General features: G+C 52.1%; 57 protein-coding genes, 2 tRNA genes and 4 rRNA genes (2 of these 63 only partly in view). 31 read left to right on the top strand and 32 right to left on the bottom strand.

From position 1 onward, the window contains the following. From yhdP to csrD, 7 genes are all read right to left on the bottom strand, one after another. Positions 1–1,000: the start of an AsmA2 domain-containing protein YhdP gene (gene yhdP / locus O1723_RS02455; protein WP_023337865.1), read on the bottom strand. 2,798 nt of this gene lie to the left of the window's left edge; only the first 1,000 of its 3,798 coding nucleotides appear in the window; its start codon is at positions 998–1,000; its stop codon lies beyond the left edge, outside the window. A 42-nt stretch (positions 1,001–1,042) separates the two neighbouring features. After that, a complete protein-coding gene (gene rng, locus O1723_RS02450; protein ID WP_014885432.1) occupies positions 1,043–2,512 on the bottom strand; it encodes a ribonuclease G in 1,470 nt (489 codons plus the stop codon). Next, positions 2,502–3,095, bottom strand: coding sequence for a Maf family protein (locus tag O1723_RS02445; protein WP_014885433.1), 594 nt, complete (start codon positions 3,093–3,095; stop codon positions 2,502–2,504). The genes rng and O1723_RS02445 overlap by 11 nt, the downstream gene beginning before the upstream one ends. 9 nt (positions 3,096–3,104) lie before the next feature. Further along, a complete protein-coding gene (gene mreD / locus O1723_RS02440) occupies positions 3,105–3,593 on the bottom strand; it encodes a rod shape-determining protein MreD (protein WP_008502849.1) in 489 nt (162 codons plus the stop codon). Next, positions 3,593–4,609 (bottom strand): rod shape-determining protein MreC, encoded by a 1,017-nt coding sequence (gene mreC / locus O1723_RS02435; protein ID WP_008502850.1) that lies wholly within the window; start codon positions 4,607–4,609, stop codon positions 3,593–3,595. The genes mreD and mreC overlap by 1 nt, the downstream gene beginning before the upstream one ends. A gap of 61 nt (positions 4,610–4,670) precedes the next feature. Then, positions 4,671–5,714 carry a rod shape-determining protein MreB gene (gene mreB, locus O1723_RS02430; protein ID WP_000913396.1) on the bottom strand — a complete coding sequence of 348 codons (1,044 nt, stop codon included), beginning with the start codon at positions 5,712–5,714 and terminating at the stop codon, positions 4,671–4,673. 282 nt (positions 5,715–5,996) lie between these two features. Next, positions 5,997–7,937, bottom strand: a complete 1,941-nt coding sequence (csrD, locus tag O1723_RS02425) for an RNase E specificity factor CsrD (protein ID WP_023337866.1) — start codon at positions 7,935–7,937, stop codon at positions 5,997–5,999. Positions 7,938–8,119: 182 nt separating this feature from the next. Between csrD and acuI the strand changes: the two genes are divergently transcribed. The 7 genes from acuI to O1723_RS02390 all read left to right on the top strand — a co-directional run bounded on the left by acuI (position 8,120) and on the right by O1723_RS02390 (position 13,788). Continuing rightward, on the top strand, positions 8,120–9,094 hold the full coding sequence (gene acuI, locus O1723_RS02420; RefSeq protein WP_023337867.1) for an acrylyl-CoA reductase (NADPH): 975 nt from the start codon (positions 8,120–8,122) through the stop codon (positions 9,092–9,094). Between the two features lie 77 nt (positions 9,095–9,171). Next, positions 9,172–10,173, top strand: coding sequence for a protein-methionine-sulfoxide reductase catalytic subunit MsrP (gene msrP, locus O1723_RS02415; protein ID WP_023331424.1), 1,002 nt, complete (start codon positions 9,172–9,174; stop codon positions 10,171–10,173). Further along, complete coding sequence (gene msrQ, locus O1723_RS02410) at positions 10,174–10,773, top strand: protein-methionine-sulfoxide reductase heme-binding subunit MsrQ (protein WP_014885437.1); 600 nt, start codon at positions 10,174–10,176, stop codon at positions 10,771–10,773. It begins immediately after the preceding gene. Between the two features lie 234 nt (positions 10,774–11,007). Continuing rightward, positions 11,008–11,460 (top strand): type II 3-dehydroquinate dehydratase, encoded by a 453-nt coding sequence (gene aroQ, locus O1723_RS02405; protein WP_023331425.1) that lies wholly within the window; start codon positions 11,008–11,010, stop codon positions 11,458–11,460. Between the two features lie 21 nt (positions 11,461–11,481). Beyond that, a complete protein-coding gene (accB, locus tag O1723_RS02400) occupies positions 11,482–11,943 on the top strand; it encodes an acetyl-CoA carboxylase biotin carboxyl carrier protein (protein ID WP_010436174.1) in 462 nt (153 codons plus the stop codon). A 10-nt stretch (positions 11,944–11,953) separates the two neighbouring features. Then, positions 11,954–13,303, top strand: a complete 1,350-nt coding sequence (accC, locus tag O1723_RS02395; protein ID WP_003860388.1) for an acetyl-CoA carboxylase biotin carboxylase subunit — start codon at positions 11,954–11,956, stop codon at positions 13,301–13,303. A 221-nt stretch (positions 13,304–13,524) separates the two neighbouring features. After that, entirely contained in the window at positions 13,525–13,788 is a 264-nt protein-coding gene (locus tag O1723_RS02390) for a hypothetical protein (protein ID WP_248190989.1), read from the top strand. A 41-nt stretch (positions 13,789–13,829) separates the two neighbouring features. Here O1723_RS02390 and O1723_RS02385 read toward each other — a convergent pair whose 3' ends face one another. After that, positions 13,830–14,798 (bottom strand): IS5-like element IS903B family transposase, encoded by a 969-nt coding sequence (locus O1723_RS02385; RefSeq protein ID WP_000654804.1) that lies wholly within the window; start codon positions 14,796–14,798, stop codon positions 13,830–13,832. A gap of 41 nt (positions 14,799–14,839) precedes the next feature. Between O1723_RS02385 and O1723_RS02380 the strand changes: the two genes are divergently transcribed. The 11 genes from O1723_RS02380 (at position 14,840) to O1723_RS02330 (ending at position 26,288) form a co-directional block, all read left to right on the top strand. Next, positions 14,840–16,006, top strand: coding sequence for a M60 family metallopeptidase (locus O1723_RS02380; protein WP_248191375.1), 1,167 nt, complete (start codon positions 14,840–14,842; stop codon positions 16,004–16,006). Then, positions 15,943–16,491 carry a hypothetical protein gene (locus O1723_RS02375; protein ID WP_071888984.1) on the top strand — a complete coding sequence of 183 codons (549 nt, stop codon included), beginning with the start codon at positions 15,943–15,945 and terminating at the stop codon, positions 16,489–16,491. Before O1723_RS02380 ends, O1723_RS02375 begins: the two co-directional genes overlap by 64 nt. Positions 16,492–16,662: 171 nt before the next feature. Further along, complete coding sequence (locus O1723_RS02370; RefSeq protein ID WP_023338823.1) at positions 16,663–18,561, top strand: M60 family metallopeptidase; 1,899 nt, start codon at positions 16,663–16,665, stop codon at positions 18,559–18,561. Positions 18,562–18,665: 104 nt separating this feature from the next. Beyond that, on the top strand, positions 18,666–18,908 hold the full coding sequence (locus O1723_RS02365; RefSeq protein ID WP_014885441.1) for a YhdT family protein: 243 nt from the start codon (positions 18,666–18,668) through the stop codon (positions 18,906–18,908). After that, positions 18,898–20,349 carry a sodium/pantothenate symporter gene (gene panF, locus O1723_RS02360; protein ID WP_014885442.1) on the top strand — a complete coding sequence of 484 codons (1,452 nt, stop codon included), beginning with the start codon at positions 18,898–18,900 and terminating at the stop codon, positions 20,347–20,349. The genes O1723_RS02365 and panF overlap by 11 nt, the downstream gene beginning before the upstream one ends. Before the next feature lie 11 nt (positions 20,350–20,360). Further along, positions 20,361–21,242 carry a 50S ribosomal protein L11 methyltransferase gene (gene prmA / locus O1723_RS02355; RefSeq protein ID WP_014885443.1) on the top strand — a complete coding sequence of 294 codons (882 nt, stop codon included), beginning with the start codon at positions 20,361–20,363 and terminating at the stop codon, positions 21,240–21,242. Positions 21,243–21,370: 128 nt separating this feature from the next. After that, positions 21,371–22,111 carry a carbonic anhydrase gene (locus O1723_RS02350; RefSeq protein WP_248191376.1) on the top strand — a complete coding sequence of 247 codons (741 nt, stop codon included), beginning with the start codon at positions 21,371–21,373 and terminating at the stop codon, positions 22,109–22,111. 330 nt (positions 22,112–22,441) lie between these two features. Further along, positions 22,442–23,407: a tRNA dihydrouridine synthase DusB gene (gene dusB / locus O1723_RS02345; protein ID WP_014885445.1), complete on the top strand. Its 966-nt coding sequence runs from the start codon at positions 22,442–22,444 to the stop codon at positions 23,405–23,407. Positions 23,408–23,430: 23 nt separating this feature from the next. Beyond that, complete coding sequence (gene fis, locus O1723_RS02340; protein ID WP_000462905.1) at positions 23,431–23,727, top strand: DNA-binding transcriptional regulator Fis; 297 nt, start codon at positions 23,431–23,433, stop codon at positions 23,725–23,727. 179 nt (positions 23,728–23,906) lie between these two features. After that, complete coding sequence (locus O1723_RS02335; RefSeq protein ID WP_014885446.1) at positions 23,907–24,071, top strand: DUF2556 family protein; 165 nt, start codon at positions 23,907–23,909, stop codon at positions 24,069–24,071. 135 nt (positions 24,072–24,206) lie between these two features. Then, positions 24,207–26,288: a putative bifunctional diguanylate cyclase/phosphodiesterase gene (locus tag O1723_RS02330; RefSeq protein WP_014885447.1), complete on the top strand. Its 2,082-nt coding sequence runs from the start codon at positions 24,207–24,209 to the stop codon at positions 26,286–26,288. On the opposite strand, the gene envR is transcribed toward O1723_RS02330, so the two are convergent. Beyond that, on the bottom strand, positions 26,204–26,920 hold the full coding sequence (gene envR, locus O1723_RS02325) for an acrEF/envCD operon transcriptional regulator (protein ID WP_014885448.1): 717 nt from the start codon (positions 26,918–26,920) through the stop codon (positions 26,204–26,206). The genes O1723_RS02330 and envR overlap by 85 nt on opposite strands. 389 nt (positions 26,921–27,309) lie before the next feature. On the opposite strand from envR, the gene O1723_RS02320 reads away from it, so the two are divergent. The 7 genes from O1723_RS02320 (at position 27,310) to O1723_RS02290 (ending at position 36,728) form a co-directional block, all read left to right on the top strand. Beyond that, positions 27,310–28,449 carry an efflux RND transporter periplasmic adaptor subunit gene (locus O1723_RS02320; protein ID WP_014885449.1) on the top strand — a complete coding sequence of 380 codons (1,140 nt, stop codon included), beginning with the start codon at positions 27,310–27,312 and terminating at the stop codon, positions 28,447–28,449. Positions 28,450–28,460: 11 nt separating this feature from the next. Next, a complete protein-coding gene (locus O1723_RS02315; protein WP_014885450.1) occupies positions 28,461–31,574 on the top strand; it encodes an efflux RND transporter permease subunit in 3,114 nt (1,037 codons plus the stop codon). Positions 31,575–31,878: 304 nt separating this feature from the next. Further along, positions 31,879–32,100 carry a lipoprotein gene (locus O1723_RS02310; RefSeq protein ID WP_008502867.1) on the top strand — a complete coding sequence of 74 codons (222 nt, stop codon included), beginning with the start codon at positions 31,879–31,881 and terminating at the stop codon, positions 32,098–32,100. A 474-nt stretch (positions 32,101–32,574) separates the two neighbouring features. After that, entirely contained in the window at positions 32,575–33,600 is a 1,026-nt protein-coding gene (locus tag O1723_RS02305) for an amino acid ABC transporter substrate-binding protein (protein WP_014885451.1), read from the top strand. Positions 33,601–33,667: 67 nt separating this feature from the next. Beyond that, entirely contained in the window at positions 33,668–34,849 is a 1,182-nt protein-coding gene (locus O1723_RS02300) for an amino acid ABC transporter permease (protein ID WP_014885452.1), read from the top strand. A 9-nt stretch (positions 34,850–34,858) separates the two neighbouring features. Beyond that, positions 34,859–35,962 carry an amino acid ABC transporter permease gene (locus O1723_RS02295; protein ID WP_014885453.1) on the top strand — a complete coding sequence of 368 codons (1,104 nt, stop codon included), beginning with the start codon at positions 34,859–34,861 and terminating at the stop codon, positions 35,960–35,962. A gap of 7 nt (positions 35,963–35,969) precedes the next feature. Continuing rightward, positions 35,970–36,728 (top strand): amino acid ABC transporter ATP-binding protein, encoded by a 759-nt coding sequence (locus O1723_RS02290; protein WP_014885454.1) that lies wholly within the window; start codon positions 35,970–35,972, stop codon positions 36,726–36,728. 106 nt (positions 36,729–36,834) lie between these two features. On the opposite strand, the gene rrf (O1723_RS02285) is transcribed toward O1723_RS02290, so the two are convergent. From rrf (O1723_RS02285) to O1723_RS02260, 6 genes are all read right to left on the bottom strand, one after another. Continuing rightward, positions 36,835–36,950, bottom strand: a 5S ribosomal RNA gene (rrf, locus tag O1723_RS02285). Positions 36,951–36,993: 43 nt separating this feature from the next. After that, positions 36,994–37,069 (bottom strand) — tRNA-Thr (locus O1723_RS02280). 14 nt (positions 37,070–37,083) lie between these two features. Further along, a 5S ribosomal RNA gene (gene rrf / locus O1723_RS02275) occupies positions 37,084–37,199 on the bottom strand. A gap of 64 nt (positions 37,200–37,263) precedes the next feature. Further along, a 23S ribosomal RNA gene (locus O1723_RS02270) occupies positions 37,264–40,169 on the bottom strand. Positions 40,170–40,361: 192 nt separating this feature from the next. Next, positions 40,362–40,437: transfer RNA gene (locus O1723_RS02265), tRNA-Glu, on the bottom strand. An 85-nt stretch (positions 40,438–40,522) separates the two neighbouring features. After that, positions 40,523–42,062, bottom strand: a 16S ribosomal RNA gene (locus O1723_RS02260). The 16S, 23S and 5S rRNA genes sit together here with 2 tRNA genes alongside, the layout of an rRNA operon. Before the next feature lie 472 nt (positions 42,063–42,534). On the opposite strand from O1723_RS02260, the gene O1723_RS02255 reads away from it, so the two are divergent. Further along, on the top strand, positions 42,535–43,089 hold the full coding sequence (locus O1723_RS02255; RefSeq protein WP_023337872.1) for a gamma carbonic anhydrase family protein: 555 nt from the start codon (positions 42,535–42,537) through the stop codon (positions 43,087–43,089). Here O1723_RS02255 and O1723_RS02250 read toward each other — a convergent pair. Genes O1723_RS02250 through dprA form a run of 6 tightly spaced genes read right to left on the bottom strand, consistent with a single transcriptional unit; the run spans position 43,065 to position 46,849 of the window. Further along, positions 43,065–43,313: a DUF1488 family protein gene (locus tag O1723_RS02250; RefSeq protein WP_023337873.1), complete on the bottom strand. Its 249-nt coding sequence runs from the start codon at positions 43,311–43,313 to the stop codon at positions 43,065–43,067. The genes O1723_RS02255 and O1723_RS02250 overlap by 25 nt on opposite strands. Then, positions 43,310–44,128 carry a shikimate dehydrogenase gene (gene aroE, locus O1723_RS02245; RefSeq protein ID WP_014885457.1) on the bottom strand — a complete coding sequence of 273 codons (819 nt, stop codon included), beginning with the start codon at positions 44,126–44,128 and terminating at the stop codon, positions 43,310–43,312. The genes O1723_RS02250 and aroE overlap by 4 nt, the downstream gene beginning before the upstream one ends. A 4-nt stretch (positions 44,129–44,132) precedes the next feature. Beyond that, on the bottom strand, positions 44,133–44,705 hold the full coding sequence (tsaC, locus tag O1723_RS02240; RefSeq protein WP_023337875.1) for an L-threonylcarbamoyladenylate synthase type 1 TsaC: 573 nt from the start codon (positions 44,703–44,705) through the stop codon (positions 44,133–44,135). Then, positions 44,698–45,252 (bottom strand): DNA topoisomerase family protein, encoded by a 555-nt coding sequence (locus O1723_RS02235; RefSeq protein ID WP_023338824.1) that lies wholly within the window; start codon positions 45,250–45,252, stop codon positions 44,698–44,700. The genes tsaC and O1723_RS02235 overlap by 8 nt, the downstream gene beginning before the upstream one ends. A 27-nt stretch (positions 45,253–45,279) precedes the next feature. Further along, complete coding sequence (gene smg / locus O1723_RS02230) at positions 45,280–45,753, bottom strand: DUF494 family protein Smg (protein WP_008503477.1); 474 nt, start codon at positions 45,751–45,753, stop codon at positions 45,280–45,282. Continuing rightward, positions 45,725–46,849, bottom strand: a complete 1,125-nt coding sequence (dprA, locus tag O1723_RS02225; protein ID WP_023337877.1) for a DNA-protecting protein DprA — start codon at positions 46,847–46,849, stop codon at positions 45,725–45,727. The genes smg and dprA overlap by 29 nt, the downstream gene beginning before the upstream one ends. Before the next feature lie 128 nt (positions 46,850–46,977). Between dprA and def the strand changes: the two genes are divergently transcribed. From def to mscL, 5 genes are all read left to right on the top strand, one after another. Beyond that, positions 46,978–47,487, top strand: coding sequence for a peptide deformylase (def, locus tag O1723_RS02220; RefSeq protein ID WP_006812188.1), 510 nt, complete (start codon positions 46,978–46,980; stop codon positions 47,485–47,487). A gap of 25 nt (positions 47,488–47,512) precedes the next feature. After that, entirely contained in the window at positions 47,513–48,460 is a 948-nt protein-coding gene (gene fmt / locus O1723_RS02215) for a methionyl-tRNA formyltransferase (protein WP_023331437.1), read from the top strand. A 51-nt stretch (positions 48,461–48,511) separates the two neighbouring features. Then, positions 48,512–49,798 (top strand): 16S rRNA (cytosine(967)-C(5))-methyltransferase RsmB, encoded by a 1,287-nt coding sequence (gene rsmB, locus O1723_RS02210; RefSeq protein WP_248191341.1) that lies wholly within the window; start codon positions 48,512–48,514, stop codon positions 49,796–49,798. A 22-nt stretch (positions 49,799–49,820) separates the two neighbouring features. Next, a complete protein-coding gene (trkA, locus tag O1723_RS02205) occupies positions 49,821–51,197 on the top strand; it encodes a Trk system potassium transporter TrkA (RefSeq protein WP_014885463.1) in 1,377 nt (458 codons plus the stop codon). A 146-nt stretch (positions 51,198–51,343) separates the two neighbouring features. Further along, complete coding sequence (mscL, locus tag O1723_RS02200) at positions 51,344–51,754, top strand: large-conductance mechanosensitive channel protein MscL (protein ID WP_014833515.1); 411 nt, start codon at positions 51,344–51,346, stop codon at positions 51,752–51,754. On the opposite strand, the gene O1723_RS02195 is transcribed toward mscL, so the two are convergent. The 11 genes from O1723_RS02195 to rplO form a co-directional block, all read right to left on the bottom strand. Continuing rightward, positions 51,755–51,970, bottom strand: coding sequence for an alternative ribosome-rescue factor A (locus tag O1723_RS02195; RefSeq protein ID WP_014885464.1), 216 nt, complete (start codon positions 51,968–51,970; stop codon positions 51,755–51,757). Positions 51,971–52,027: 57 nt separating this feature from the next. Beyond that, positions 52,028–52,453 carry a Zn(2+)-responsive transcriptional regulator gene (zntR, locus tag O1723_RS02190; protein ID WP_023337879.1) on the bottom strand — a complete coding sequence of 142 codons (426 nt, stop codon included), beginning with the start codon at positions 52,451–52,453 and terminating at the stop codon, positions 52,028–52,030. Between the two features lie 2 nt (positions 52,454–52,455). Next, entirely contained in the window at positions 52,456–52,824 is a 369-nt protein-coding gene (locus tag O1723_RS02185; protein ID WP_014885466.1) for a DnaJ family domain-containing protein, read from the bottom strand. Positions 52,825–52,931: 107 nt separating this feature from the next. Continuing rightward, positions 52,932–53,315, bottom strand: a complete 384-nt coding sequence (rplQ, locus tag O1723_RS02180) for a 50S ribosomal protein L17 (protein ID WP_001216368.1) — start codon at positions 53,313–53,315, stop codon at positions 52,932–52,934. Positions 53,316–53,355: 40 nt separating this feature from the next. Further along, positions 53,356–54,345: a DNA-directed RNA polymerase subunit alpha gene (locus O1723_RS02175; protein ID WP_002919219.1), complete on the bottom strand. Its 990-nt coding sequence runs from the start codon at positions 54,343–54,345 to the stop codon at positions 53,356–53,358. Between the two features lie 25 nt (positions 54,346–54,370). Then, positions 54,371–54,991, bottom strand: a complete 621-nt coding sequence (gene rpsD, locus O1723_RS02170; RefSeq protein WP_003863314.1) for a 30S ribosomal protein S4 — start codon at positions 54,989–54,991, stop codon at positions 54,371–54,373. A gap of 32 nt (positions 54,992–55,023) precedes the next feature. Continuing rightward, positions 55,024–55,413, bottom strand: coding sequence for a 30S ribosomal protein S11 (gene rpsK, locus O1723_RS02165; protein WP_003863312.1), 390 nt, complete (start codon positions 55,411–55,413; stop codon positions 55,024–55,026). A 16-nt stretch (positions 55,414–55,429) separates the two neighbouring features. After that, complete coding sequence (rpsM, locus tag O1723_RS02160; protein WP_003863308.1) at positions 55,430–55,786, bottom strand: 30S ribosomal protein S13; 357 nt, start codon at positions 55,784–55,786, stop codon at positions 55,430–55,432. Between the two features lie 146 nt (positions 55,787–55,932). Continuing rightward, on the bottom strand, positions 55,933–56,049 hold the full coding sequence (rpmJ, locus tag O1723_RS02155) for a 50S ribosomal protein L36 (RefSeq protein ID WP_000868187.1): 117 nt from the start codon (positions 56,047–56,049) through the stop codon (positions 55,933–55,935). A 31-nt stretch (positions 56,050–56,080) separates the two neighbouring features. Further along, positions 56,081–57,412 (bottom strand): preprotein translocase subunit SecY, encoded by a 1,332-nt coding sequence (gene secY, locus O1723_RS02150; RefSeq protein WP_003863305.1) that lies wholly within the window; start codon positions 57,410–57,412, stop codon positions 56,081–56,083. 7 nt (positions 57,413–57,419) lie between these two features. Then, positions 57,420–57,671: the 3' portion of a 50S ribosomal protein L15 gene (gene rplO, locus O1723_RS02145; RefSeq protein WP_014885468.1), read on the bottom strand. Its footprint extends 183 nt past the window's final position; the window shows 252 of its 435 coding nt (coding positions 184–435); the start codon falls outside the window, past its right edge; its stop codon occupies positions 57,420–57,422.

The raw sequence follows: 57,671 nt of genomic DNA, 5'->3' as shown, positions 1-57,671 counted from the left end.
TGCGTTTACTGGCCGCGCCGCCCACGTCCTGCTCCGGCATCCAGGCCAGCGTCAGCGCACCGCGCGGCCACGGCTTGCCGTCCATCGTGATGCGCGTATCCGGAATAGCAAACTGCCAGCCCTCTTTCTCCTGCGTCACATGCGCGGTGAGGTTATCGACGGAAAGCTGATGCTGCTGATTTTCGCCCTTCCAGCTTGCGCCCCCTTGCTTCAACCAGATATCGCCGCTGGCGAATTTTCCCTTCGTCAGGGTTAGCCAGCCCTCAAGGCTAAAGCGGGCGGTTTCCAGCTGCATATTTTGCTGTAACCAGTCGCCGAGCCAGGGCTTCACGTCCACATCGTCGGCCTGCAGCCAGACTTTACCGTTGTTTAACAGACCGTCATCGTCGCGCAGATCCATACGTACCTGCATCACGCCGTGCTGGCCGTTCAGGCTGGACAGGCTCACCAGTCCTTCCGCGCGGTGTCGGTTCTTGCCGTTAAGCCAGGTTAGCTGTGGGATCGCCAGTTCGGCGCGCTGGCCGGAAAGGGTAATAAAGCTCACTTCGCTGTCGCGCAGATCGAAATGATCGAACTGACGGAGGAAGAGATCGCTGAAGCGGTTGGCTTCCAGGCCCTGATTATCCTCACCGCCCGTTAGCGGCGTATTGGTCAGAAACTGAAGCTGGTAAAAGGTGAGATCGCGAAACTGCCAGCGCAGATGCAGCAGGCTTTGCCAGACGTCCAGCGCCAGGGTCACGCGTTTGATTTTCAGATGGCCGCCATCTTTCAGGCTGGCATTGATATCCCGGACGTCGAGCGTCGGGCCAAAATTTTGCCAGCTGGCGCTTAGCTGGCTTACGTCCACCGGCACACCGGTGGTGGATTCGATTTTTGCCAGCAGCTGCGGACGCCAGCTGTCGAGATGCGGCAAAACGAGGCGTAGCCCGCTCACGAGCAACGCGACAATCACGACCAGCGTTGCCCCTGTAAGCAATAAAATCCCCGGCAATCGCCTCACGCATCTCTCCTTGTCAGCTTTCGTCACGCAGCGTACTGCGTTTTACATCATCACAACGTCAAACTGCTCCTGGTTATAGAGCGGTTCAATTTGTACTTTTACCTGTTTGCCGACAAAGATTTCCACTTCCGCCAGCGCGTGCGACTCTTCGCCTTTCAACGCTTCCGCCACCGCAGGGGAAGCATAGACCAGAAAACGGTCGGAGTCGTAGGCGTGATGAACTCGGACGATTTCACGCATAATTTCGTAGCAGACGGTCTCAACCGTCTTTACCGTTCCGCGTCCATGGCAGGTTGGGCATTCATTACACAGCACATGCTCAACGCTTTCTCGGGTGCGCTTACGCGTCATTTCCACCAGCCCCAGCTGCGAGAAACCGTTAATGCTGGTTTTCACGCGATCCTTACTCAGCGCCTGCTCCAGTGAATGCAGCACGCGGCGGCGGTGATCTTCATTACTCATATCGATGAAGTCGATGATGATAATGCCGCCGAGATTGCGCAGACGCAGCTGGCGGGCAATCGCCTGCGTGGCTTCAATGTTGGTGTTGAAGATGGTGTCATCGAGGTTGCGATGGCCAACAAACGCGCCGGTGTTGATATCGACGGTGGTCATCGCTTCGGTCTGATCGATAATCAGATACCCGCCGGACTTGAGCTCAACCTTACGCTCCAGGGCACGCTGGATCTCGTTTTCGACATCATAGAGATCGAAGATAGGCTGACGCCCGGTGTAGTGCTCCAGCAGGCCCGGCATTTCCGGGATGTATTCAGCGGTAAATTCCAGCAGCGCTTCATACGTCAGGCGAGAGTCCACGCGAATGCGGTCGAGCTGCGCATCGGCAAAGTCACGCAGAACGCGCTGAGCCAGCGCCAGCTCACCGTAAAGCTGGTAGCGGGTCTGGTTGCGTTTTTTACGCTCCATCACTTTGGTCCAGACGCGCTTAAGGTATGCGGCATCGGATGCCAGATCGTCTTCGCTGATCCCTTCCGCGGCGGTGCGGATAATAAACCCGCCCTGTTCATCACAGTAGGCGCTGACCACTTTCTTCAGACGCTCGCGCTCGCTTTCGCTCTCAATGCGCTGCGAAACGCCGACGTGTGACGCGCCGGGCATAAAGACCAGATAACGGGAGGGTAAGGTAATGTCGGTAGTCAGACGGGCGCCTTTGGTGCCCAGGGGATCTTTCACCACCTGCACCATTAAGTCCTGTCCCTGACGCACCAGTTCGGAAATATCGCGCACGGCAAACTGCTTTTGCTCTTCGCCCGCAACGCACTCGGTGTGCGGCATGATATCGGAGGCATGTAAAAATGCCGCCTTATCCAGACCAATATCTACAAAAGCCGCCTGCATACCCGGCAGTACACGACTGACACGACCTTTGTAGATATTGCCTACTATTCCGCGCCGCGCTTCACGCTCAATATGAATTTCCTGAAGAATGCCACCGTCAATATAGGCCACACGGGTTTCCGATGGCGTTACGTTTACCAACAATTCAGCCGTCATAATTATCCCTTCCCTCACGCAGTGAGTTAAAATTGCTCAGCAACTCATACGTTTCCACCAGCGGTAAGCCGACTACGGCGTGATAGCTGCCATGAATCTTCCTGACAAAACAGCCACCCAGCCCCTGAATACCGTATGCACCTGCTTTATCCATCGGTTCACCGCTGGCAATATAAGCGGCGATCTCGTCGTCGGTAAGTACTCTGAACGTGACATCGGTTACCACCAGACAATCCAGCACGTGCTGGCTATCCGCCAGCGCGACCGCCGTCATTACCTGATGCGTTTGCCCGGACATTTTGCGCAGCATACGCGCCGCATGTTCGGTATCGTGCGGTTTCTCAAGCACTTCACCATTAAGGATAACGATGGTATCTGCTCCCAGCACCGGCAGATCGCGGGGCACTAACGCCACGCCCGCCTGCGCTTTCTCGCGCGCCAGGCGAGAGACGTATTGCTGCGCACTTTCGCCCTCAGCACGTTTTTCTTCAATGCCGGTCACGATGCGTTCAAAAGATACCCCTAACTGGGTCAGGAGTTCCTGACGGCGCGGGGAACCGGAAGCGAGATACAAAGACGTCATAGAAACCTTTTATTGCACGGCAAACTGCTGGCGAACCTTACGCATCAGCAGGAACAGCCACGGCCAGAGCACACCGTTTACTACACTACTCCAGAACACTTCCGGTCGGAAAGAGACGTTGATCACTAAAAACTCTGCCCAGAAAACAACGATATCCGCAGCAAGCGACAACAACATCACGACCAGGGCCTGTTGCCAGAGCGCGAGGTTACGAAAGAGCTGGAATTTTAGTGCGACGAGGTACGCAATAATGCTCATGGACAGGGCGCGAACGCCCAGCGTAGAGCCACTAATGAGATCCAGTATGGCACCCATAACAAAACCCGTGCCGACATTTACGCGGTGCGGCAGGGCAAGGATCCAGTAAAGTAAAATGAGCAAGACCCAGTTTGGCCGGAAAACGAGAATGTTATCCGGCCAGGGCATAATCTGCAGCAACAGTGCAATGAGGAACGAGAGCCAGATGACCCAGCGTCCCTGGCTACGATAACTTGCCACTACTGCCCTCCCGAAGAGAGTTTAGGCGGTGGCGGCGCATCAGGCAGCGGCTGCGTTAACCCGGTTGCCGGCGCGGGCACTGGCGCAGGTGGCCCCATGGAGTCCGCAGGCGGAAGAACCTGCGGCATCATCTGCATCAGACGTTCGTTTGCGACACGGTGCACCTCTTCAGGCGTCATCGGATTCGTGCCATTACGATCGGCACCCCAGAGCAGCAGCAGGTAGCGCAGACGCTGTAAACCCGCAGTCGGACGAGCCTGAATGACGGTATACGCACGTTGAGTATCGAGCTTCACGGAAGAGACCACCGCAACCGGGTAGCCCTCAGGGAAGCGTCCACCCAAACCGGAAGTCACCAGTACATCACCGACACGGATGTCCGTGTTCGCAGGCAGGTGTTCCAGCTGCAGATCGTCCGTACAGCCGTTACCGGCCGCAATCACGCGGATATCGTTACGCAGGACCTGGATAGGCAGCGCATGCGTGGCATCGCAAATCAGCAGCACGCGGCTGGTCAGCTTGGCGACGGCAACAACCTGCCCCACTACGCCTTTATCACTGATTACAGGCTGGCCTTCATACACACCGTTCACACTCCCTTTGTCGATCACAACCTGATCGCTGTAAGGATCGTTCACGGTGGAGATCACCTGGGTGACCATCTTCTGCTCATCCTGACGCAGCGGCGAGCCGAGCAGTTCACGCAGACGCGCGTTTTCCTGCTTATATTGCCCCAGCATCAGCAGTTCGCTGTTTTTCAGCAGCAGTTCCTGGCGTAATGCCCGGTTTTCAAGTTCGAGCTGGTCTCGTGAAGACAGCGTTTGAGAAACGGAGTCGAGCAGTTCACGGGGACCATTTGATATAAAGTAGAAAGGACTGACGGCGGTATCCATGTACGTTCTGATCTGGCTGAACGTACCGAGGCGGCTATCGGCAATAATGACGCCAAGCGCAACCAGAACCGCCAGAATAAGGCGAAACTGTAGCGATGGGCCACGGCTAAAAATTGGCTTCATAGGCTATGCGTATTCTCGTGTCAGAGAGAAAGGGTAGCGATTCGCTACCCTTTCACAATGACTACTCTTCGCTGAACAAGTCGCCGCCGTGCATGTCGATCATTTCCAGCGCCTTGCCACCACCACGGGCGACGCAAGTCAGTGGATCTTCTGCAACTACGACAGGAATACCTGTCTCTTCCATTAACAGGCGGTCGAGGTTACGCAACAGCGCACCACCACCGGTCAGAACCATACCGCGCTCGGAGATATCGGACGCCAGTTCTGGTGGGCACTGTTCCAGCGCAACCATTACCGCGCTCACGATGCCAGTCAGCGGTTCCTGCAGCGCTTCCAGAATTTCGTTGGAGTTCAGGGTAAAGCCGCGTGGCACACCTTCCGCCAGGTTACGACCACGCACTTCGATCTCACGCACTTCATCGCCCGGATAAGCAGAGCCGATTTCGTGTTTGATACGCTCTGCGGTCGCTTCACCGATCAGAGAGCCGTAGTTACGGCGCACGTAATTAATGATGGCTTCATCGAAGCGGTCACCACCGATACGTACGGAGGAGGAGTACACCACACCGTTCAGAGAGATAACGGCCACTTCTGTGGTACCACCACCGATATCCACCACCATTGAACCGGTTGCTTCAGACACAGGCAGACCTGCACCGATTGCCGCCGCCATTGGCTCTTCAATCAGGAACACTTCACGAGCACCCGCACCCTGAGCAGATTCACGGATTGCGCGACGTTCTACCTGGGTTGCGCCAACCGGCACACACACCAGAACACGCGGGCTTGGACGCATGAAGCTGTTGCTGTGAACCTGCTTGATGAAGTGCTGAAGCATTTTTTCAGTCACGAAGAAGTCAGCGATAACGCCGTCTTTCATTGGGCGAATTGCGGCGATGTTGCCAGGGGTACGACCCAGCATCTGCTTCGCGTCATGACCCACTGCGGCGACGCTTTTCGGCGAGCCTGCACGATCCTGACGAATGGCCACAACAGAAGGCTCATTCAATACGATGCCTTGTCCTTTTACGTAAATAAGGGTATTCGCGGTACCCAGGTCAATGGACAGGTCATTGGAAAACATGCCACGAAATTTTTTCAACATACTAAGGGATAATCCTGAAAGCTGGGGCGGAAAACAAAATCCGCTTACTTTACCAACCACACGCAGCAGCGACAAGGCGCAAAAATCATCTGCAACGGTGAAAATTTGTGCAGTACGTTTCCTGATGTTACAAAATTGATCCCTGACTCCCTCAGGGCTGAGTCAACAGCAGCATTCCTTACTGACCTTTGTAACCCGTTAAAGGTCGTTCACTGGCTTTTTGCTCGACATACTCAAAGCTACAGGCGCGATATTCTACGTGAAAACAACGTAAACGGCAGGTCAAACAGAGTATCTTTGCAAATATTTTTTCACGTTGGTGTCAAGCGGTTGAGAGGCGGCAAAAAAATCGCCCTGACCGCCCATGACACCGCGCTCTGTTAACATCTGCCATTCGCCCCTGGAGCGCACGCCCGCGGCAAAGACTTGTGTTCGGGTTCCTTTACACGCTTCAACCAGACTCTGAACCAGCAGCTGGTTTTCCGTGCGCTTTTCAATATTTCTTACCAGCCCCGGATGCAGCTTTAATAGCTCCACATCCAGTTCCTTGATCCAGTCGGTACTGACCAGCGTTAAACCAGCTTGTGTCACCGCCACACGCGCACCGAGCGCGTTGATCAAACGAACCACCGGACGTAACCGGCTGATGTGTTGACCCACATCCGCCTCAGCAAGTTCAAAAATAATGCGTTTGCGTTGCGATTTTTCGCATTGCATTAATGTATCACGCAGCCAGCGCTGAAAACGCGGGCGTATTAACGACTCAACGGTGACCTGTAACGCCAGACTTTCTTCCGGCCAGAAAGATAAAAATGGGATCAGGCGGGAAATTTGCTGGCGGTCATACTCTTCAGACAGCCCAAATTGCAGCACCATTGGCAGATATTCCGCAGAAATAACCTCTTCCGTACCGTCAAAAATACGGCACATCAGTTCGCGATGGTGGACATAGCCGTTTTTCATGACCGCCGGTTTTTGATAAATACGTGGCCCACCGCGGCTCAGCATTTGCTCAATCAACGTACGCCACCGCACGTTTCCACGCCCTTTTTCCGGTAACGAGTCATCGTAAACGGCCCATCCGTTCGCCCCCTGCAACACGGCGTTGCGGGTAGCCGATTCCGCATGCTCCATCACCTGCTCCGTCGACTGACCGCCGCGCCAGGCGCAGATCCCCATATGCACCATGTCGTCGCGATCGAGCATTTTACTCTGGGGCAGCGCGTCTACCGCCTTCAGCAGCTGGCTGGCAATACTTTCCGACTCTTTTAGCGTGCGATGCGGCAATAACACGGCAAAGTCGCTGCGGTGATAGCGGGCCAATAGTGCCCCGGGGTAGCGCATGATAAAGGTGGAGAGCAGGTTGATCAGCGTAAAGAGATTTTCTTCCGCGGCCCGCTGCCCCCATGTGTCGCGCAGCAGATCGAAATCGGGCAGGCGAATCATCATCACCACGCCGTGAGTGCCCACTTTTTCCGAATCGTCGAGCAGCGTGGCCAGTTGATTATCAAAGAAAAGGCGGTTGTTAAGGCCGGTTTTATTATCCTGCGCGGCATAAGAGCGGATCAGCGTATCCATACGGCTGCGCTGGTCGCTGGCAAACTGAATTTCTGAGAGCAACGTATCCAGCGCACTGCTGGTGCGTGACGGCCATTCATGAACAGAGCCGCGCACCTGCGGGCCGCGCTCACCATTCAGGATACGGACGGAGCGGATTTCCAGCAGTTCCTGCCCTGAGAGCTGGCGGCGCAACCAGCGAACCGCGAGAAAAATGAGCAGAATAATGAATGCAACCGCGATCGTGAGCGGCGCGGTGGTCATCATGGAACGGAAATAGCTGGCCATCGGATCGAGATAGACCATGTGAATGGTCATACCCGGGTTTTTAAGGGAGTGCACCGTTACTTCCCGGTACTGACTCACTACGCCCGCAGGGCGATAACTTCCCTGCCGTTCATGGCTTAAAACCTGATGCTTTCCCTGCTGAATATCGATCCGAATAATATCAACCGGCACCATCAACTCATCCAGTTCCCGGGAGAGCGACGGGAGTGGCGTGGTCAGCAGACGCGTATCAATGACCGACGCAACAGACTGCACCCGGTTGACCAGTTTGTCCTGAATGGCGTTATAAAAGCTCAAAGAGCAACCCAGAAGCGTGACAAAGATGGTCAGCCCCGTTAGCAAGGTGATAAAAGCCGAGAACTTCGTCGTTAATCGCATCCTTGAGATTACTCCGTGGGTTGAGGGGGTAGCGAGTAAGCGCTAACTTGCATTTCAAATGCGGCATACTACCAAATCGGGCGTATCTGGCAATTTATTGCGTTAAATCGGCATTGAATTACCCTGAGCGAGTATAGTCTTCAGAAATTATTTTCCAATCATCTGAGTCGTGAGGACCCCGTATGCAGGCTTTGATCTTAGAACAGCAGGACGGCAAAACGCTTGCCTCAGTACAGGCCGTAGAAGAGAGCCGTCTGCCGGAAGGCGACGTCACCGTCGACATCGACTGGTCCAGTTTAAATTACAAAGATGCACTGGCGATCACCGGTAAGGGTAAAATCATCCGAAATTTCCCTATGGTGCCGGGTATTGATTTTGCTGGCCGGGTCCACAGCAGCGAAGACCCTCGCTTCCATGCGGGCCAGCACGTGTTGCTCACCGGCTGGGGTGTGGGTGAAAATCACTGGGGCGGGCTGGCAACACAGGCGCGCGTAAAAGGCGACTGGCTGGTGCCGATGCCGAAAGGCATGGATGGTCGCAAAGCGATGATCATCGGCACCGCAGGCTTTACCGCCATGCTTTGCGTGATGGCGCTGGAAGAGGCGGGGGTTCGCCCTGAGTCGGGTGACATTGTCGTGACCGGCGCCAGCGGTGGCGTGGGGAGCACGGCGGTAACGTTGCTGCACAAACTGGGTTACCAGGTCACGGCGGTTTCCGGCCGGGAAAGTACGCATGATTATCTTCGCCAGCTCGGTGCCAGCCGCATTCTTGGCCGCGATGAATTCGCCGAAACCCGTCCACTGGAAAAACAGGTCTGGGCGGGCGCGGTAGATACCGTCGGCGATAAAGTGCTGGCGAAGGTCCTGGCGCAAATGAACTACGGCGGCTGCGTGGCAGCCTGCGGTCTGGCGGGCGGCTTTGCCCTGCCAACTACCGTCATGCCGTTTATTTTGCGTAACGTTCGCCTGCAGGGCGTGGACTCCGTGATGACGCCAGCGGCTCGCCGCACGGAGGCCTGGGAACGTCTGGTACGCGATCTGCCGGAATCGTTCTTTACCCAGAGCGCAACGGAGATAAGCCTCAGCCAGGCGCCAGACTATGCCAGTAAAATCATGGATAACCAGTTCCACGGTCGCGCGCTGGTGAAAATCGCCTAATCTTCAAATTTTCGTGACATATTCGCGTGAAGCGCTCTCCTCCGTCATGCTTAGAAAAACGCATGACGGAGGATGCCATGAAAAACCGAAAACTGACGGAAGCCGACGTAACGTCCGAGTCTGTCTTTATGTTACAGCGCCGCCAGATCCTGAAAATGCTTGGCATCAGCGCCACTGCACTAACGCTCTCCCCTGCGGCACATGCCGACCTGCTCGACTGGTTTAAAGGTAACGATCGCCCTAAGGCGCCTTCCGGTGCCCCGCTTACGTTTACGAAACCCGCCGAGTGGCAAAACAAACTGACGCTCACCCCTGAAGACAAAGTCACCGGCTATAACAACTTTTACGAATTTGGTCTGGATAAAGCCGATCCTGCCGCCAATGCAGGCAGCATGAAAACCGATCCGTGGACGTTGAAAATTGATGGCGAGGTGGCAAAACCCCTGACGCTCGACCACCACGATCTGACCACCCGCTTCCCGCTCGAAGAGCGCATCTATCGCATGCGCTGCGTGGAAGCCTGGTCGATGGTGGTACCCTGGGTCGGCTTCCCGCTGCATAAGCTGCTGGCGTTGGTTGAGCCCACCAGCAATGCAAAATATGTCGCCTTCCAGACGCGCTACGCTCCGGACGAGATGCCGGGCCAGAAAGATCGGTTTATCGGCGGTGGACTGGACTATCCGTACGTAGAAGGGCTACGCCTCGACGAAGCCATGCATCCCCTTACCCTGCTGACCGTTGGCGTATACGGCAAGGCGCTTCCTCCTCAAAACGGCGCCCCCATTCGGTTAACCGTACCGTGGAAATACGGCTTCAAAGGAATTAAGTCTATCGTCAGCATTAAGCTGACCCGCGAGCGTCCGCCAACGACCTGGAACCTGGCAGCACCGGGTGAATACGGTTTCTTCGCGAATGTGAATCCGCATGTGGATCATCCCCGCTGGTCGCAGGCGACTGAGCGCTTTATTGGCGCGGGTGGTGCGCTGGACGTTAAGCGTCAGCCCACGCTATTGTTTAACGGGTATGCGGATGAAGTGGCTTCGCTTTACCGTGGCCTTAATTTACGGGAGAACTTCTGAGTGCGTTTAACGGCAAAGCAGATTACCTGGCTGAAAGTGCTACTGCATTTAGCCGGGATACTTCCTTTTATCTGGTTGTTCTGGGCCGCCAGTCAGGGCCTCTTTAGCGCCGATCCGGCAAAGGATATCCAGCATTTTACGGGTCGGATGGCTCTGAAATTTTTACTGGCAACCTTGCTCGTCTCGCCGCTGGCGCGCTACGCTAAACAGCCATTATTGATACGTACCCGTCGGCTTTTGGGGCTATGGTGTTTTGCCTGGGCGACGCTGCACCTTACCAGCTACGCCCTGCTGGAACTGGGAATTAACAATCTGACACTGCTTGGCCGAGAGCTGGTGACACGCCCTTATCTGACGCTGGGTATCGTAAGCTGGCTGGTTTTACTGGCGTTAGCGCTGACGTCCACGCAATATGCGCAGCGAAAGCTGGGCAGACGCTGGCAGTTACTGCACAACTTCGTCTATCTTGTCGCGATCCTCGCCCCCATTCATTATCTGTGGTCGGTGAAGATCCTCTCCCCGCAGCCAGTCCTGTATGCGCTGGCGGCAGTGGCGCTTTTAGCATGGCGTTACAAGAAGTTCCGCCAGTGGTTGCGATAGTTCGCGAAACTGTGCGTTTTCCCGCAGATTGCCCCTCAACCGCAAATCTTTTTTGGATTGCGGTTGATAATCTTCCCTGATAAGACCAGTATTTAGCTGCCAAATGCTACGAAATCGTTATAATGTGCGACCTTGGTTCCCCTGACAGTGGTTTTTGGCCTCTGAAAAGGTGACATTTGCGCTTCGACGGTATATTTTGTTTTTTACCCGAAAATCGCAGGAGATAGCGGCATAATGACTGATAAGTTCCATATCTTAGTATTGAACGGACCGAACCTGAACATGCTCGGCACCCGTGAGCCAGAGAAGTACGGCACGCTAACATTGAGCGAAATTGTTAACCGTCTGAGCACGGAAGCAGCGTCGCTGAATGTGGATTTGGATCATTTTCAGTCAAACGCGGAGTACGCAATCATCGACCGTATTCATCAGGCTAAAGACAATGTGGACTATATCCTGATCAATCCGGCCGCGTTTACGCACACCAGTGTTGCTATCCGCGACGCACTGCTCGCGGTGAGTATCCCGTTTATCGAGATCCACCTGAGTAACGTGCACGCCCGAGAGCCGTTCCGCCACCATTCGTATCTGTCGGATATCGCTACTGGCGTTATCTGCGGACTGGGCGCTGACGGTTATTCATACGCTTTACAGACAGCGGTAAAACGCTTGTCACAATCACACTAAACAAGAGTACGGAACCCACTCATGGATATTCGTAAGATTAAAAAACTGATCGAGCTGGTTGAAGAATCAGGCATCTCCGAACTGGAAATTTCTGAAGGCGAAGAGTCTGTACGCATCAGCCGTGCAGCCCCAGCCGCTAGCTTCCCGGTAATGCAGCAGGCTTACGCTGCGCCAGTGCAGCAGCCTGCGCTCTCCGCAGCCGTTGCACCAGCAGCTGAAGCCGCACCTGCCGCTGCAGCAGAAATCAGTGGTCACATCGTACGTTCCCCAATGGTTGGTACTTTCTACCGCACCCCGAGCCCGGACGCGAAGGCGTTCATCGAAGTGGGTCAGAAAGTCAACGTAGGCGATACCCTGTGCATCGTTGAAGCGATGAAAATGATGAACCAGATCGAAGCAGACAAATCAGGTACTGTGAAAGCGATTCTGGTCGAAAGTGGTCAGCCGGTTGAATTTGACGAGCCGCTGGTCGTCATCGAGTAACGAGGCGAACATGCTGGATAAAATTGTTATCGCCAACCGCGGCGAGATTGCACTGCGTATTCTTCGTGCCTGTAAAGAACTGGGCATCAAGACCGTCGCGGTGCACTCAAGTGCGGATCGCGATTTAAAACACGTATTGCTGGCGGATGAGACGGTCTGTATTGGCCCGGCTCCGTCCGTAAAAAGCTATCTGAACATCCCGGCTATCATCAGCGCCGCTGAAATCACCGGCGCGGTGGCAATTCATCCGGGTTATGGCTTCCTCTCTGAGAACGCCAACTTTGCTGAGCAGGTTGAACGCTCTGGCTTTATCTTCATCGGCCCGAAAGCCGACACTATCCGCCTGATGGGTGACAAAGTGTCTGCGATCACCGCGATGAAAAAAGCCGGTGTGCCAACCGTACCAGGCTCTGACGGCCCTCTGACCGACGACATGGATGCTAACCGTGCTCATGCTAAACGCATTGGCTACCCGGTTATCATCAAGGCGTCTGGCGGTGGCGGCGGTCGCGGTATGCGCGTAGTACGCAGCGATGCTGAACTGGCGCAGTCCATCTCCATGACCAAAGCGGAAGCGAAAGCGGCTTTCAGCAATGACATGGTGTACATGGAAAAATACCTGGAAAACCCACGCCACATCGAAATTCAGGTGTTGGCTGACGGTCAGGGTAACGCGATCTATCTGGCAGAACGTGACTGCTCCATGCAGCGTCGTCACCAGAAAGTCGTCGAAGAAGCACCTGCGCCGGGCATTACCCCGGAACTGCGTCGCTACATCGGTGAGCGTTGCGCCAAGGCGTGTGTCGATATCGGCTATCGCGGGGCGGGTACTTTTGAGTTCCTGTTCGAAAACGGCGAGTTCTACTTCATCGAGATGAACACCCGTATTCAGGTTGAACACCCGGTTACCGAAATGATCACCGGCGTTGACCTGATCAAAGAACAGCTGCGTATCGCTGCGGGTCAGCCGTTGTCCATCAAGCAGGAAGAAGTCGTGGTGAAAGGCCATGCGGTTGAATGCCGTATCAACGCCGAAGACCCGAACACCTTCCTGCCAAGCCCGGGTAAAATCACGCGTTTCCACGCGCCGGGTGGCTTTGGTGTGCGTTGGGAGTCTCATATCTACGCCGGTTACACCGTACCGCCGTACTATGACTCAATGATCGGTAAGCTCATCTGCTACGGCGAAAACCGTGACGTGGCGATTGCCCGCATGAAGAACGCCCTGCAGGAGTTGATCATCGACGGTATTAAAACCAACGTTGATCTCCAGATGCGCATCATGAGCGACGAGCACTTCCAGAATGGTGGAACTAACATCCACTATCTTGAGAAGAAACTCGGCCTCAACGAGAAGTAATCTAAAAACACGCCTGTTTATCAGGCGTGTTTATTTTTTTCGTCCTTGTTCCCCCCCTAAACCATTCACCGTCGCTATATTCCCAACCCAACCCAGAAATATTCAATATCATCATTTTTTCTACATTTAATTTTAATTATTCCTGAATTCTTAACGATATTACGACGTGATGTAATGAGTCCGTTTTTCTTAATATTTTCTCGATAACGGACATATCTTTTATGAATATACTGAAGAGTGGCATACAGAAAAAATGTGTTGCTGCTGCGCTGTTTTGTGCATCGGTAACGTCTTTGCCTTTATACGCTGAAACCACGGCCAACTGGTGGGAAAGATGGCAGGATAACCAGGCCTTCAATGAAGCTCTGGATGAACTCGGTATGAGTTATCAACTGTTATCTGAAGATCCACAAAAAACCCTCACCCGTTCAGCCGACCCGACTGATGTTCTCTACTGGCAAAAGCGCACCGGCTTTGTTGAATAAATCAGATTTCGGGTAAGTCTCCCCCGTAGCGGGTTGTGTTTTCAGGCAATACGCACGCTTTCAGGCATACCTGCTTTCGTCATTTTGTTCAGCGCTCGTACCAGGGCCATAGCCTCTGCAACCTGACCATCGTAGTCACGCAGTGTCAGTGAACCCCCGAACAGCTGTTTTACCCGGTACATCGCCGTTTCCGCTATCGAGCGACGGTTGTAATCTGTTGTCCATTTCCACCGCGCATTACTCCCGGTCATTCGCTGATTAGCCACTGCACGGTTACGGTCTGCATATTCACCGGGCCAGTAACCCGCACCTTTTCGGGGAGGGATAAGCGCGCTGATTTTCTTACGCCGCAGTTCATCGTGACATAGCCGGGTATCGTAAGCGCCATCGGCGGCGGCTGACCTGATTTTCCGGTGGGTTTGCCGGATTAACCCGGGGAAGGCCTCTGAGTCCGTAACGTTGTTCAGCGACAGGTCAGCGCAGATGATTTCATGTGTTTTACTGTCAACGGCGAGATGCAGCTTACGCCAGATACGGCGGCGTTCCTGGCCATGCTTTTTGACTTTCCACTCGCCTTCACCGAAGACCTTCAGCCCGGTGGAATCAATTACCAGGTGTGCGATTTCACCCCGGGTGGGCGTTTTGAAACTGACATTAACCGACTTTGCCCGCCTGCTGACACAGCTGTAATCCGGGCAGCGTAGCGGAACGTTCATCAGAGAAAAAATGGAATCAATAAAGCCCTGCGCAGCGCGCAGGGTCAGCCTGAATACGCGTTTAATGACCAGCACAGTCGTGATGGCAAGGTCAGAATAGCGCTGAGGTCTGCCTCGTGAAGAAGGTGTTGCTGACTCATACCAGGCCTGAATAGCTTCATCATCCAGCCAGAAAGTTATGGAGCCACGGTTGATGAGGGCTTTATTGTAGGTGGGCCAGTTGGTGATTTTGAACTTTTGCTTTGCCACGGAACGGTCTGCGTTGTCGGGAAGATGCGTGATCTGATCCTTCAACTCAGCAAAAGTTCGATTTATTCAACAAAGCCAAGCGCACCATGCAAATTTATGGTGATGCTGACAAAGACATTTATTATATTCCAGCCATTGAAGATCATGATGAAGCTCGTGCCAGAACAGGCTTCACAGGTCGCAATCCCTATTTTAATACTTATTATTATGGTGAACAGGGTGATACGTTCACATTGACCACCTCTTCCCAACCCGATGATGTGGTCTGCTACGCAGGACTGGAAAATCAATACAGCGGTACAATCACAACTAAATATCAGGTGCAGTTAAATGCCAATCACTCAACGCAATATACCATGAGTGAAAATGGATTAATGCTGCTGGCCTGCTGGGATAAAAGTGGTACCTATAGCCATATGAACACACTCGTTCGTGTGGATGTCACATCGACGACCGCGAAAAAACACCCGTTATTTGTCTTTGGTCTTAACACAAAAGAAGAGTGGAAGGCCCTTAGCCAGCAGAGTACACCGACTGGGCAAACGCTGCTCTTTGACGGGCGCTCTCGATATGTTGTGAATAATTCCACCGCCAAAGCATCGCAGAATACCAACGTGCTGCAAATGCTGCGCGAACAATTAAGCTACGTTATGGACTATGATAAAGTTAACGGGCTTGATGGGTCATCGTATTTACATCAGCCTCTGCGCGGTTTGAATTTCGGTATTTTTAACAGCTGCTGCTGGTCTCAGGGCGGTGCCGGACGTATTGGGATCGGCTTTGGCAACAGCTTACCGACGGAAACCAGCTGGGGTCATTGGCATGAATATGGTCATCAAAATCAGATGACCTGGGCATGGAACGGGTTAACTGAAGTGACAAATAATATTATGTCCCTTTCAGCCTGCCGCCTATTACGCGGAGAAGTAACGGATAAATCCTGTCACGAAAACCTGTATTACAACAATTTCTCCTGGGATCAGCAGGCCGTAGGTTCTTTCCTGAACTCTGGCGAAACACACCAGTTTGATACTGACACTGACGTCTTCCGTAAATTAATGATGTTTGCGCAGCTGAAACATCGTGGCCCGATCTCTTCGCTTATATTGGCAAAGCCTACCGCGAAACCTATAACGAGGGTAAAGGTAAATCTCTGGTTGCAACCAATCAACAAAAAATTGATTTCTTTGTGGTCAATGCCAGCAAAGCAGCGGGACGTGATTTACGTGAATTCTTTACACGTTGGGGTTTAGGCTATTCCGCTGATGCTGACTCACAAATTGCTGCTCTGAAATTACCTCAGCCGAACAAAGTGACGAAAACCTTTACCGGTAGCCTGAACGGCTCTTCCCCGATAACGATTGAAGTTCCGGCTGAAGATAACACTGTGAATATTGCTTTTGTGACCAACACACCTAAGGCTGGCCCTACCTCTCTGGTCTGGGTTGAGGATGGTGAAACGCCACTGTATGCGCAGGTTGTCGATAGTCGTAACAGAAGCTTCATCGTGAAACTGCGTGGCCAGAACAGCCATGGCGGCTGCAATATTCATTCCGTTAACACCGCGGTTAACTGCAACTCAGGAACAAGCGCATATTTAAGAGTCGCTTATAAAGCAGAAGATAACCCGCATCTGCCTCAGGGCAGCTATACGGGTGTTCTTCATCTGATTGCGCGTGACTGGCACAACACGGACTGGACGGCAAACGTGAATGTCGATCTCTCCATTGTGAAGTAAGTGCTTTATTGCTGCGCCAGTTTCTGGCGCAGCAGAAAATGATTCGGCCTGACTTGCTTATTTATCAGATTGACTACAATGAATATTAATTAGTTCTACATTTAATAATCCGTTACGAAATGTTGTAATTAAACAAGCTTCACCTCATGTTTAATTACGGACATTTTAACTATGAATATATTTCAACATGGAATAAAGAAAACTTTTTCCATCGCAGCACTACTTTGTGCGTCTGTTTCTTCCGCTTGTTATGCGGCGGAGACGGTCTCTACTAACCAAACGATGTGGGACGAGTGGAAAAATAATCCGGGATTTACTGAAGCACTCGATGAATTAGGTATTGACTACAATAACTTAATCAATCCAGCTTATGCATCAACCTATGATGTACAAAATGTCAATAACCCCCTGTTCTGGCTCAACCGTACTTTAAAAGTTTACGGTGAGGCTGAACAAGGTCGCTATCAAATTCCTGTTACCGAAGTTCATGGCAATGGCACGAACAGAACCACCAACGGTGGACGTAATAATTACTTCTTAACACATACGTGGGGCGTCAAGGGTGAAAACGTTACCCTCCGTCTCGGTGATGTTCCGCAAAATGTTTCCTGCTATGCTGCCGTTGATCCTAACTACGAAGGTATTGTCGGTCCTGCTAATGAGCTTATTCTGAATGCAAACGGTGACACAACCTACACATTCTCTCAGAACGCGCTGCTTATCGTTGGGTGTCAGGATAAAACCAAAAAAATGGAGAATATTGATACATTCGTCTCCGTTGATATTGTTAACGGCGGTACGTATCACCCCCTCTTTATCTTTGGTATGAATGACAGAGCCGAGTGGCGCCAGCAGGCACAGGCCACAACGCCATCAGGCTACCACTTTATGTTTGATGGCAGGACACGCTTCGTTGCAAGTCAGGCAATTGCGCAAAACTCAGCAACTAAAAATATAGAGCAGACCCTCCGCCAGTCGCTGCTGCGAACCATTACTTATGACAAAGTCGATGGGCTGGATGGCTCGAGCTGGTTGCACCAGCCTAGCCGTGGCTTGCTCTTCGTCTCTTATCAGAGCTGCTGCTGGGCAAATAGCGGGCAAGGGCTGATTGGCGTGGGTGGTGACAGCTCAATCCCTGAGACGCCGAGCTGGCTCGACTGGCACGAATACGGTCATCAGTTCCAGATGGGATGGTCCTGGAGTGACCAGGGAGAAGTTACCGTCAACCTTTATTCTATCGCTGCATGTTACACCACCCTCGGCGATACCGATTTCAAAAACTGTCATAGTAATGAAGGCTTTTACGGTTTCGGTTGGGATCAACAAGCTGTCGGCACTCTGCTGAAATCCGGGCACACCTGGAATTTTGCTAAAGAAGATCTGTTCCGTAGGGCGTCTTTCTTTGGTGAAATAATGACGAGCTGGCCACAGCTTTACCCGGCACTGTCGAAAGCTTACCGTGAAGTTAACCAGAATGACCCAACCCTGGTTAATAGCAGCCAGAAAAAAATCGACTGGTTTACGCTTAATGCCAGTAAAATCGCCGGCGTTAATCTGAACCAGTATTTCCAGCAGTGGAATATTCCCCTTTCCGCAGAGGCGATTGCAGCAATTAATGCGCTGAATTTACCTCAACCTAAGAAAGTTGCGAAAACCTTTACCGGTAGCCTGAACGGCTCTTCCCCGATAACGATTGAAGTTCCAGCTGAAGATAACACCGTAAATATTGCTTTTGTGACCAACACACCTAAGGCGGGCCCTACCTCTCTGGTCTGGGTTGAGGATGGTGAAACGCCACTGTATGCGCAGGTTGTCGATAGCCGTAACAGAACCTTCATCGTGAAACTGCGTGGCCAGAACAGCCATGGCGGCTGCAATATTCATTCCGTTAACACCGCGGTAAACTGCAACTCTGGAACAAGTGCATATTTAAGAATCGCTTATAAAGCAGAAGATAACCCGCTTTTGCCTCAGGGCAGCTATACGGGTGTTCTCCACCTGATTGCGAATGACTGGCACAACACTGACTGGACGGCAAACGTGAATGTCGATCTCTCCATTGTGAAGTAAATGCTTTATTGCTGCGCCAGTTTCTGGCGCAGCAGAAAATGATTTGGTATCCCCCCTGCAATGCGTACAATCCGCCTCTCACTATGAATTATCCAGGAGAGTGGATGGACGCTCGTTTTGTTCAGGCCCATAAAGAAGCGCGCTGGGCGCTGTGGCTGACCCTTCTCTATCTTGCCGCATGGTTGGTAACCGCTTACTTACCTAATTCAGACATCGGTATTACCGGCCTGCCACACTGGTTTGAAATGGCGTGCCTGCTGGTACCGCTGGTATTTATCCTGCTGTGCTGGGCGATGGTTAAATTTATCTACCGGGATATTCCGCTGGAGGACGATGATGCAGCTTGAAGTCATTCTGCCGCTTGTCGCATACCTGCTGGTCGTATTTGGCTTGTCCATTTATGCCATGCGTAAAAGGGCGACCGGCGCCTTTCTGAATGAGTATTTCCTCGGTAGCCGTTCGATGGGTGGCGTCGTGCTGGCCATGACGCTGACGGCCACCTACATCAGCGCCAGTTCATTTATCGGCGGTCCCGGTGCCGCGTATAAGTACGGGTTAGGCTGGGTACTGCTGGCCATGATCCAGCTACCTGCCGTCTGGCTCTCTCTGGGTATTCTGGGTAAAAAGTTTGCCATTCTGGCACGGCGCTATAACGCCGTGACGCTCAACGATATGCTGTTTGCACGCTACCAGAGTCGCTTGCTGGTATGGCTGGCAAGCCTGAGCCTGCTGGTCGCCTTTATTGGTGCGATGACGGTGCAGTTTATCGGTGGAGCTCGTCTGCTGGAAACGGCAGCCGGGATCCCCTACGAGACAGGGTTGATTATCTTCGGGGTAAGCATTGCGCTGTATACTGCGTTTGGCGGATTCCGCGCCAGCGTGCTGAACGATACGCTGCAGGGAATGGTCATGCTGATTGGTACGATCGTTCTGCTGGTGGGCATCGTTCATGCTGCGGGTGGACTTACGCATGCGGTGGAAACCCTGGAAGCCATAGATCCGAAACTGGTCTCGCCGCAAGGCGCGGATGATATTCTTTCTCCGGCATTTATGACGTCGTTCTGGGTGTTAGTCTGCTTTGGGGTGATTGGTCTGCCCCATACCGCCGTGCGCTGTATCTCCTATAAAGACAGCAAAGCCGTTCACAAAGGCATTATTATCGGGACGATTGTCGTCGCGATCCTGATGTTCGGTATGCATCTGGCGGGTGCATTAGGACGTGCAGTCATCCCTGACCTTACCGTGCCGGATCTGGTGATCCCGACACTGATGGTTAAAGTGCTGCCGCCATTTGCCGCCGGGATTTTCCTTGCTGCGCCAATGGCCGCTATTATGTCCACTATCAACGCCCAGCTACTGCAAAGCTCCGCGACGATCATTAAAGATCTCTATCTCAACCTGCGTCCTGAGCAGGTAGAAAATGAACGTCGCCTGAAGCGTATGTCAGCCATTATTACGCTGGTGTTAGGGGCATTGCTGCTGTTAGCCGCATGGCGCCCGCCGGAGATGATCATCTGGCTGAACCTGCTGGCGTTCGGCGGCCTTGAAGCCGTTTTCCTCTGGCCGCTGGTGTTAGGTCTCTACTGGGAACGTGCCAATGCTGCAGGCGCGCTGGGCGCGATGATTGTTGGCGGTGTGCTGTATGCCGTACTCGCAACGTTTAAGATTCAGTACCTGGGCTTCCATCCTATTGTGCCTTCGTTACTGCTAAGTTTACTGGCGTTTGTGGTGGGGAACCGTTTCGGTCAGCCCGTCCCACAGTCCGCTATGATTTCTACTGATAAATAAAGAGTTTTGCCATGCCGTGGATCCAATTAAAACTGAACACAACCGGCGCGAACGCCGAGGAACTGAGCGATGCGCTGATGGAGGCCGGCTCGGTCTCCATCACCTTCCAGGACACGCATGACACGCCGGTCTTCGAGCCGCTGCCGGGCGAAACGCGCCTGTGGGGTGATACCGACGTCATTGGACTTTTCGATGCCGAGACCGACATGAAAGAGGTCGTCGCGATTCTGGAAAACCATCCACTGTTAGGTGCAGGTTTCGTGCACAAGATCGAACAGCTGGAAGATAAAGACTGGGAACGGGAGTGGATGGATAACTTCCACCCGATGCAATTTGGCAAGCGTCTGTGGATCTGCCCAAGCTGGCGCGAAGTGCCTGATGAAAACGCCGTCAACGTGATGCTCGACCCGGGCCTGGCATTTGGTACCGGCACCCACCCCACCACCTCCCTGTGCCTGCAGTGGCTGGACGGTCTGGATCTGGCAGGAAAAACCGTGATCGACTTCGGCTGCGGCTCCGGGATCCTCGCTATCGCGGCGCTGAAACTGGGTGCGGCAAAAGCGATTGGGATCGATATCGATCCGCAGGCAATTCAGGCCAGCCGCGATAACGCCGAGCGTAACGGCGTCTCCGATCGTCTGGAGCTGTATTTACCGGATGCGCAGCCAGCGGCCATGAAAGCCGACGTGGTGGTCGCCAACATCCTGGCAGGCCCATTACGTGAACTGGCACCGTTAATCAGCGTACTGCCCGTTGAGGGCGGTCTGCTGGGGCTTTCAGGTATCCTGGCAAGCCAGGCCGACAGCGTGTGTGAAGCCTACGCGGATCTCTTCGCCCTTGACCCGGTGGTAGAGAAAGAGGAGTGGTGCAGGATCACCGGTCGTAAAAAATAAGCATTTGGCGTGGTCATCTGACCACGCCTCTCCTCCACTGATAGTCCTCTCTCCCCGCGCATTTCTCCGGTAAAATAACCACACAAATCATAATGATTTGAATTACAACAATTCACCGGAAGAATATTATGAAACACATTACTGGCAAGGCAGCGCTGATTGCGCTGAGTATGATCTCGGCATCAGCTTTCGCTTCACACTGGAGCTACGAAGGGGAAGGTTCACCGGAACACTGGGGTGAACTGGACGAGGCCTACAAGACCTGTCAAAACGGGATGTATCAGTCTCCGATTAACATTGAATCGACTGCAAACGCCCATTTCTCTCCGCTTAAAACGCACTACATTGATGGCCCCATGACGTTGACGAACAATGGCCATACCATTCAGGCCAGTGAGAAAGCGGATACCCGCGACACGATAACCCTGGATAATCAAGCCTGGACTCTGCAGCAGTTCCATTTCCACGCGCCGAGCGAGAACACCGTGCATGGCAAAAAATACGCAATGGAAATGCATCTGGTGCATAAAAATAGCGCAGGTGAGCTGACCGTAGTGGCCGTCATGTTTGATAAAGGCGCCGCGAACCCGGAGCTTGATAAGCTGTGGAGCGTGATGCCCCAGCAGGCCGAACAGAACATCTCCATTAAGCAGGATCTCAACCTGAACAAGCTGCTCCCGGTCAACAAAACTTACTGGCGCTTCAGCGGTTCACTGACCACCCCACCTTGTTCAGAAGACGTCACCTGGATTGTGCTTAAGCACCCTCTCACGCTCTCAGCAGAGCAGCTGGAGAAATTCACCCATACAATGCATCACGATAACAACCGCCCGGTACAGGCCCTGCATGGCCGTCTTGTGGTCGAATAATCTGCATTTTTTGCCCTGAGATCATGTTCTAAAATGCGACAGAGATCGCAAAGAAGTGAGGAAATCTGCTGCGAAAAACAGCAGATTATCCCGCTCAACTGTCGCGTTTAATGAGAAATGATGAGAAGTTACGGGAAATTGTAAGCGCTCATAAAACAATCATTTAATTATAACCCAATGATTTAAATGATGAATAATTTTTAACGGAATGATTGAGCGGCGATTCCTTGATCTACAACAGTGGATTGTTCAAAGTTTGGCCTTTCATCTCGTGCAAAAAATGCGTAATATACGCCGCCTTGCAGTCACAGTATGGTCATTTCTTAACTCATGCGCATCGGACACCACCAGCTTAGAAATCGCCTGATCGCAGCCCCAATGGCAGGTATTACCGACCGGCCGTTCAGGACGCTGTGCTATGAGATGGGAGCCGGTTTAACCGTATCCGAGATGATGTCGTCTAACCCGCAGGTCTGGGAAAGCGATAAATCCCGCCTTCGGATGGTGCACATTGATGAGCCAGGTATCCGCACCGTGCAAATCGCCGGAAGCGTGCCTGAAGAGATGGCAGATGCCGCGCGTATTAACGTGGAAAGTGGCGCCCAGATTATTGATATCAATATGGGTTGCCCGGCCAAGAAAGTGAATCGCAAGCTTGCAGGTTCAGCCCTTCTGCAATACCCCGATCAGGTGAAGTCTATCCTGACGGCGGTTGTCAGCGCGGTGGACGTTCCTGTTACGTTGAAGATTCGCACGGGTTGGTCGCCGGAACACCGTAACTGTGTAGAGATTGCCCAACTGGCCGAAGACTGTGGCATTCAGGCCCTGACCATTCATGGACGCACTCGCGCCTGTTTGTTCAATGGTGAAGCTGAATACGACAGCATTCGGGCAGTTAAGCAGAAGGTTTCCATTCCGATTATCGCGAATGGCGACATAACTGACCCGCTTAAAGCCAGGGCTGTGCTCGACTATACGGGAGCTGATGCTCTGATGATAGGACGTGCAGCTCAGGGAAGACCCTGGATCTTCCGGGAAATCCAGCATTATCTGGACACTGGGGAGCTGCTTGCCCCACTGCCTCTGGCAGAGGTTAAGCGCTTGCTTTGTTCGCATGTTCGGGAACTGCATGACCATTATGGTCAGGCAAAAGGGTACCGAATTGCGCGTAAACACGTCTCCTGGTATCTCCAGGAGCACGCTCCAGATGACCAGTTTCGGCGCACATTCAACGCCATAGAGGATGCCAGCGAACAGCTGGAGGCGTTGGAGGCATACTTCGAAAATCTTGCGTAATGAAATAAAGAGCTGACAGAACTATGTTCGAACAACGCGTAAATTCTGACGTACTGACCGTTTCTACCGTTAACTCTCAGGACCAGGTAACTCAAAAGCCCCTGCGTGACTCGGTTAAACAGGCACTGAAGAACTATTTTGCTCAACTGAATGGTCAGGATGTTAATGACCTGTATGAGCTGGTACTGGCTGAAGTTGAACAGCCACTGTTGGACATGGTGATGCAATACACCCGCGGTAACCAGACCCGCGCTGCGCTGATGATGGGTATCAACCGTGGTACTCTGCGTAAGAAACTGAAAAAATACGGCATGAACTAATTTCGATTAGCGAAATGCTTGTTTAAAAAGGCGCTACTCGGCATGGGGATGCGCCTTTTTTATTGCCTGTTAATGTTATCGTCAACGCTTTGTAAACCCTCGCGTATCCCGCTTTTAAACCGCAACTTTTCGTGTATATTTCCACCACTTCAGTGGTTCTCTTTTCGCGGAATGACACAATGATTCGTAAATACTGGTGGCTGGTTGTCTTTGCAATCTCCGTTTTCCTCTTCGATGCCCTTTTGATGCAGTGGATTGAACTGATGAGCACTGAAACCGACAAGTGCCGCAATATGAACTCCGTGAACCCGCTCAAATTAGTGAACTGCTCAGAACTCGATTAACGCCCTGACGTCACTGCCCCCGAATTACCCACTAAAAACGGGGATTTAAAACCCTTTGAGCCATTACCTTACGGTGATAATGTCTCGCCCTTCTCAACCTCTCCTGCTTAACGTCAGACACGAGTAGAACCGACCATGCTGGTTAGCCAATACAACCTTATCCTTGTAGTTCTCTCCTTCGTTGTGGCCATCCTCGCGTCGTATACCGCACTGAATATGGCGGCACGCGTCGCCGGAAGTCAGGGCGTCGCCGCCCGCGTCTGGTTGGCTGGCGGCGGTATTGCGATGGGCATTGGCGTGTGGGCTATGCACTTTATCGGCATGCTGGCGATGGACCTCTCCATGAGCATGAGTTACAACGTCAGCCTGACCATTCTATCCATGGTCATTGCCGTGGGTTCTTCACTGTTTGCACTCTGGCTCGTCAGCTGTGAACAACTGCGCTTGCGCCGTCTGCTACCCGGCGCGCTGGTGATGGGAAGCGGTATTATCGCCATGCATTACACCGGTATGGCCGCGCTGGAAGTGAGGCCCGGTATCGTCTGGGACACGTTGTGGGTGGCCATTTCAGTCGTCATTGCCCTTGCCGCTTCGCTTGCTGCATTGTGGCTGACCTTCCGCCTGCGTCACGAAGCGGCTCAGGTCGTGCTGATGCGTCTGGGTGCCGCCATCACAATGGGCATTGCCATTGCCGGTATGCACTACGCCGGGATGAGAGCCGCGCAGTTTCCAATGTCGACGATGACGCACCATGTTGGTATTAACAGCAGCTGGCTCGCCATGCTGGTCAGCGTCGTCGCGCTCTCTATTCTTGGGATCACCCTGCTGGTGTCGATGCTGGATGCCCGTCTTCAGGCACGTACTGCTCTACTGGCCTCATCGCTTGCAGAAGCGAACCGGGAACTTGCTCAACTGGCGCTGCAGGATACGCTAACGCGTCTGCCCAACCGCATCCTGCTGGAAGACCGACTCGATCAGGCGATCAGTAAAGCCGATCGTGAAGGAACCCATTTTGCGCTGATGTTTATGGATCTCGACGGCTTTAAAGCCATCAATGACGCCTATGGTCATGATGTCGGTGACAAACTGCTGGTCGCCGTTACGCAGCGTCTGCTGCTGCTTCTGAAGGGCCAGTTCACTCTTGCACGTATCGGCGGTGATGAGTTTGTTCTGCTGGCTGAGGGCGAAGGCCCGGACGATGCGGCCTCGCTGGCAAATTCGCTGGTACGCGCGATCGATAGCCCGTTCAACCTCGACCCGTATGAACTGATGGTGACCCTCAGCATTGGTATCGCTTTTTATCCTCACGACGGCAAAACCGAACGCGAGTTGATGTTTAACGCCGACGCGGCGATGTACCACACCAAGCATATGGGCCGAAACGGTTATCACTTTTTCCAGCCTTCCATGAACACCCTGGCGCAGACCCATCTTCAGTTAATGAACGATCTGTGGATGGCCATCGAACGCAATGAGCTGCACCTGTTGTATCAGCCAAAATTTCACGCGCCCGCAGGACCTCTCCTCGGGTTTGAGGCACTGTTGCGCTGGCAACATCCTAAGCAGGGACTACTGACGCCGGATCTTTTCCTGCCACTGGCGGAAAAGACGGGGCTTATCATCCCTATTGGTAACTGGGTGATCAATGAAGCCTGCCGCCAGCTGAGAGAATGGCATCTTCAGGGACATCAAGACTGGTCAATGGCTGTAAACCTGTCGACATTGCAGTTTGAACAACCATCACTGGTTAAAACGGTTCTCGACTGCCTGGAGCGCCATCAGGTACCGCCGGAAATGCTGATCCTGGAAGTTACGGAAACGACGGCAATGAGCAATCCGGATGAGAGCGTACGGGTGCTGACAGAATTGACGAATGCAGGCGTGAAAGCGTCCATTGATGACTTTGGAACCGGGTATTCAAGCCTGCTGTATCTCAAGCGTTTACCGGCCTGTGAACTGAAGATCGACAGAGCATTTGTAAAAGAGTTAAGCGGGGAAAGCGAGGACGCCACCATTGTCTCGGCGATTGTGGCTCTCGCAAAAACACTTAACCTGAAAGTCGTGGCTGAAGGTGTGGAAACCGAAGCCCAGCAAACCTTTTTAACAGAGCTGGGTTGTAACACCCTTCAGGGTTATCTGTTAGGCAAACCAGCCAGCGCGCAGACCATAGAGGCGCTTTGTGCGCGAGGTGAAATGTTGCCTGGCGCTGAGCTGTAGTCATCCTGAGGCGACACTCGCAAGACAGGGAGTGTCGCCAGAATACTGTCGACCAGCGCGGGTGCCTGTTGATAGAGATTAAAACTGTCGGTATTCATTAACCAGTTTTTAATGATTCCGCTAAAAAAGCCATGCAATACAATCATGGTCAGTTCAACATTCATCTGCGCCGCAACGATTCTCTGAGAAATACATTTTTCCAGCGTAATACGTAAAGAATCATAATTAAAGCCAATGCGTTTACGGATTTCATCTTCTGAAATCATATCGCTATGAAACTCACATTTATGATACAGAATTTGTAAAAGCGCGCATTGCCGGGGTTCATGCGCGATATACTGTAGCGCAGTAATAAATTGCTCACGAAGCATTAACAACGGGTCATCATTTTCGGAAAGAGAAAGCCTGTCACAAATAATGTCACGCAGCGGTAATTGCTGTTCCCAGATCGCATTAAATATCTCTGTTTTACTGGTAAAGTGCCAGTAGATGGCACCGCGCGTAACCTTTGCGGCATCCGCGATATCCGTCAGCGTCGTGCTGGCCACGCCACGTGTCGCAAACTGCCCGATAGCCGCCTCAATCAACTGCTGTCGGGTCTGTTGAGCCTCTTCTTTCTTTTTACGCGCCATAGGCAGCTACTCGTTACTCACTTGGTTTATACGTAACCTCGGGTTCGGATGGCTGGAATTATTCCCTAAAACCCGTTTTCATTTTGCACAAAAAAAGTCAATTCCCTTAATCCATAATTAATACAAATGCATAATCAATATTTAATTCATGGTATGAATATTTTAAGGCATTAAACCCTCTTTCTCTGGTTAGCCAGGAGGTGAGTATATTCATATCTTCTCCGGGCCCCATTCTGATTTTTCCTTCAAGCCTCGCCATTCGCACTTATAAATTAAAAAACATTAAATATCCTCATTATTATACGCAGCTACATTTTATTTTTTTATCCCTCTGCCCCAACGACCGTTCTACGGCAAATCTCGGTTAATGGGTATTTAAAGGAACAGTAATGACGAATCATTTCAGACGTTTGCCCTTATCCGGTTTCATTGTCTGCGCTGTACTGCTCTCTGGATGCGATGGCCAGGAAAACCAACAACAACATCCCCAGGCACCTCAGGTCAGCGTGCATATCGTGAAAAGCGCGCCGCTGGCGGTCACCACTGAACTCCCGGGCAGAACGGATGCATTCCGCGTGGCGGAGGTTCGTCCACAGGTTAGCGGTATCATCCTGCGTCGTAACTTCACGGAAGGTAGCGATGTAAAAGCAGGAGATTCGCTTTACCAGATTGATCCTGCGACCTATCAGGCGGCTTACGACAGCGCGAAAGGTGAGCTGGCGAAGGCCCAGGCGGCGGCCAATATTGCGCATCTGACAGTAAAACGTTATCTCCCGCTGGTAGGCACCCAGTATGTCAGCAAGCAGGAGTATGACCAGGCCGTGGCAACAGCCCAACAGGCCGATGCCAGTGTTATCGCCGCCAAAGCCGGCGTCGAAAGTGCACGTATTAACCTTGCCTATACCAAAGTGACATCTCCCGTCGATGGGCGCATCGGCAAATCCAGCGTGACAGAAGGTGCTCTCGTCACGAACGGGCAGGCCTCTGCACTGGCAACAGTCCAGCAGCTTGATCCGATTTACGTCGACGTCACCCAGTCCAGCAATGAATTTATGCGCCTGAAACAGACAAGCCTGCAAAAAGGCGACACGGCCAGCAGCGTTGAACTGCTGATGGAAAATGGTCAGCCTTATCCGCTGAAAGGAACATTGCAGTTCTCAGACGTCACGGTGGATGAAAGCACCGGTTCGATTACCTTGCGCGCCATTTTCCCTAACCCTCAACACCTTCTGTTACCCGGGATGTTCGTTCGCGCCCGCATTGATGAAGGCACTCAACCGAATGCAATTCTGATTCCCCAGCAGGGTCTGACCCGTACGCCGCGAGGTGATGCAACAGTCATGGTGGTTAACGATAAAAACCAGGTTGAGCCACGCACCGTCGTTGCGCCTCAGGCCATTGGCGATCGCTGGCTGGTGACGGAAGGGCTGAAAAACGGTGACCGCGTGATTGTCAGCGGATTACAAAAAGCCAGGCCAGGTGCCACCGTCGTCGCCACCCCAGATACCACCACAGCGCCCGCCAGTTAAGGAACGACGACATGGCTAATTTCTTTATTCAGCGGCCGGTTTTCGCCTGGGTACTTGCCATCATTTTGATGATTGCAGGCGGGCTGGCTATTCTCAAACTGCCCGTTGCCCAGTATCCAACGATTGCCCCGCCAGCCGTTGCGATTTCCGCAACCTACCCCGGCGCAGATGCCCAGACGGTACAGGATACCGTGACCCAGGTTATCGAACAGAACATGAACGGTATCGATAACCTGATGTATATGTCCTCCACCAGCGATTCAGCGGGTAATGTCACCATCACCCTGACCTTCGAGTCGGGAACAGACCCGGACATCGCCCAGGTGCAGGTGCAGAACAAGTTGCAGCTGGCCATGCCGCTGCTGCCGCAAGAAGTTCAGCAGCAAGGGATTGGCGTTGAGAAGTCCAGCAGCAGCTTCCTTTTGGTCGCCGGTTTTGTTTCGGACAATAAAAGCCTTACTCAGGATGATATCTCCGACTACGTCGCTTCGAACGTCAAGGATGCCATCAGCCGAACATCGGGTGTCGGCGACGTTCAGCTGTTTGGTGCCCAGTATGCGATGCGCATCTGGCTCGACAGTAACGCGATGAACAAATACCAACTGACGCCGCTGGATATTATCAATCAGTTAAAAACGCAGAACGACCAGATAGCAGCAGGCCAGTTGGGTGGAACACCATCAGTCCCTGGACAGCAGCTGAATGCCTCCATCATCGCGCAAACTCGCCTGAAATCACCGGAAGAGTTTGGTCGCGTCACGCTCAAAGTGAACCAGGACGGCTCAATGGTTCATCTGAAGGATGTGGCTCGCATTGAGTTGGGTGGCGAAAACTACAATATGGTGACCAAAATAAACGGGCAGGCGGCAACCGGTCTGGGGATTAAGCTCGCTACTGGTGCAAACGCGCTGGATACGGCGGCAGCCATTAAGAGCAAGCTGGTACAACTGCAACAGTTCTTCCCGCAGGGACTGAAGGTCGTCTACCCCTACGACACCACGCCTTTTGTGAAAATCTCGATTCATGAAGTGGTGAAGACCCTGTTTGAGGCGATCATTCTGGTCTTCCTGGTCATGTATCTGTTCCTGCAAAACCTGCGGGCAACGCTGATCCCAACGATCGCCGTGCCGGTTGTTCTGCTGGGGACCTTCGCCGTGCTGGCTGCGTTCGGTTTCTCCATCAATACCCTGACGATGTTTGGGATGGTGCTGGCGATAGGGCTACTGGTTGATGACGCCATCGTGGTCGTCGAGAACGTTGAGCGCGTGATGGTGGAAGATAAACTGCCGCCGAAAGAGGCCACGCAGAAGTCGATGGAGCAGATTCAGGGCGCGCTGGTGGGGATCGCCATGGTCCTCTCGGCGGTCTTTGTTCCGATGGCATTTTTTGGTGGCTCGACTGGGGCCATCTATCGCCAGTTCTCGTTAACTATCGTTTCCGCGATGGCGCTATCCGTGCTGGTCGCGCTGATCCTGACCCCCGCACTCTGCGCAACGTTGCTTAAGCCCGTCTCCAGCGACCACCATGAGAAGAAAGGGGGTTTCTTTGGCTGGTTTAATGCGCTCTTTGATAAGAGTGTGGAACACTATAGCAACAGCGTGAGCGGTATTTTGCGTAAGACCGGTCGCTATCTGGTGGTGTATGTCATTATTGTTGGTGGCATGGCGGTGTTGTTCCTGCGCTTACCGACCTCCTTCCTGCCCGAAGAGGACCAGGGGGTCTTTATGACAATGGTTCAACTCCCGGCGGGGGCGACCCAGACGCGTACTCAGGCGGTCCTCGACCAGGTTCAGGACTACTATCTGGGCAAAGAGAAGGCGAACGTTGAATCCGTCTTCACCGTAAACGGCTTTAGCTTTAGCGGCCAGGGTCAGAACTCCGGTATTGCCTTTGTCAGCCTGAAGCCCTGGGAGGAGCGCCCGGGCGAGAAAAATAGCGTTGAAGCTATCGTGGGTCGCGCGACAAAAGCGTTCAGTCAGATTAAAGACGGCCTGGTGTTCCCGTTCAACCTGCCTGCGATTATTGAGCTTGGAACCGCAACGGGATTCGACTTTGAACTTATCGATCAGGCTAACCTGGGACATACCCAGCTGACGCAGGCACGTAATCAACTGCTCGGGATGGTAAAAGAGCACCCAGACCTGCTGGTGCGCGTGCGTCCAAACGGACTGGAAGATACGCCTCAGTTCAAGCTGGATGTCGATCAGGAAAAGGCGCAGGCATTGGGCGTCAGCCTTTCCGACGTCAACCAGACCATCTCGACGGCGTTGGGTGGCACCTATGTGAACGACTTTATCGACCACGGGCGCGTGAAAAAAGTTTACGTGCAGGCAGATGCCCGTTTCCGCATGCTGCCGGGGGACATTAACAACCTTTACGTGCGCAGCGCGAACGGAGAGATGGTTCCCTTCTCCGCCTTTAGCTACTCTCACTGGGTTTATGGCTCACCTCGCCTGGAACGCTTCAACGGGATGCCTTCAATGGAGATCCTCGGGGAATCCGCACCGGGTAAAAGTACCGGGGAAGCGATGGTGTTGATGGAAAGCCTGGCCGCAAAACTGCCTGCAGGAATTGGCTATGACTGGACGGGCATGTCTTATCAGGAACGCCTTTCCGGTAACCAGGCGCCCGCACTGTATGCCATTTCACTGATCGTGGTGTTCCTGTGTCTGGCGGCCCTGTATGAGAGCTGGTCCATCCCATTCTCCGTGATGCTGGTTGTGCCGCTGGGTGTTATCGGTGCTCTGCTCGCCGCGTCGCTGCGCGGATTGAACAATGACGTCTATTTCCAGGTTGGCCTGCTGACGACAATTGGCCTGTCGGCGAAAAACGCCATCCTGATTGTCGAATTTGCTAAGGACCTGATGGATAAAGAAGGTAAAGGGATTATTGAAGCCACCCTGGAAGCATCAAGGATGCGCCTTCGACCGATCCTGATGACCTCCCTGGCCTTTATCCTTGGCGTCATGCCGCTGGTAATCAGTACCGGAGCCGGGAGCGGTGCGCAAAATGCTGTCGGTACGGGCGTTATGGGAGGCATGCTTTCCGCGACGCTGCTGGCGATTTTCTTCGTTCCCGTTTTCTTTGTGGTTGTCCGGCGACGGTTTACCCGCCATAAAGAGTAACGTCCCCCTGAAAGGCACCCTGTGGTGCCTTTTTTATTTTTAATATAAACAATAAATTAGACATTATTGAATTGCAGTGTTAAAAATGCGGTGATTTACATTAAGTAGAAACGCCCTGTGGTGTCTCCATAATTTCTCCATTAATTCATCCTGAAACCGACTTTTCTCCACGATTTTTACAAACGACATACTTTGAGATTATTCCCCGTGCAACGAGGTGTTACCCCGGTGGTAAAATAGCCTCCAGTTCGTTAATAGCCCTCCTGGCTTTGTAGCGAATGAGAAATAATACTGAGGTAACATCATGAAAAGATTCATTTCCGTTGCACTTCTCGCTGCGCTACTTGCTGGATGCGCGCACGATTCTCCATGTGTACCGGTTTACGATGACCAGGGTCGACTGGTTCATACCAATACCTGTATGAAAGGCACCACCCAGGATAACTGGGAAACCGCGGGTGCTATCGCCGGCGGAGCGGCTGCCGTGGCGGGTTTGACGCTGGGTATCGTTGCCCTGACGAAGTAACATCAATTAAGAAAGCGCGGCTCGGGCCGCGCTTTTGCGTTTAAAAAGTGCATTGTTTTCTAATAAGTAAAAAAATAGCCCCGTTTTTATTCAAGAAATTAATTCCCATCGACTGGCTATCACATCTTTTTAGTATATAAAAGTTTATTTCATATTTTATCGTGATGATTTTCACACATTAATCTTATTGAATACCCTGCCAATATTCACTTCAGAAACTATCTCTTGATTTATCTCATCCTCATCGAAACTTTTGCTCCGATTTGTGGCACAGGTTGTAATTTCGCACCGTTTCGGGGCATTCGTTTTATTTAAGCGTGTCTACACTCAGCATTAAGCGTTCTGTTATCACTTATTTTGTGGAACGCAAAACTGGCATTACGTTTGCTTTATAAACGTTGGCCAAAGCCACAGACAGGTTTAGCGCTTAAAAAGCGCTTCTATAACGATAAATTTCGCCACACAGGATGCATTATGAAAAAGACGATGATAGCCAGCCTGACCGCTGCAGGCATGTTGTTTGCCGTAGCGGGCCAGGCCCATGCGGGTACGACACTGGATGCCGTTAAAAAGAAAGGTTTTGTTCAATGTGGTATCAGTGATGGTCTGCCTGGCTTCTCATATGCCGATGCGAACGGCAAATTTACCGGTATTGATGTGGATGTCTGCCGCGGCGTCGCAGCTGCCGTTTTTGGGGATGACAGCAAAGTAAAATACACCCCGCTGACGGCGAAAGAACGCTTTACGGCGCTGCAATCCGGTGAAGTTGACATGCTCTCTCGTAATACCACCTGGACCTCCTCTCGTGATGCAGGTATGGGGATGTCATTTACCGGCGTGACCTATTATGACGGCATCGGATTCCTGACCCACAATAAAGCGGGCCTGAAAAGTGCCAAAGAACTGGATGGCGCCACCGTATGTATCCAGGCGGGTACGGATACTGAGCTGAACGTCGCGGATTATTTCAAAGCCAATAAGATGAAATACACCCCTGTGACGTTTGATCGCTCGGATGAATCAGCCAAAGCACTGGAATCCGGCCGTTGCGACACGCTGGCCTCTGACCAGTCACAGCTGTATGCCTTACGTATTAAGCTGAGCAACCCGGCAGAATGGATTGTGCTGCCAGAAGTGATCTCCAAAGAACCTCTCGGACCTGTTGTTCGTCGTGGTGATGAAGACTGGTTCTCCATTGTTCGCTGGACCCTGTTTGCCATGCTGAACGCGGAAGAGATGGGCATCAACTCGAAAAACGTTGATGAGAAAGCCGCTAATCCATCCAACCCGGATATGGCTCACCTGCTCGGTAAAGAGGGTGATTTCGGCAAGGATCTGAAGCTGGATAACAAGTGGGCTTACAACATCATCAAGCAGGTGGGTAACTATTCTGAGATCTTTGAGCGCAACGTGGGATCGGAAAGCCCGCTGAAGATCAAACGCGGCCAGAACAATCTCTGGAATAACGGCGGCATTCAGTACGCGCCACCAGTACGTTAAGTCAAAGCTGTAACGGGCACTGCTCAGGCGGTGCCCAGTCCAGAGTCATGGTTACTGAGGTTTCTTTATGTCCCATCGCCGCTCAGCCGTAAAAGGAACGCTATCCTTTTCTCATCCCGCGGTCCGCGCCTGGCTATTCCAGATCATTGCTATTGTTGCGGTTGTTCTCATCGCCGTGTATCTCATCCATAACACCATCACCAACCTGAATAACCGCGGTATTACCTCCGGTTTTGCGTTCCTGGATCGCAGTGCAGGGTTTGGTATTGTTCAGCATCTTATTGATTATGAGGAAGGTGACACGTACGGACGCGTGTTTGTGGTCGGTTTACTGAATACGCTGCTGGTATCGGCGCTTTGTATTGTCTTCGCCTCGATATTGGGTTTCTTTATTGGCCTGGCTCGTCTTTCTGAAAACTGGCTCCTGCGGAAGCTTTCAACCTTTTATATTGAGACTTTCCGCAACATCCCACCGCTGCTGCAGATCTTTTTCTGGTATTTCGCGGTCCTGCGTAACCTTCCTGGCCCCCGCCAGGCCGTCGATGCGTTTGAGCTGTTTTTCCTGAGTAATCGTGGGCTATACATTCCCTCTCCGCAGTTCGCCGAAGGGCTTTACGCCTTCATCGTCGCAGTTATTATTGCGATCGCCATTTCTGTGGGGCTGTTCCGTTATAACCGCAAGCACCAGATTAAAACAGGGCAGCTTCGTAAAACATGGCCCGTTGGCGCTGCGCTAATTGTTGGCTTACCGTTAGTCGCTCACTGGCTTTTTGGTGCGGCTTTGCACTGGGATATCCCCCATCTGCGCGGGTTCAATTTCCAGGGCGGGATGGTGTTAATTCCTGAACTGGCAGCACTCACGCTGGCGCTCTCGATTTATACCTCCGCATTTATTGCAGAAATCATTCGCTCCGGGATCCAGGCGGTGCCTTACGGACAGCACGAGGCGGCGCGTTCACTTGGTTTACCGAATACCGTGACGCTGCGCCAGGTCATTATTCCCCAGGCCCTGCGGGTAATCATTCCGCCACTGACCAGTCAATATCTCAACATTGTCAAAAACTCATCGCTGGCCGCCGCGATTGGTTACCCGGATATGGTGTCTCTCTTCGCCGGCACCGTGCTTAACCAGACCGGACAAGCTATAGAAACCATTGCCATCACCATGTCTGTCTATCTGATCATCAGTCTGGCGATTTCATTGCTGATGAACCTTTATAACCGCCGTATTGCACTGGTCGAGCGCTAAGGATTTATGATGTCGAAAGCGATACTGTCGCACTCCTCGCGTCCAGCCAGCACAACCGGTGGACGTTTCATTATCTGGGCACGTAAGAACCTGTTCTCCAGCTGGAGCAACAGCCTGCTGACAATAGTCTGCCTGTGGTTGATGTGGGAACTGATCCCGCCGCTACTCAACTGGGCATTCCTGCAGGCGAACTGGGTGGGTTCCACGCGTGCCGACTGTACGAAAGCGGGCGCATGCTGGGTGTTTATTCACGAGCGTTTTGGCCAGTTCATGTATGGATTGTATCCTCATGAACAGCGCTGGCGGATTAATCTGGCGCTGGTTATCGGTCTGCTTTCCATCGCCGTAATGTTCTGGAAAAAGCTACCTCATCGCGGACGCTATATTGCCGGCTGGGCTGTGGCGTATCCCATTATTGTTTGGGTGTTGTTGTATGGCGGCTTCCTGGGGCTGGAACGCGTTGAAACACGCCAGTGGGGCGGTCTGACGCTGACGTTGATTATCGCTTCTGTGGGGATAGCTGGCGCTCTGCCGTGGGGCATTTTACTCGCTCTGGGTCGTCGTTCAACAATGCCGGTCGTGCGTGTGCTCTCCGTGATCTTCATTGAGTTCTGGCGTGGCGTACCACTGATCACCGTATTGTTTATGTCTTCGGTCATGCTGCCGCTGTTTATGGCAGAAGGTACAACGATCGACAAACTGATTCGTGCCCTGGTCGGGGTGATTCTGTTTCAGTCTGCCTATGTCGCTGAAGTTGTGCGTGGTGGCCTGCAGGCGTTACCTAAAGGCCAGTACGAAGCAGCGGAATCACTGGCTCTCGGATACTGGAAAACGCAGGGGTTGGTCATCCTTCCACAAGCACTCAAGCTGGTGATCCCGGGCCTGGTCAACACGATCATTGCCCTCTTCAAAGATACCAGCCTGGTCATCATCATCGGATTGTTCGATCTCTTTAGCAGCGTGCAGCAGGCAACCGTTGACCCTGCCTGGCTGGGCATGTCCACCGAGGGATATGTCTTTGCTGCTCTGATCTACTGGATCTTTTGTTTTAGCATGTCGCGCTACAGCCAGCACCTGGAAAAGCGCTTTAACACCGGGCGTACACCGCACTGAGGAAATTATGAGCCAAATTACTATGACACCCGCCGACGCGATGATTACGCTGGAAAATGTGAATAAATGGTATGGACAGTTTCATGTCCTGAAAGACATTAATCTCAAGGTAAAGCAAGGCGAACGAATCGTTCTTTGCGGCCCTTCCGGTTCAGGTAAATCGACAACCATTCGCTGTATCAACCATCTTGAAGAGCATCAGCAGGGACGCATTGTGGTTGATGGTATCGAGCTGAATGAAGATATTCGCAATATCGAACGCGTTCGCCAGGAAGTGGGGATGGTATTTCAGCACTTTAATCTATTTCCTCACCTGACCGTTCTGCAGAACTGTACGCTTGCGCCGATTTGGGTACGAAAGATGCCGAAACAGGAAGCGGAGGCGTTGGCAATGCATTACCTCGAACGCGTACGTATTGCAGAGCACGCCAATAAGTTTCCCGGCCAGATCTCAGGCGGACAACAGCAGCGTGTGGCTATCGCCCGTTCGCTATGCATGAAACCCAAAATTATGCTGTTTGACGAACCGACATCTGCGCTGGATCCGGAAATGGTGAAAGAAGTGCTGGATACTATGATTGGGCTGGCGCAATCCGGGATGACGATGTTGTGCGTGACGCATGAGATGGGTTTTGCCAGAACGGTGGCAGACCGGGTGATCTTTATGGACCGCGGTGAGATCGTTGAACAGGCCCCACCGGATGAGTTCTTTGCGCATCCGAAGTCGGAACGTACGCGTGCATTCCTGTCGCAGGTGATTCATTAGTCATTTGCTTTGCCGGGTGGAGGCTTTGCCTTACCCGGCCTACCGTTTTTTCTTCACATAAACGCAAAAAGGCCATCCTTTCGGATGGCCTTTTCACTTATTTGATGTCTGGCAGTTCCCTACTCTCACATGGGGAGACCCCACACTACCATCGGCGCTACGGCGTTTCACTTCTGAGTTCGGCATGGGGTCAGGTGGGACCACCGCGCTAAAGCCGCCAGACAAATTCTTTTACTTCTTGCCGAACTTTAACCTAAGTATAAAGTGGTGCTGATACCCAGAGTCGAACTGGGGACCTCACCCTTACCAAGGGTGCGCTCTACCAACTGAGCCATATCAGCACACTAAATTTGATGCCTGGCAGTTCCCTACTCTCACATGGGGAGACCCCACACTACCATCGGCGCTACGGCGTTTCACTTCTGAGTTCGGCATGGGGTCAGGTGGGACCACCGCGCTAAAGCCGCCAGGCAAATTCTGTTATCTGTATCAGGCTGAAAATCGTCTCTCACCGCCAAAACAGCTTCGGCGTTGTAAGGTTAAGCCTCACGGTTCATTAGTATCGGTTAGCTCAACGCATCGCTGCGCTTACACACCCGACCTATCAACGTCGTCGTCTTCAACGTTCCTTCAGGAGACTTAAAGTCTCAGGGAGAACTCATCTCGGGGCAAGTTTCGTGCTTAGATGCTTTCAGCACTTATCTCTTCCGCATTTAGCTACCGGGCAGTGCCATTGGCATGACAACCCGAACACCAGTGATGCGTCCACTCCGGTCCTCTCGTACTAGGAGCAGCCCCCCTCAATTCTCCAGCGCCCACGGCAGATAGGGACCGAACTGTCTCACGACGTTCTAAACCCAGCTCGCGTACCACTTTAAATGGCGAACAGCCATACCCTTGGGACCTACTTCAGCCCCAGGATGTGATGAGCCGACATCGAGGTGCCAAACACCGCCGTCGATATGAACTCTTGGGCGGTATCAGCCTGTTATCCCCGGAGTACCTTTTATCCGTTGAGCGATGGCCCTTCCATTCAGAACCACCGGATCACTATGACCTGCTTTCGCACCTGCTCGAGCCGTCACTCTCGCAGTCAAGCTAGCTTATGCCATTGCACTAACCTCCTGATGTCCGACCAGGATTAGCTAACCTTCGTGCTCCTCCGTTACTCTTTGGGAGGAGACCGCCCCAGTCAAACTACCCACCAGACACTGTCCGCAACCCGGATTACGGGTCTACGTTAGAACACCAGCCATTAAAGGGTGGTATTTCAAGGTCGGCTCCACGCAGACTGGCGTCCACGCTTCAAAGCCTCCCACCTATCCTACACATCAAGGACCAGTGTTCAGTGTCAAGCTATAGTAAAGGTTCACGGGGTCTTTCCGTCTTGCCGCGGGTACACTGCATCTTCACAGCGAGTTCAATTTCACTGAGTCTCGGGTGGAGACAGCCTGGCCATCATTACGCCATTCGTGCAGGTCGGAACTTACCCGACAAGGAATTTCGCTACCTTAGGACCGTTATAGTTACGGCCGCCGTTTACCGGGGCTTCGATCAAGAGCTTCGCGTTACCGCTAACCCCATCAATTAACCTTCCGGCACCGGGCAGGCGTCACACCGTATACGTCCACTTTCGTGTTTGCACAGTGCTGTGTTTTTAATAAACAGTTGCAGCCAGCTGGTATCTTCGACTGATTTCAACTCCACCCGCAGGGGCTTCACCTACATATCAGCGTGCCTTCTCCCGAAGTTACGGCACCATTTTGCCTAGTTCCTTCACCCGAGTTCTCTCAAGCGCCTTGGTATTCTCTACCTGACCACCTGTGTCGGTTTGGGGTACGATTTCGTGTTACCTGATGCTTAGAGGCTTTTCCTGGAAGCAGGGCATTTGTTACTTCAGCACCGTAGTGCCTCGTCATCACACCTCAGCGTTAATAAGGTACCGGATTTACCTGGAACCTCCGCCTACATGCTTAAACCGGGACAACCGTCGCCCGGCTAACATAGCCTTCTCCGTCCCCCCTTCGCAGTAACACCAAGTACAGGAATATTAACCTGTTTCCCATCGACTACGCCTTTCGGCCTCGCCTTAGGGGTCGACTCACCCTGCCCCGATTAACGTTGGACAGGAACCCTTGGTCTTCCGGCGAGCGGGCTTTTCACCCGCTTTATCGTTACTTATGTCAGCATTCGCACTTCTGATACCTCCAGCAACCCTCACAGGCCACCTTCAACGGCTTACAGAACGCTCCCCTACCCAACAACGCATAAGCGTCGCTGCCGCAGCTTCGGTGCATGGTTTAGCCCCGTTACATCTTCCGCGCAGGCCGACTCGACCAGTGAGCTATTACGCTTTCTTTAAATGATGGCTGCTTCTAAGCCAACATCCTGGCTGTCTGTGCCTTCCCACATCGTTTCCCACTTAACCATGACTTTGGGACCTTAGCTGGCGGTCTGGGTTGTTTCCCTCTTCACGACGGACGTTAGCACCCGCCGTGTGTCTCCCGTGATAACATTCTTCGGTATTCGTAGTTTGCATCGGGTTGGTAAGCCGGGATGGCCCCCTAGCCGAAACAGTGCTCTACCCCCGAAGATGAGTTCACGAGGCGCTACCTAAATAGCTTTCGGGGAGAACCAGCTATCTCCCGGTTTGATTGGCCTTTCACCCCCAGCCACAGGTCATCCGCTAATTTTTCAACATTAGTCGGTTCGGTCCTCCAGTTAGTGTTACCCAACCTTCAACCTGCCCATGGCTAGATCACCGGGTTTCGGGTCTATACCCTGCAACTTAACGCCCAGTTAAGACTCGGTTTCCCTTCGGCTCCCCTATACGGTTAACCTTGCTACAGAATATAAGTCGCTGACCCATTATACAAAAGGTACGCAGTCACCTAACAAGTAGGCTCCCACTGCTTGTACGTACACGGTTTCAGGTTCTTTTTCACTCCCCTCGCCGGGGTTCTTTTCGCCTTTCCCTCACGGTACTGGTTCACTATCGGTCAGTCAGGAGTATTTAGCCTTGGAGGATGGTCCCCCCATATTCAGACAGGATACCACGTGTCCCGCCCTACTCTTCGAGTTCACAACCTGTGCATTTTCGTGTACGGGACTATCACCCTGTACCGTCGGACTTTCCAGACCGTTCCACTAACACACAAGCTGATTCAGACTCCGGGCTGCTCCCCGTTCGCTCGCCGCTACTGGGGGAATCTCGGTTGATTTCTTTTCCTCGGGGTACTTAGATGTTTCAGTTCCCCCGGTTCGCCTCGTTAACCTATGTATTCAGTTATCGATAGTGTGTCGAAACACACTGGGTTTCCCCATTCGGACATCGCCGGGTCAAAGGTTCATATCACCTCGCCGGCGCTTTTCGCAGATTAGCACGTCCTTCATCGCCTCTGACTGCCAGGGCATCCACCGTGTACGCTTAGTCGCTTAACCTCACAACCCGAAGATGTTTCTTTCGATTCACCATCGGTTTGCGAAAATTTGAGAGACTCGAACACACATTAACTGTGTGTCGTTTCAATTTTCAGCTTGATCCAGATTTTTAAAGAGCAAATATCTCAAACGTCACCCGAAGATGAGTTTTGAGATACGGGGGTCGGCGACTTTCACTCACGAACCAGCAAGTGGCGTCCCCTAGGGGATTCGAACCCCTGTTACCGCCGTGAAAGGGCGGTGTCCTGGGCCTCTAGACGAAGGGGACACTGAAGTCTCAATCGCAAGACGCCTTGCTATTTACTTTTCATCAGACAATCTGTGTGAGCACTACAAAGGCAGGTTCTTTAAGGTAAGGAGGTGATCCAACCGCAGGTTCCCCTACGGTTACCTTGTTACGACTTCACCCCAGTCATGAATCACAAAGTGGTAAGCGCCCTCCCGAAGGTTAAGCTACCTACTTCTTTTGCAACCCACTCCCATGGTGTGACGGGCGGTGTGTACAAGGCCCGGGAACGTATTCACCGTAGCATTCTGATCTACGATTACTAGCGATTCCGACTTCATGGAGTCGAGTTGCAGACTCCAATCCGGACTACGACGCACTTTATGAGGTCCGCTTGCTCTCGCGAGGTCGCTTCTCTTTGTATGCGCCATTGTAGCACGTGTGTAGCCCTACTCGTAAGGGCCATGATGACTTGACGTCATCCCCACCTTCCTCCAGTTTATCACTGGCAGTCTCCTTTGAGTTCCCGGCCGGACCGCTGGCAACAAAGGATAAGGGTTGCGCTCGTTGCGGGACTTAACCCAACATTTCACAACACGAGCTGACGACAGCCATGCAGCACCTGTCTCAGAGTTCCCGAAGGCACCAATCCATCTCTGGAAAGTTCTCTGGATGTCAAGAGTAGGTAAGGTTCTTCGCGTTGCATCGAATTAAACCACATGCTCCACCGCTTGTGCGGGCCCCCGTCAATTCATTTGAGTTTTAACCTTGCGGCCGTACTCCCCAGGCGGTCGACTTAACGCGTTAGCTCCGGAAGCCACGCCTCAAGGGCACAACCTCCAAGTCGACATCGTTTACGGCGTGGACTACCAGGGTATCTAATCCTGTTTGCTCCCCACGCTTTCGCACCTGAGCGTCAGTCTTTGTCCAGGGGGCCGCCTTCGCCACCGGTATTCCTCCAGATCTCTACGCATTTCACCGCTACACCTGGAATTCTACCCCCCTCTACAAGACTCTAGCCTGCCAGTTTCGAATGCAGTTCCCAGGTTGAGCCCGGGGATTTCACATCCGACTTGACAGACCGCCTGCGTGCGCTTTACGCCCAGTAATTCCGATTAACGCTTGCACCCTCCGTATTACCGCGGCTGCTGGCACGGAGTTAGCCGGTGCTTCTTCTGCGGGTAACGTCAATTGCTGTGGTTATTAACCACAACACCTTCCTCCCCGCTGAAAGTACTTTACAACCCGAAGGCCTTCTTCATACACGCGGCATGGCTGCATCAGGCTTGCGCCCATTGTGCAATATTCCCCACTGCTGCCTCCCGTAGGAGTCTGGACCGTGTCTCAGTTCCAGTGTGGCTGGTCATCCTCTCAGACCAGCTAGGGATCGTCGCCTAGGTGAGCCGTTACCCCACCTACTAGCTAATCCCATCTGGGCACATCTGATGGCAAGAGGCCCGAAGGTCCCCCTCTTTGGTCTTGCGACGTTATGCGGTATTAGCTACCGTTTCCAGTAGTTATCCCCCTCCATCAGGCAGTTTCCCAGACATTACTCACCCGTCCGCCACTCGTCACCCGAGAGCAAGCTCTCTGTGCTACCGTTCGACTTGCATGTGTTAGGCCTGCCGCCAGCGTTCAATCTGAGCCATGATCAAACTCTTCAATTTAAGTTTGATGCTCGTGAATTAAACTTCGTAATGAATTACGTATGTTCACTCAGAGACTTGGTATTCATTTTTCGTCCGAGGACGTTAAGAATCCATGTCACTTTGAGTGCCCACACAGATTGTCTGATAAATTGTTAAAGAGCAGTTGCAACGCGGCTTTCGCTCACCGTTGCGAGGTGGCGTATATTACGCTTTCCTCTTTCAGAGTCAACCCGTTATTTCAGGATTTTTTCTCTTCAACCGACCGGGTTATCTGTGAAGTGATTCACATCTGCCGTGTCGATGGAGGCGCATTATAGGGATCCCATTTTTTAGCACAAGTATTTTTTAGATCTTTTTTTCCAACTGCTGATTTTCCGCGCTTTTCGCTGAAATCCCGCCCGATCTGCTTAAATATTGACGTATTTTGCCTTGCCTCGATCCCATAATATGATCAAAGTCTTCTGTCTAGCGCTCATCCTTAGAGGTAGTTATGTCTACTGTATTACGTCCTTATAAAGATCTGTTCCCCAAACAAGGCGATCGCGTGATGATCGATGCCAGCAGCGTAGTCGTAGGTGATGTCCGACTGGCTGATGATGTCAGTATCTGGCCACTCGTTGCCATCAGGGGAGACGTTAACTCTGTGTCGATTGGCGCACGTACCAATATTCAGGACGGCAGCGTTCTGCATGTCACGCACAAATCCTCTTATAACCCGGAAGGTAATCCACTCATTATTGGAGAGGATGTCACCGTTGGTCACAAAGTGATGCTTCACGGCTGCACTATAGGAAATCGCGTACTTGTTGGCATGGGATCGATTTTGCTGGATGGCGTCATAGTAGAAGATGACGTAATGATTGGTGCCGGTAGCCTGGTCCCGCAGAACAAACGGCTGGAGAGCGGCTATCTCTATCTGGGTAGCCCTGTAAAACAGATCCGCCCCCTGAAGGAGGCAGAGATCGAAGGATTAAAATACTCGGCGAACAACTACGTTAAATGGAAGAATGACTATCTGGATCAGGATAACCAGACCCAGCCCTGATCGTCTTCCTGCTGGTCGCGGATTAAATCGCTGGCTTCTTCTTCAAGATCCCAGCGATTTTCACAAAATATGTCTAAAGGATCTGAACCGCCAAAACGACGTAGCAGCGTTTCCCTATGAATGGCACAGGTAAGTTGCATCCCCTGCACCAGCACCGGGAAGCAGACTGCTTGTTTATCCTCATCCCAGCTCTCTCTGTCCGGGAAGTGAATAGCCTGATTCACGCCGAAAGCTCCTGCTTTAACTTTTCTATCACCGGCTCGACTGCAGGTAACACCCCATGCCAGAGCAGCACCGCATGCGCAGCCTGGCCCACCAGCATCCCCAGCCCATCGGCTAACTGTTTCGCGCCATGTTCTTCACACCACATAAGGAAGGGTGTCTTCCCTTTCTGGTAAAACATGTCATAGAAGTACATATGAGAGTTGATAAGAGAAACGGGGATTGCCGGGATCTCACCATTAATGCCGCTGGACGTGGCATTGATGACCAGATCAAATTCACGGTCTTCGAGATCCTCAAGCGCGATGGCGCTCACGCTACCGGTATGGGCAAACAACGCCGCCAGCGCTTCTGCCCTGGAAAAGGTTCTGTTGGTAATGGTCACTGCACAGTCCAGTGAAAGCAGGGGCAACAGCACGCCCCGCGATGCACCACCCGCACCAATCAGCAGAACCCGGAAACCAGGCTTGATAAACGAAAGTCTTTCCAGATCGCTCAGTAAACCAATCCCGTCAGTGTTGTCACCCAGAAGGCGGCCATCCTCAAGCCGTTTTAAGGTATTTACTGCACCAGCAAGTGAAGCACGCTCGGTCAGTTCGTCTGCACGTTCAAATGCCTCTTCTTTAAAGGGAACCGTCACATTCGCCCCTTTGCCGCCCGCAGCGAAAAACGCCTCGAGCGTTGGGATAAATGCATCAACCGGTGCCAGCACGCGACCGTAAGGGTGATCTATCTGCAACTGTTCCGCAAATTGCTGATGGATCAAGGGTGACTTACTGTGCGCAATCGGGTTACCAAAAACAGCATAAGTTTCCATGAGATTACCCCTGACGAAAACGTTCACCGGTTAATGCGTCGCGAATTTCGGACGGATTCAGGCGCCCTCCCGTCTCGCCGGCAGCAACCGGGAAATCATTCCCGAACTGTGCCAGCACTTCTTCGGTTGTCCGGCACGGAGGTAACCCGGTCAGATTCGCGCTGGTTGAAACCAGTGGTTTACCAAACGCCACACAAAGCTCAACCACCAGCGGATGGTCGGTGACGCGCACCGCCAGCGAATCAAACCTTCCGGTTAACCAGCGCGGTGTTGTCGGCTGGGCCGGGAAAACGAAGGTCACCGGTCCAGGCCATACGGAGAAGATGGCTTCACGCTGGGCCGGGGTAAGCATGGAATCATCAATGTAAGGTTTAAGCTGCTCATAATTGGCCGCGATTAAAATCAGTCCTTTTTCGACAGGCCGTTGCTTAAGTGCCAGCAATCGGCCAACGGCCGTCTCACTGTCAGGATCGCAACCGACCCCAAAAACAGCTTCAGTTGGATAAGCGATGACTTCTTCTTTTTTCAGTACGTCCACTGCATACGCAATGGAACCTGATGGCAGGTTATTATTCACTGTTTTGATCCGCCGGAACCGGCTTTCCACATTGTTTACTGGCGCAGAAGCGTTTAATGCCTTGCGCGGTTTTCTTCTCGATGAGTAGCGGATAATGGCAATGCACGCAGATACCCGCTACCGGTTTGAAATTGATAACGAACTGGCAGTCAGGGTAACGATCGCAGGAATGGAAAGTCTTACCAAAACGAGAACGACGCTGTACCAGTTGACCACGTTGGCACTGAGGACAGGCAATAGCCGTTTCATCTGGCTTATCAATTTGTTCTGTATGCTCACATTCCGGATAACGGCTACAGCCAATAAACATACCGAACCGCCCCTGACGCAACGCTAATTCACCACCACAGGCAGGACATAACTGCCCCTCCAGAATTTTGACGATATGTCCATCCGCCTGGCTTTTAAGAGGACGGACATAATCACATTCCGGATAGTGTGAACAACCGAGAAACGGACCGTGTTTCCCGGACCGAATAACAAGTTCAGCCCCGCACTGCGGGCAGGGCTCGTTTTTATGCACCGTAAATAGTGCGGATTTGGCCATAACAACTCTTGGTGCTGCACATTTGAATTAATGCAGCATACCTTCATTCACTTCAAAGAGTAATTCTTCCATTTGCTGATAGGCATTTTCACAACCCGGGATATTAAACAGAACCATCAGGATCACCCATTTGAGATCTTCCAGTTCAAATTCTGCCGTATCCAGCGCCATGACGCGCTCTATCACCATTTCTCTCGTTTCGAGGTTTAGCACCTGAATCTGCTCAAGGAATAAGATGAATCCCCGGCAGCTGGCATCCAGCCTTTCACACTCTTCAGCGGTATAGATGCGTACTGACAATGGGTCAGAAGCAAGCTGCATCGGTTCGGCGAGGCCTTCCTGATAATCAGCCAGTTTTTCCAGCCACATCAACGCATTATAGATATCTTCCCGCTCAAACCCCGCATCGGTAAGATCCTGTGTCAATTTGTCCTGATCCACTCGCATTTCTGCTTCGTTATGGATGTAAGTCTCAAACAAATACATCAGTACGTCGAACATGGCATGCCCTCCTTAATCGGACATAGCCGCCGGGTACAGCTGCGATCCACCCTGCTAACTCCAGTTCGAGTAGCTGTGCTACCGTTACTGGCACAGGTTGGCCGGCACGTTCAGCGACAACGTCAACAGGTGTTACCTCATCTCCTACGTTAGCCAGGAGCTTAGGAAATGGCAATGCCACCTTTCCCTGATCTGACGAATAATGTCGCTTTTCGGGATCTTCCTGCAGCCATTGCAACCCATGTTGCAAATTTTCAAGAATATCCCCTACCTCGGTTACCGGCGTTGCGCCCTGCTTTATCAGCCAGTGTGGCCCTTCGCAGCCGGGGTTACCTATCGGACCGGGCAAGGCGAAAACCTCCCGCCCCTGCTCAAGTGCGCACCGGGCCGTGACCAGAGAGCCGCTTCGCACTGCCGCTTCAACGACCAAGACGCCCTGGCTTAACCCGCTGATAATCCGATTACGGCGCGGAAAGTTTGCCGGTCGGGGCTGTGCCGAGAGAGGAAACTCAGACACTATCGCCCCGTCAGATTCAATAATCTGCATCGCCAGAGCCTGATGCCGACGGGGATAAACGCTAAACAGGCCGTTCCCCAGCACGGCCACGCTACGTCCTTTTGCGGACAGCGCAGCGTGATGGGCGACACCGTCAATACCGCAGGCCAACCCACTGGTGATTGTGAAACCGCTTTGTGAAAGCTGTTCGCACAGGATTTTCCCCCACCGCTCACCGTACCATGACGGCGCCCGACTCCCCACCACAGCCAGTTGGACAGTATTAAGTGTCGCTAAGTTACCTTTTACACATAATGCCCCAGGATAATCGGGAATCGTTCGCAGCAAAGGGGGATAAAAGGGATGGTTTGCCGTCAACAAATGATTTCCCGGCATTTCAAGCCACTTAAGGCTTCGCTCCAGTTCACTTTCCTCTAAGGCAAAGAACCGGCTAGCCTGTTTTGCTGACAGCCCGGCGTCTATGACAGCAGGAACATCTATATTTGTCTGCTTGAGCAACCGTGCAGCGGCTTCCAGCATCCCATCACCACACAGAGAACCCGTGTGGATAAGCCGTAACCATATCTCGGTAGACGTCATCCTTTCCCCCTGCCATAAGCGGCCTGCGCAATCATTGCGATTGGTCACTGATGCTGTCAATCGACCGGGGATTTGTCTAGAATAGAAGTAATATTCTTATCAACTCCTGAACACGACTCTGGAAATTTATGGCAGTTTTGCAAGTGTTACATATTCCGGACGAGCGCCTTCGCATCGTCGCTGAACCGGTTAAAGAAGTGAATGCAGAAATTCAGCGTATCGTCGATGATATGTTCGATACCATGTACGCTGAAGAAGGCATTGGCCTGGCGGCGACCCAGGTAGACATTCACAAGCGTATTATCGTGATCGACGTTTCTGAAAATCGCGATGAGCGTCTGGTGCTGATTAACCCTGAGTTGCTTGAAAAGAGCGGCGAAACGGGTATCGAGGAAGGCTGTTTGTCCATTCCTGAACAACGCGCTTTGGTGCCACGTGCCGAAAAAGTGAAAATTCGCGCCCTGGATCGTGACGGTAATCCGTTCGAACTGGAAGCAGACGACCTGCTGGCGATTTGTATTCAGCATGAGATGGATCATCTGGTCGGTAAACTGTTTATCGATTACCTCTCGCCGCTGAAACAGCAGCGTATTCGTCAGAAAGTAGAAAAACTGGATCGTTTGCGCTCTCGCGCATAACGTCCCCCCGGATACAAGGATCATCGTGTCTAAAACACTACGTATTATCTTCGCGGGAACCCCTGATTTTGCAGCGCGTCATCTTGACGCGCTGTTATCTTCTGGTCACCAGGTTGTTGGCGTCTTTACCCAGCCGGACCGCCCGGCAGGTCGCGGTAAAAAACTGATGCCGAGCCCCGTAAAGGTGCTGGCAGAAGAGCATGGGCTACCCGTTTTCCAGCCCGCCTCCTTACGCCCTCAGGAAAACCAGCAGCTGGTTGCTGACCTGAATGCCGACGTAATGGTGGTGGTGGCGTATGGTTTAATTCTGCCAAAAGCCGTGCTTGATATGCCTCGCCTGGGCTGTATCAACGTGCATGGTTCCCTGCTCCCGCGTTGGCGTGGTGCGGCACCTATACAGCGCTCCCTGTGGGCGGGTGATGCTGAAACCGGCGTGACAATCATGAAGATGGATGTAGGTTTAGACACGGGCGACATGCTGTATAAGTTGACGTGTCCCATTACGGCAGAAGATACCAGCGCTACGCTGTATGACAAGCTGGCAGATCTCGGCCCACAAGGGCTCATTAAGACCTTACAGCAGCTTGCTGACAATACGGCGAAGCCTGAGGTTCAGGATGAGTCTCTCGTCACCTACGCCGAAAAACTGAGCAAAGAAGAAGCCCGGATCGACTGGTCTCTCTCCGCCGCTCAACTTGAACGCTGCATCCGCGCCTTCAATCCATGGCCAATGAGCTGGCTGATGATTGATGAGCAGCCCGTGAAAGTCTGGAAAGCGTCAGTGATAAACAGCGTCACAGCAGCTGAACCCGGTACGATTATCGACGCCAGCAAGAACGGAATTCAGGTTGCGACTGCAGAAGGGATCCTGAATCTTGAGTCGTTACAACCGGCCGGTAAGAAAGCCATGAGTGCACAGGATCTGTTAAATTCCCGTCGCGAATGGTTTATACCGGGCAATCGCCTTGCCTGATCCAATATTTGCTTAAAGCCCGGTGTTCCGGGCATTTTTATTTTTACGGTTATGAAAAAACAAAATCTTCGCAGTATGGCGGCGCAGGCCGTTGAGCAGGTCATCGAGCAGGGTCAGTCATTGAGTAATGTCCTGCCTCCCCTGCAACAAAAAGTATCTGATAAAGACAAAGCCCTGCTTCAGGAGCTCTGTTTTGGCGTCCTGCGCACTCTCTCTCAACTTGAGTGGCTCATTAATAAGCTGATGTCACGCCCAATGACCGGCAAACAGCGCACCATACATTATTTGATTATGGTGGGTTTTTATCAGCTTCTTCATACCCGAATCCCCCCTCATGCCGCACTGGCTGAGACGGTGGAAGGTGCCGTTGCGATTAAACGTCCTCAGTTGAAAGGGTTGATCAACGGTGTACTGCGTCAGTTCCAGCGACAGCAGGAAGAGCTGCTGGCTGAATTTACGCAAAGCGAAACACGTTACCTGCATCCGGACTGGCTTCTGAATCGCCTTAAAAAGGCGTATCCACAACAATGGCAAAACATTGCCGAAGCCAATAATCAACGTCCACCGATGTGGCTGCGCGTTAACCGGAATCATCATACCCGCGATGCCTGGCTGAGCTTGCTCGAAGAGGCCGGAATGAGTGGATTCACACATGATGCCTATCCTGACGCCGTGCGTTTAGCTTCCCCTGCACCGGTACATGCTTTACCCGGTTTTGATGAAGGCTGGGTGACTGTACAGGATGCCTCTGCTCAGGGTTGTATGACTTTCCTTGAGCCGAAAAATGGCGAGCAGATCCTCGATTTGTGCGCAGCACCAGGCGGAAAAACAACGCACATTCTGGAAGTGGCTCCGCAGGCCAGCGTGATGGCAGTCGATGTTGATGAGCAGCGTCTTTCACGCGTCTACGATAACCTTAAGCGTCTGGGTATGAAGGCACAGGTTAAGCAGGGCGATGGACGCAAACCCGCAGAATGGTGTGGTGAAACACAATTCGATCGTATTTTGCTGGATGCCCCTTGCTCTGCAACCGGTGTTATTCGCCGTCACCCCGATATCAAGTGGCTGCGCCGCGATCGTGATATCAAGGAACTTGCCCAACTGCAATCGGATATTCTTGACGCCATCTGGCCGCATCTAAAACCTGGTGGAACGCTGGTCTACGCGACCTGCTCCGTGCTGCCGGAAGAAAACAGCCAGCAAATCGCGGCCTTCCTTAAACGCACTCTGGACGCTACGCTGCGTGATACGGGAACACCTGAAAACCCGGGTCAGCAGAACCTGCCGGGTGCGGAAGAGGGTGATGGCTTCTTTTACGCTAAGCTAATCAAAGAGTGATGTTGAAAACAGGTCACAAGATATGAAGATTATCATTCTGGGCGCAGGACAGGTTGGTGGAACGCTGGCAGAAAACCTGGTTGGCGAAAACAATGACATCACTATTGTTGATACCAACGGAGATCGTCTGCGCGTATTGCAGGACAAATTTGACCTTCGCGTTGTGCAGGGTCACGGTTCGCATCCGCGCGTTCTGCGCGAGGCTGGCGCTGACGATGCCGACATGCTGGTTGCGGTCACCAGTTCTGATGAAACCAATATGGTGGCTTGTCAGGTGGCCTATTCGCTTTTCAACACACCAAACCGAATCGCACGTATCCGCTCTCCGGACTATGTTCGCGATGCCGAGAAACTGTTTAATTCAGAAGCGGTTCCAATCGATCATCTCATCGCGCCTGAACAACTGGTTATCGACAATATCTATCGCCTAATCGAATATCCAGGGGCACTGCAGGTGGTGAACTTTGCCGAAGGGAAAGTCAGTCTGGCTGTAGTTAAGGCTTATTACGGTGGGCCATTGATTGGCAACGCGTTGTCCACCATGCGCGAACATATGCCCCATATTGATACGCGCGTCGCCGCTATTTTCCGTCACGACAGACCTATCCGCCCGCAAGGCTCTACCATTGTCGAAGCTGGCGATGAGGTCTTCTTTATTGCTGCCTCTCAGCATATCCGTGCGGTGATGAGTGAGCTACAGCGTCTCGAAAAGCCTTATAAACGTATTATGCTGGTCGGCGGCGGCAATATCGGCGCGGGTCTCGCGCGCAGGCTGGAAAAAGACTATAGCGTGAAATTGATCGAGCGCGATCAACAGCGGGCTTCTGAACTGGCGGAGAAGTTGCAAAATACGATCGTATTTTATGGCGATGCGTCGGATCAGGAGCTGCTGGCAGAAGAACATATTGATCAAGTAGATCTTTTTATTGCCGTCACTAATGATGACGAGGCGAATATTATGTCTGCCATGCTCGCCAAGCGTATGGGGGCAAAGAAGGTCATGGTGCTTATCCAGCGTAAGGCTTATGTTGATCTCGTTCAGGGCAGCGTTATTGATATTGCCATTTCACCGCAGCAGGCAACGATTTCGGCCCTGCTTAGCCATGTACGTAAAGCGGACATTGTCGGTGTTTCATCACTCCGCCGAGGTGTGGCTGAAGCCATTGAAGCGGTGGCGCATGGTGATGAAACCACGTCACGCGTTGTGGGCCGCGCCATCGACGAAATTAAATTGCCGCCAGGCACCATAATCGGCGCTGTCGTGCGTGGGAATGATGTCATGATCGCCAATGATAATTTGCGTATTGAACAAGGCGATCACGTAATTATGTTCCTTACCGATAAAAAGTTTATTACCGACGTCGAACGTTTATTCCAGCCAAGTCCCTTCTTCCTTTAATGAGTCGGGTGCTCGCATACGAGCACCCACGCTTTAACCTCTTAATTCCTGTGCCTTTTATTTTTCATAACGTTTAATTATCCCGAATGGCAAATAGCTAATCATTTGTTAAACTTATAGTCGTCAGCTGGCACAAGGAGAACATAATGAGTTTTATTAAAGAATTTCGCGAATTTGCGATGCGCGGGAACGTGGTTGATTTGGCAGTGGGTGTCATTATTGGTGCGGCATTCGGCAAGATTGTTTCATCATTAGTTGCAGATATCATCATGCCACCTTTAGGGTTGCTCATCGGGGGCATTGATTTCAAACAATTTGCCTTCACGCTGCGTGAAGCGCAGGGGGATATCCCGGCAGTAGTGATGCATTATGGCGTATTTATTCAGAACGTATTTGATTTCGTGATTGTGGCGTTTGCTATTTTCATGGCTATCAAGCTGATCAACAGACTCAACCGTAAAAAAGAAGAGCCAGCAGCTGCGCCAGCACCAACGAAAGAAGAAGTCTTGCTGACTGAAATCCGCGATCTGTTAAAAGAGCAGAACAACCGCGTTTAATCAGCAAATTAAAGCAGGAAGGCCAGTGGTAAATAAGCGATTCGCTTGCTTGCCACTGGCCTCCCAGTTACCCCGTTTTGCATGTTTGTTTTTACGCAGATAACTTCCCTTCCCTTTTTTATTCTTTTCAACACGCTGTCGAAAAAGCGGGTCGTGAAGTAAGGCCTCAATGGCATTGTCTTTAATTTGTCCCTTCGTATGCTGATAGTGGCTCATCTTTTCTCCTGAGCATGATTTATGACGACGGAAGTCTAGACCCGGGTGGATTAAAAATCAACATCCCCGCGTTTCTCCACTGGCCCCCTGTTCAAGGGCTTCAAGAATTGAACAATAAATACTGCTATGGGCCGTTCCACAGCAGGCATCATTCAGCCTTTGCAGAGAACGTTGCATGGTTTGCAGCTCCTGAATACGGGCTTCAACTTCATCAAGCCGGGCCTGCACGATGCTTTTTGATTCCTGGCAGGTATAACGTTCAGGATCGATGCGGATCGATAATAACTCGCGGATCGAGTCCAGCGTGAATCCAAGCTGTCGCGCATAGCGTATAAATCTTAAACGCTGTAGATCGTTATCGGTATAAAGCCGAAATCCGCCTTCTGTGCGTACTTCATGATCGATCATCTGCTGCTTTTCGTAATATCGGATAGTATCCGGCGTTACGTTCGCGAGCTTTGCAAGTTCACCGATACGGTACATCGCTACTCCTCGTTTATTTTCTGCATCAATCTTTCACTGTATTCGCCATGCAGAAATTCAGTACTCAACCCGGCCTGACGTAACTTGAGCTCGACAAGGGCAAGCCTGCGGCTAAGTTCAGTATGTCGTGGATCGTCCCGGCGAATACCTTTTAGCAAATCGATAAGTTCAACGGCCTCTCTGCGCTGCTCAAGCTCAGGAGGAAGACAGCCGGCGTTTTTTAGTAAACGGTATCCGGCCCGCAGTTCAGGCGCAATATGCGAATCATCTTCCAGCACAAGAGGTTCGCCGCTTCCGGGGAGATCGTCGAAATCACCTTTATTTTGGGCATCGCGAATATGGCGTTCTGCCCACTGGTCAAGCAACCACATCGTCAGCTCCAGGGGATGAACAGAATTAATACTGACATTGTAGAGAAGTGGGGATACTGCGGATATAAAAAAACCCGCCGAGGCGGGTTTTTTTACGTTACTGCAGATTACTCTGCAGCAGCTTCTGCTTTCTCTGAACGATCAACCAGCTCGATGTAAGCCATCGGCGCGTTGTCGCCTGCACGGAAACCACACTTCAGAATGCGAGTGTAACCACCGGCACGGCTCGCGAAACGCGGGCCCAGTTCGTTAAACAGTTTTGCCACGATCTCGTTATCACGAGTGCGGGCGAATGCCAGACGACGATTAGCAACGCTGTCAGTCTTGGCAAGAGTAATCAGCGGCTCAACTACGCGACGCAGCTCTTTCGCTTTAGGCAGGGTCGTCTTGATGATTTCATGACGAACCAGTGAACCTGCCATGTTGCGGAACATAGCCTGGCGATGGCTGCTGTTGCGGTTCAGTTGACGACCACTCTTACGATGGCGCATGACCTTATCCTTCTCAGTAAAACCTTAACCTGTGATCCGGTTACTCGTCAGCAATGCTTGCTGGTGGCCAGTTTTCCAGGCGCATGCCCAGAGACAAACCACGTGAAGCCAGCACGTCTTTAATCTCGGTAAGAGATTTTTTACCCAGGTTCGGCGTTTTCAGCAACTCAACCTCGGTACGCTGTACCAGATCACCGATATAGTGGATAGCTTCTGCCTTGAGGCAGTTAGCAGAGCGGACAGTCAATTCGAGATCGTCAACAGGGCGCAGCAGGATCGGATCGAATTCTGGTTTCTCTTCTTTCACTTCCGGCTGACGAACATCACGTAAGTCAACGAAAGCTTCCAGTTGTTCTGCCAGGATGGTTGCCGCACGACGAATCGCCTCTTCAGGATCGATTGTGCCGTTGGTTTCCATTTCGATGACCAGCTTGTCCAGGTCGGTACGCTGTTCTACACGCGCTGCTTCAACATTGTAGGCAATACGCTCTACAGGGCTGTAGCATGCGTCGACCAGCAGACGGCCGATTGGGCGCTCATCTTCTTCCGAATGAATTCGGGCAGAAGCCGGCACATAACCACGACCGCGCTGAACTTTGATACGCATGCTAATAGCTGCGTTCTCATCGGTCAGGTGGCAGATCACGTGCTGCGGCTTGACGATTTCAACATCACCGTCGTGGGTGATGTCGGCTGCAGTCACAGGGCCAATGCCAGATTTATTCAGAGTAAGAATAACTTCATCTTTACCCTGAACTCTCACCGCCAGCCCTTTCAGGTTGAGCAGGATTTCAAGGATATCTTCCTGAACGCCTTCTTTGGTGCTGTACTCATGAAGTACACCATCAATCTCAACCTCGGTCACCGCGCAACCCGGCATCGATGAGAGCAGAATACGGCGCAGTGCGTTACCCAGAGTATGGCCAAAGCCACGCTCTAAAGGCTCAAGGGTCACCTTGGCGTGCGTCGAACTCACTTGCTCGATATCTACCAGGCGCGGTTTTAGAAACTCTGTCACAGAACCCTGCATTGTGTCCTCTCTTTGGTACTAAGCTTTACTTGGAGTAAAGCTCGACGATCAGGTGTTCGTTAATGTCCGCAGACAGATCAGAACGTTCCGGCTGACGCTTGAACGTACCTTCCATCTTGCCAGCATCAACTTCCAGCCAGGTTGGCTTTTCACGCTGCTCAGCCAGCTCCAGAGCGGCCTTCACGCGAGATTGCTTTTTCGCTTTCTCACGAATGCTAACAACGTCATTCGCTTTAACCTGATAAGAAGCGATGTTAACAACACGACCGTTTACCATGATTGCTTTGTGGCTAACCAACTGGCGTGATTCAGCACGAGTCGCGCCGAAGCCCATACGGTAAACAACGTTGTCCAGACGACCTTCCAGCAGAGCCAGCAGGTTTTCACCTGTGTTGCCTTTCAGACGTGCTGCTTCTTTATAGTAGTTACGGAACTGACGCTCCAGCACACCGTAGATACGGCGAACTTTTTGCTTTTCACGCAACTGCACACCATAGTCAGACAGACGCGGTTTACGCGCACCGTGCTGGCCAGGAGCTTGTTCAATTTTACACTTGGTATCGATCGCGCGAACGCCAGACTTAAGGAATAAGTCGGTGCCCTCACGACGGCTCAGCTTGAGCTTAGGACCCAAATATCTTGCCATTTTCTATCTCCAACTAACCTAAAAAACGAGCGTTATACGCGACGTTTTTTCGGCGGACGACAACCGTTATGAGGGATCGGAGTCACATCAGTAATATTCGTGATGCGGAAACCAGCGGCGTTCAGAGCGCGAACAGTAGATTCACGACCCGGACCCGGACCTTTAACCATAACTTCCAGATTCTTGATGCCGTATTCTTTTACGGCTTCAGCGCAACGCTCTGCTGCAACCTGAGCTGCGAACGGAGTGGATTTGCGAGAACCACGGAAACCGGAACCACCGGCTGTTGCCCAACCCAAAGCGTTACCCTGACGATCAGTAATAGTAACGATGGTGTTGTTGAAAGAAGCATGGATATGAGCCACGCCGTCAGAGACTTGTTTTCTTACACGTTTACGTGCACGAACTGGTGCCTTTGCCATTATTCAATCACCCCGATTATTTCTTGATCGGTTTGCGCGGACCCTTACGGGTACGTGCGTTGGTCTTAGTACGCTGACCGCGCACTGGCAGACCACGACGATGACGCAAACCGCGATAGCAACCAAGATCCATCAGGCGCTTGATGCTCATGCTGATTTCACGGCGCAGATCACCTTCAACGACAAATTTGGCAACTTCGTCACGCAGCGTGTCGATTTGTTCTTCAGACAGCTCACTGATCTTAACATCTTCAGCGATACCCGCTGCAGCCAGAATGGCTTTAGAACGGGTCTTGCCGACGCCGTAGATCGAAGTTAATGCGATCACAGCATGTTTCTGATCAGGAATGTTAATGCCTGCTATACGGGCCACTATGCACTCCTACTATTTAATATGTACGCACCATGCTGAAAAGCCCGTTTTCAGGATACTCAAATGGAAACGTACAGACATACAAAAGATTGGCTGGCTAATCTAGCCAGCTCAACCCAACTTTGCAAGAAAAATATGCGAAATAATCAGCCTTGGCGCTGTTTATGCTTCGGCTCGGCACTGCAAATCACACGGATGACACCATCACGCTTAACGATTTTGCAGTTACGGCATAATTTCTTGACGGAAGCACGAACTTTCATTTTTACTCTCCGTAACTTCTCAGGCGACCAATTAGCGGCCGTAGCCTTTCAGGTTCGCCTTCTTCAATGCAGACTCATACTGACTGGACATCATCAGAGTTTGCACTTGAGCCATAAAGTCCATAATCACGACAACAACGATAAGCAGTGAGGTCCCACCGAAGTAGAACGGTACTTTCATTGCATCACGCATGAACTCCGGGATCAGGCAGATAAAAGTAATATAAAGCGCACCAACCAAAGTCAGGCGGGTCATTACTTTATCGATATACTTCGCCGTTTGCTCTCCCGGACGAATTCCTGGTACAAATGCACCGGACTTCTTCAGGTTATCTGCTGTTTCACGCGGGTTGAAGACCAACGCCGTGTAGAAGAAACAGAAGAAGATGATCGCAGACGCATAGAGTAACACATAAAGTGGTTGCCCAGGCTGCAAATACAGCGAAATTGTTGTCAGCCAGTTCCAACCAGTACCGCCCCCGAACCATGACGCGATGGTTGCCGGGAACAGAATAATACTGGAAGCGAAGATTGCCGGGATTACCCCCGCCATATTCACTTTCAGCGGTAAATGTGTGCTCTGTGCAGCATAGACACGACGACCTTGCTGACGTTTCGCGTAGTTCACCACAATGCGGCGTTGACCACGTTCAACGAAGACAACAAAGAACGTCACTGCAAATACTAATACTGCAACCAACAGCAACAGGAGGAAGTGCAGGTCGCCTTGACGCGCTTGCTCGATAGTGTGGGCGATGGCTGGCGGAAGACCCGCAACAATACCGGCGAAGATAATGATTGAGATACCGTTACCGATACCACGCTCAGTAATCTGTTCGCCGAGCCACATCAGGAACATCGTCCCTGTGACCAGACTAACAACAGCGGTGAAATAGAATGCAAAGCCTGGGTTTAATACCAGGCCCTGCATACCAGGCATATTCGGCAGACCGGTAGCAATACCGATCGACTGGAATATTGCCAGCACCAGAGTACCGTAACGGGTGTACTGACTAATCTTACGACGTCCAGACTCCCCTTCTTTCTTCAATTCTGCCAGGGCCGGATGAACGACCGTCAGCAGCTGGATAATAATCGATGCCGAAATATACGGCATGATACCCAGAGCGAAGATAGAAGCACGGCTGAGAGCACCACCAGAGAACATGTTGAACATTTCAATGATGGTGCCTCGCTGTTGCTCAAGCAGTTTGGCAAGTACAGCGGCATCGATACCAGGGATCGGAATAAAAGAGCCAATACGGAACACAATCAGCGCGCCGATAACAAACAGCAGTCTGCGTTTCAGCTCGCCAAATCCACCTTTGGCACTTTGAAAATCTAATCCCGGTTGCTTAGCCATCTGCTACTTATTCCTCAATTTTACCGCCAGCAGCTTCGATAGCAGCACGAGCACCTTTAGTAACACGCAGGCCACGAACAGTTACCGGAGTAGAAACTTCACCAGACAGGATCACTTTCGCGAACTCGATCTGAATACCGATAATGTTTGCTGCTTTCAGCGTGTTCAGGTCTACAACGCCGCCTTCAACTTTCGCCAGGTCAGACAGACGGATTTCCGCTGTGATCGCTGCTTTGCGAGAGGTGAAGCCGAACTTCGG

The sequence above is a fragment of the Enterobacter cloacae complex sp. HYC080_NIDB genome (assembly GCF_056673325.1).
The sequence above is the reverse complement of the archived record's forward strand: the minus strand, read 5'-3'. Positions and strand labels throughout refer to the sequence as shown.

What these genes read in the sequence shown, in the direction of transcription:
- rng (WP_014885432.1), bottom strand. Translation starts at nt 2,512, where the DNA reads ATGACGGCTGAATTGTTGGTAAACGTAACGCCATCGGAAACCCGTGTG.
- O1723_RS02445 (WP_014885433.1), bottom strand. Translation starts at nt 3,095, where the DNA reads ATGACGTCTTTGTATCTCGCTTCCGGTTCCCCGCGCCGTCAGGAACTC.
- mreC (WP_008502850.1), bottom strand. Translation starts at nt 4,609, where the DNA reads ATGAAGCCAATTTTTAGCCGTGGCCCATCGCTACAGTTTCGCCTTATT.
- mreB (WP_000913396.1), bottom strand. Translation starts at nt 5,714, where the DNA reads ATGTTGAAAAAATTTCGTGGCATGTTTTCCAATGACCTGTCCATTGAC.
- csrD (WP_023337866.1), bottom strand. Translation starts at nt 7,937, where the DNA reads ATGCGATTAACGACGAAGTTCTCGGCTTTTATCACCTTGCTAACGGGG.
- acuI (WP_023337867.1), top strand. Translation starts at nt 8,120, where the DNA reads ATGCAGGCTTTGATCTTAGAACAGCAGGACGGCAAAACGCTTGCCTCA.
- msrP (WP_023331424.1), top strand. Translation starts at nt 9,172, where the DNA reads ATGAAAAACCGAAAACTGACGGAAGCCGACGTAACGTCCGAGTCTGTC.
- aroQ (WP_023331425.1), top strand. Translation starts at nt 11,008, where the DNA reads ATGACTGATAAGTTCCATATCTTAGTATTGAACGGACCGAACCTGAAC.
- accB (WP_010436174.1), top strand. Translation starts at nt 11,482, where the DNA reads ATGGATATTCGTAAGATTAAAAAACTGATCGAGCTGGTTGAAGAATCA.
- accC (WP_003860388.1), top strand. Translation starts at nt 11,954, where the DNA reads ATGCTGGATAAAATTGTTATCGCCAACCGCGGCGAGATTGCACTGCGT.
- O1723_RS02390 (WP_248190989.1), top strand. Translation starts at nt 13,525, where the DNA reads ATGAATATACTGAAGAGTGGCATACAGAAAAAATGTGTTGCTGCTGCG.
- O1723_RS02380 (WP_248191375.1), top strand. Translation starts at nt 14,840, where the DNA reads ATGCAAATTTATGGTGATGCTGACAAAGACATTTATTATATTCCAGCC.
- O1723_RS02370 (WP_023338823.1), top strand. Translation starts at nt 16,663, where the DNA reads ATGAATATATTTCAACATGGAATAAAGAAAACTTTTTCCATCGCAGCA.
- O1723_RS02365 (WP_014885441.1), top strand. Translation starts at nt 18,666, where the DNA reads ATGGACGCTCGTTTTGTTCAGGCCCATAAAGAAGCGCGCTGGGCGCTG.
- panF (WP_014885442.1), top strand. Translation starts at nt 18,898, where the DNA reads ATGCAGCTTGAAGTCATTCTGCCGCTTGTCGCATACCTGCTGGTCGTA.
- prmA (WP_014885443.1), top strand. Translation starts at nt 20,361, where the DNA reads ATGCCGTGGATCCAATTAAAACTGAACACAACCGGCGCGAACGCCGAG.
- O1723_RS02350 (WP_248191376.1), top strand. Translation starts at nt 21,371, where the DNA reads ATGAAACACATTACTGGCAAGGCAGCGCTGATTGCGCTGAGTATGATC.
- dusB (WP_014885445.1), top strand. Translation starts at nt 22,442, where the DNA reads ATGCGCATCGGACACCACCAGCTTAGAAATCGCCTGATCGCAGCCCCA.
- fis (WP_000462905.1), top strand. Translation starts at nt 23,431, where the DNA reads ATGTTCGAACAACGCGTAAATTCTGACGTACTGACCGTTTCTACCGTT.
- O1723_RS02335 (WP_014885446.1), top strand. Translation starts at nt 23,907, where the DNA reads ATGATTCGTAAATACTGGTGGCTGGTTGTCTTTGCAATCTCCGTTTTC.
- O1723_RS02330 (WP_014885447.1), top strand. Translation starts at nt 24,207, where the DNA reads ATGCTGGTTAGCCAATACAACCTTATCCTTGTAGTTCTCTCCTTCGTT.
- envR (WP_014885448.1), bottom strand. Translation starts at nt 26,920, where the DNA reads ATGGCGCGTAAAAAGAAAGAAGAGGCTCAACAGACCCGACAGCAGTTG.
- O1723_RS02320 (WP_014885449.1), top strand. Translation starts at nt 27,310, where the DNA reads ATGACGAATCATTTCAGACGTTTGCCCTTATCCGGTTTCATTGTCTGC.
- O1723_RS02315 (WP_014885450.1), top strand. Translation starts at nt 28,461, where the DNA reads ATGGCTAATTTCTTTATTCAGCGGCCGGTTTTCGCCTGGGTACTTGCC.
- O1723_RS02310 (WP_008502867.1), top strand. Translation starts at nt 31,879, where the DNA reads ATGAAAAGATTCATTTCCGTTGCACTTCTCGCTGCGCTACTTGCTGGA.
- O1723_RS02305 (WP_014885451.1), top strand. Translation starts at nt 32,575, where the DNA reads ATGAAAAAGACGATGATAGCCAGCCTGACCGCTGCAGGCATGTTGTTT.
- O1723_RS02300 (WP_014885452.1), top strand. Translation starts at nt 33,668, where the DNA reads ATGTCCCATCGCCGCTCAGCCGTAAAAGGAACGCTATCCTTTTCTCAT.
- O1723_RS02295 (WP_014885453.1), top strand. Translation starts at nt 34,859, where the DNA reads ATGTCGAAAGCGATACTGTCGCACTCCTCGCGTCCAGCCAGCACAACC.
- O1723_RS02290 (WP_014885454.1), top strand. Translation starts at nt 35,970, where the DNA reads ATGAGCCAAATTACTATGACACCCGCCGACGCGATGATTACGCTGGAA.
- O1723_RS02255 (WP_023337872.1), top strand. Translation starts at nt 42,535, where the DNA reads ATGTCTACTGTATTACGTCCTTATAAAGATCTGTTCCCCAAACAAGGC.
- aroE (WP_014885457.1), bottom strand. Translation starts at nt 44,128, where the DNA reads ATGGAAACTTATGCTGTTTTTGGTAACCCGATTGCGCACAGTAAGTCA.
- O1723_RS02235 (WP_023338824.1), bottom strand. Translation starts at nt 45,252, where the DNA reads ATGGCCAAATCCGCACTATTTACGGTGCATAAAAACGAGCCCTGCCCG.
- smg (WP_008503477.1), bottom strand. Translation starts at nt 45,753, where the DNA reads ATGTTCGACGTACTGATGTATTTGTTTGAGACTTACATCCATAACGAA.
- dprA (WP_023337877.1), bottom strand. Translation starts at nt 46,849, where the DNA reads ATGACGTCTACCGAGATATGGTTACGGCTTATCCACACGGGTTCTCTG.
- def (WP_006812188.1), top strand. Translation starts at nt 46,978, where the DNA reads ATGGCAGTTTTGCAAGTGTTACATATTCCGGACGAGCGCCTTCGCATC.
- rsmB (WP_248191341.1), top strand. Translation starts at nt 48,512, where the DNA reads ATGAAAAAACAAAATCTTCGCAGTATGGCGGCGCAGGCCGTTGAGCAG.
- trkA (WP_014885463.1), top strand. Translation starts at nt 49,821, where the DNA reads ATGAAGATTATCATTCTGGGCGCAGGACAGGTTGGTGGAACGCTGGCA.
- mscL (WP_014833515.1), top strand. Translation starts at nt 51,344, where the DNA reads ATGAGTTTTATTAAAGAATTTCGCGAATTTGCGATGCGCGGGAACGTG.
- O1723_RS02195 (WP_014885464.1), bottom strand. Translation starts at nt 51,970, where the DNA reads ATGAGCCACTATCAGCATACGAAGGGACAAATTAAAGACAATGCCATT.
- zntR (WP_023337879.1), bottom strand. Translation starts at nt 52,453, where the DNA reads ATGTACCGTATCGGTGAACTTGCAAAGCTCGCGAACGTAACGCCGGAT.
- O1723_RS02185 (WP_014885466.1), bottom strand. Translation starts at nt 52,824, where the DNA reads ATGTGGTTGCTTGACCAGTGGGCAGAACGCCATATTCGCGATGCCCAA.
- rplQ (WP_001216368.1), bottom strand. Translation starts at nt 53,315, where the DNA reads ATGCGCCATCGTAAGAGTGGTCGTCAACTGAACCGCAACAGCAGCCAT.
- O1723_RS02175 (WP_002919219.1), bottom strand. Translation starts at nt 54,345, where the DNA reads ATGCAGGGTTCTGTGACAGAGTTTCTAAAACCGCGCCTGGTAGATATC.
- rpsD (WP_003863314.1), bottom strand. Translation starts at nt 54,991, where the DNA reads ATGGCAAGATATTTGGGTCCTAAGCTCAAGCTGAGCCGTCGTGAGGGC.
- rpsK (WP_003863312.1), bottom strand. Translation starts at nt 55,413, where the DNA reads ATGGCAAAGGCACCAGTTCGTGCACGTAAACGTGTAAGAAAACAAGTC.
- rpmJ (WP_000868187.1), bottom strand. Translation starts at nt 56,049, where the DNA reads ATGAAAGTTCGTGCTTCCGTCAAGAAATTATGCCGTAACTGCAAAATC.
- secY (WP_003863305.1), bottom strand. Translation starts at nt 57,412, where the DNA reads ATGGCTAAGCAACCGGGATTAGATTTTCAAAGTGCCAAAGGTGGATTT.